This window comes from Aeromonas sp. S16(2024), from assembly GCF_041403065.1.
Taxonomy (GTDB): domain Bacteria; phylum Pseudomonadota; class Gammaproteobacteria; order Enterobacterales; family Aeromonadaceae; genus Aeromonas.
This window is the reverse complement of sequence record NZ_JBGLQX010000004.1, coordinates 113407-170193: the sequence shown is the minus strand read 5'-3', so window position 1 is coordinate 170193 and position 56787 is coordinate 113407. Positions and strand designations below refer to the sequence as shown.

The window sequence follows — 56787 nt, the reverse complement described above, 5'->3', positions numbered from 1 at the left end:
AATCGATTGATGCCGTTGCATCAGACTCTGTTCTGCGAACCGAGTCCCATCCCGGTGAAGTGGGCCTGTGCCCGCCTGGGATTGATGGCGACGGCGACCTTGCGCCTGCCACTGACCGACCTCACCCTCGAGGGGGAACAGGCGATGGCGCGAGCACTGACGACTGCGGAGTTGATGGCGAGTGTTTAAAGCAAATGGAAAGGGAAATGCAGTGCGCCTGGTGCTGAGTGTCGCGACTGTTGCCGTGTTGGCAGCCTGTAGCTCACCCCAGGATCGCAAGATGGCCAACCGTGGCTTCGAGTATGAAGAGAGCCGCCTCGAAGGTCGCGCCTTCCTCGTGCCCGCCGGGTTGAGTACCCCCGCCTTTAACAGTAATTTCGACATTCCGGCCCTGCCGGAGAGCAGCCGTGAAGGTGCCATCGGCGCCAAGGTGGACGTGCGTCCGCCAGCCCAGCTGCTGACAGTGGTCCCTGGCAGCCAGGTGGTGACCAAGGCCAGCGAACCTACCCTGGCCTTCTATGCCCTGAGCACCAGCCAGAGCGTGGAGCACGATACCTGGGCCTTCCTGATGAACTTCCTGGCCCAGCACAAGGTCACCACCGAGAAGCTGGATCAGCAGGCCGGCGTGTTGCAGACCGGCTGGTTTGACAACTCCGCCGCCCTCGATGGCTGGGCGGAGGAGGACGACGACTTCCGCATCCGTCAACGCTACCAGTTCACCCTGCGCAACGATGTGCAGCGTCACGCCGTCAACATGTCGGTGCGGGTGCTGGAGCATGAAGAGACCATAGACGGCGAGACCAGCACAGTGCTGACCCCGGCCGATGCCCAGCGCTACGCGACCCGGGCACTGAACCAGTTCTCCCTCTACTACGACAAGCAGCTCAAGGCCCGCGAACAGCACAAGTCCAACGATGGCATGGGTCTGGAGCTGGGTCTGGACAACAACGAGCTGAGTGCCTGGATTGCCGATGGTTCCTTCGAGCAGGTCTGGCGCCGCCTCAATCAGGTGCTGCCGGGCTACGGTTTCACCATCAAGGATACCCAGCAGTCCCTGGGCTGGATCGACGTCGAGTATGACGAGCCCAATGCCGAGTTCTGGCAGGCCAAGGGGGCCGAGCCGTTCAAGCTGGAGGAAGAGCAGTACCGCTTCCAGCTGGGCGAGATGGCCGGAGGCAAGACCTCCATCACCCTGTTCGACAAGGACAAGAAGCCGGTCGCATCCGGTGTCATCTCCCAGATGTATATCAGCCTGTCCGAGGCCTTTGCCAAAGGCGTGGCCGATCAGGCTGCGAAAGCAGAATAGAAACAGGGGCCTGGTGCCCCTGTTTTGTTATGTGCTGCTTAGCTGAATGAATCCCTCGTAGGCAGGAGCCTGATGCCCCTGTCTTGTCAGTCCCACAACAGGAAGTGTTATTAGCCATGAGTCTTGCAGATCAAGTATTGGCGGTGAATGACGATTTGCCGATCCGTACCGATAAACCTGTCCATTCCGGCAAAGTGCGCAGCGTCTACTGGTTGACCCCCGCAGACAGTGCCCGGCTCATAAGAGAGAAAGGCTATGATGTGCCTGCGGATACGCCCCTCGCCCTCATGGTGATCAGCGACCGCATCTCCGCCTTCGACTGCATCTGGCAGGGTGTGGATGGCTTGAACGGCGTGCCGGGCAAGGGGGCTGCACTCAATGCCATCTCCAGCCACTGGTTCAAGCTGTTCAAGGAGAAGGGATTGGCGGACAGCCACATCCTGGACATACCGCACCCCTTCGTCTGGATAGTGCAAAAGGCCCGCCCCGTGATGATCGAGGCCATCGCCCGCCAGTACATCACCGGCTCCATGTGGCGTGCCTACAAGGACGGCGAGCGCGAGTTCTGCGGCATCACGTTACCGGAAGGGCTGAAGAAGGATCAGAAGCTGCCCGAGATCCTCATCACCCCGTCTACCAAGGGGATCCTCAAGGGGTTGGATGGCGTGCCGGAAGCGGATGACGTCAACGTCTCCCGTGCCGACATAGAGCGCCACCATCAGGCCTTCGGCTTCCGCTCCCCGGCGGACATAAGCAGCTACGAGACGCTGCTCAAAGAGGGCTTCAATGTCATCAGCGAGGCTCTGGCCGCGCTCGATCAGATCTTCGTCGACACCAAGTTCGAGTTCGGTTACGTGACCGATGCCGCCGGTCGCGAGAAGCTCATCTACATGGACGAAGTGGGTACCCCCGACAGCTCCCGCATCTGGGACGGCGCCGCCTTGCGCAATGGCGAGATCGTCGAGAAGTCCAAGGAGGGCTTCCGCCAGTGGCTGCTGAACCACTTCCCGGATCCGGACATTCTGCTCAATAAGAACCGCATGCCGGAACGCTTCGCCCTGGCCCGGGACAACAAGTTGCCCACCGAGGTGATGATGGACATCTCCCATACCTACGTGGGGATCGCCGAGAAGGTCATCGGTCACAAGCTGGTGCGCAGCGCCAATCCCAAGCAGGAGATCATCGAGGTACTGCGCGAGCAATACGGTCTGATCGACTGAGGCTGACCGCCTTTTTTTGCCACCGGCGCACAAACGTTTGCCGGCGGTGAAGGCCGCAAGCCGACAAACAGACGGGCCCCATGACGGGGCCCGTTTTTATTGGCGTCTGGCAGTGAGGGAGGGTGGCCTCAGCCATTGACCCGGAAGATCTGGCCGCTCTGCACCCCCAGCACCGACTTCTTGTAGGCCTGGGCCACCCGGGCGGCGGGCACGGGCACGAAGCCCGGGAAGAAGTCGGCGTATTTGCCCATGGACTCCTCCAGCACTGTCGGGCTCACCACGTTGATGCGCAGGCCCCTCGGCAGTTCGCAGGCAGCCCCCTTCACGAAGTGCTCTATGGCGCCGTTGATGGTGGTTGCACTGACCCCCCAGTGGATGGGCTCCTCGCTCAGTATGCCGCTGATGAGGGTGATGGAGCCCTTGTCATTCAGATAGGGAATGGCGGCCCGGGTCAGGTTGATCTGCCCCATCAGCTTGCTCTGGAGCCCCAGCTGCCACTGCTCGTCCGTCATCTCGGTCAGGGCGTTGAAGGCCACGCTGCCGCTGGCGACCACCAGGGCATCGAACCGGCCTATACCCGCAAACAGGGCGGCGATGGAGGCGCCATCCGTCATGTCAACGGTGGCGTCTCCCCGGCTGTGGCCGACCCGGATCACCTGGTGGTCTCTGGCAAGCAACTCGCTGACGGCGGAACCTATGGTGCCGGAGGCACCCACAATCACAATTTTCATCTTGGTCACTCCTGATGGGGATGTGTTGATGATAACTGGATGAAAAGGGAGAAAAAGCGCTTAACATAAACTCATTGTTTCCATATTGGAGCTAATGGATGGACATCGCCCATCTGAGCAGTTTCTACGAGGTGGTGCAGCGCGGCAGTTTCTCCGCCGCCGCCGATGCATTGGGGGTGAGCAAGGGGATGCTGAGCCGCCACGTCAGCGCCCTCGAATCCGCCCTCAATGCGCAACTGTTGCAGCGCACCACCCGCCGCCTCAGCCTGACCGAGGCGGGCAGGACCCTCTATGTGCAGGCGGGCCAGATAGCCGCCCTGGCCCGTCAGGCGGAGCAGGACATCCGCGCCCTGACCGAGGAGGACAGCGGTCGCCTGCGCTTCACCTGTCCGGTCAGCACGGGAGATCGCATGGTGAGCGAGCTGCTGGCGCGCTTCGCCGAGCTCTGCCCTGGGGTCGAGGTGGAGCTCAACTTCACCAACGCCATGATCGACATGAGCCAGGGGGAGAATGACATCGCCCTGCGCGCCATGAGCGAGGTGCCGGACAACCTGGTGGCGCTGCCCCTCGGGCAGTTGAAAGACGTGGTGGTGGCGAGCCCGACCCTGCTGGCCCGGGAGGGGCTCCCCACCACCCCTTATGAGCTGGGAGGGCGCCCCTGCCTGCTCCAGGGGCACAACCCGGCCTGGGAGCAGTGGCATTTTCGCAAGGCAGGGGAGGAGGCCCACATCCTGGTGCAGGGCAAGGTGCGGGCCAACCACTACAGCACGGTGCTGCAGCTGGCCCGCTCGGGCATGGGGTTTGCCAAGTGCCCGCTGATGCTGGTGGAGACGAGTCTGGCCAGGGGCGAGCTGGTGGCCGTGCTGACGGACTGGCAGACCGGCCTGCACCCGCTGCATGTGCTGCATGCCCAGCAGCGCCGGGTGCCGCGCAAGATCCGGCTGTTCAAGCAGGTGCTGGCCCAGTGGTTTGCCGAGCGGCCCCACTACCTGCTCTGAGCCCGTTATTTTTCTGTCATCTTCGGCTGCTAGCCTGCGCCCATCATAGCGAGCAGAGAGAGGCAGGGAATGAAGGGTCATCAGAGTTGGGTTGGGGTCATGTTGCTGTGTGCCGGCTTGTCGTGTGTCTGCTCGGTGCAGGCCGAGGTCAGGGTCGAGGTGCCCGGGGATTTCCAGATCCTGGCGGTGAGCGACGGCAAGGTGCAGGACGAGCGGCATGCGGTGCTGGCCGACGGAGCGCAGCAGTTGCTGGTGCGCTACGAGGGGGTGATCCCGAGTCGCAACAGCAGCGACAACGATCGCCAGATCCGCTCCGAGCCCCAGGTGATCCGCTATGAGGCCAGCGGCCAATCGGTGCGCCTGCAGGCAGCCGTGCCCGCCGACGAGAAAGCCATGGAGCGCTACGCCAAGGCGCCGGTCGTGAGCCTGCTGGCGGGGGACAAGCCCCTGCAGGTGCAGCAGGAGGCCCTGGTGGTCAGCGGCATGCAGATCGGCATGGACTGGCACGCCAGGCTGATGGAATACAATCGCGGCACGGGCAAGGCGGTGCTGGCGACCGGCGCCGTGGCGACCACGGCAGCGGTGACGGCGGCCCAGGCACCTTCAGTCCCTGCCAGCGAGCTGGAGGGGCAGTTGCAGCAACTCTTCCTGCAGGCAGATCCTGAACTTCGCAAGCGCTTCATCGGTTGGGCCGTGCCCCGGCTTTAAGTTTGCCCCCCGTTGCAGTAACGTGGGCACACTCATCTCCTGACGTGCCCATGTTGACCAGCGAGGCCCCCATGTTTGAATTGCATCCCCGCCTGCAGGCGGATACCCAGATACTCGGGGATCTCCCCCTTTGCCGCGTGCTGCTGGCCAAAGACAGCCAGTATCCCTGGCTCATCCTGGTGCCCAGGGTCGCCGGGCTGCGGGAAATCCACCATCTGGCCCCCGCGCAGCAGCAACAGCTGATGCAGGAGTCCTGCGCCGTCGCCACCCTGATGGAGCACGAGCTCAATCCGGACAAGATCAACGTGGCGGCGCTCGGCAACCTGGTGCCCCAGCTGCACCTGCACCATGTCGCCCGCTTCAGTTCGGATGCCGCCTGGCCTGGCCCCATCTGGGGAGCACACCCCGCGCTTCCCTATCAGGCGCAAGATTTGCGACAACAGGCCGATAACTGGCGAGCCCGGTTGGCCGCCCTGAGTGGATTTCACCCGTTTCTGACTGACAATACGGTCAAGTGAGAGGCGGCTCGCGGTTTCAACACCGGGATCACGCAATCTGTTAGCGTATCGAACGCGCGCGTGATGACATGGGCGGTGAGACAGACAAGCCTATTTTTTCGATCAGCAGGAAGGTTCCATGATAGTGACAAGATCCGAGGATGATGCCGTATTGACCACAGAGGACGTGCTGCTGAGCCTGTGCAATTCGGTGACGAGCGTATTGAGTGCGGCGACCCAGACCCAGGTGCGCTTCTCCGGCATGGTGCAACGGATCAGCAAGACCTGCCTCAAGCCGGACATCGGCTGCTTCGTGCTGTTCGACGGCGGCTTCTCCGGGCTGGTGGTGATCAACTTCTCCGCCGCCGCCGCCATGGAGCTGTATGAGAGCTACATGCTCAGCATGGGTCTCTCCAAGGAGGATCTCGCCATCTCCCACACCTCGGACGAGGTGAGCAATGTGATGGGCGAGCTGATGAACCAGATCGTCGGCAGCTTCACCGGCAAGGTGGGGCGCGAGTTGCAGACCCACATCACCCAGAACCAGCCCAAGATGCTGGCCCTCAACAAGCAGGTGATGCTGAGCGTGGACACCAACCTCGACAACCCCGAGACTCGCAGGGTCACCTTCTTCACCGCCAGCAACAACATCTTCTATCTGGAGCTGGCCATGGACAGGACAGAGTTTATCCGGATCCACGACGGCGGGGTGCAGGAGGAGGTCGATCCGGACGAGCTGATCGCCCAGGCCAAGCTGGCGGCGACCAAGCCGGCGCAGGCGGTCGCCCCGGCGAGCAACGAGCACGACGATCTGCTGGACTCCCTCGGTATCTAAGGCTGTCAGTAAGCGAAAAAAACGAGGCCACCCCTGGGGTGGCCTCGCTGTTTTCGGCAGGGCTCGGCTTAGAAGTTGTAGAGCAGGCCGGTGCTGAAGCGGGTGGCCTGGGTATCGTAGAAGTCGATGTCGGAGTCGGCGCCGGAGTAGGCGGCGGTGAAGGTCGCGGCCAGGGCCTTGACCCCGAACAGGTTGTGCCAGAAGAAGGTGCCGTTGATGGCGAACTCGTCTGCATCGGCACGCCGGCCGAACAGGGGATTCGCCTCGTCATACTTGCGCTTGCCGGCATAGAGGTTGCTGACGATGGACCATTGCGGGCCCCGCTTGGCGTAAGTCAGCTGCACCCCAGTGTTGTCGAAGCTCTCGGCGCTGCCGTCGAGCCTGGCCTGCTTGTAGAGGATCGCCGGCTCCAGCAACTGGTTGCCGCCGAAGTGGAACTGGTAGGAGAGCGCCATGTCGTGCACCTTGCCGTTGCGACTCAGCATGGCGGCATACTGGGTGCCATGGGCCTGGTCATACTGCCGACCGCTGCGCTCCTCGTCCAGATCCACCTCCCGGCTGGTGAGTGTGCCGTAGAACTGGCTGCCCCAGATCTTGTCCCAGGCAAAGCGCACCCCTTTCGACTTCACGTCGGTGGCACTGCGATCTACCCTGGTGGCGAAGGGATCGCTCCACAGCTCCACCGGCATGGCGTTGAACACCAGGGAGGTGGCGACTATGCCCTTGTCGCCCATCTCCTGGCGCAGGCCCAGCTGCTGGGTGAAGTCGAAGCGCACCGCATCCTGGATCAGGTTGCCGAGGAACACCTGGGTGCGGGTGTCGGCGAAGGTGTAGCGAATGTCGGCGTTGATGAGGGGGGTCAGGCCGCTCTCGCTGTCGGGCGAGCCGAGATCATGGATGCGGCTGTTGCTGTCATCACCGGCATAGAAGCTGGATTTGTAGCTGACGACGTTGACCCCGCCCAGCAGGAAGCCGGACCAGCCAGACTCTCTGGGGATCTCGCCAAGATCGGCGTGGGCGGCAGTGGCGACCAACAGACCAAGACTCAACAGAACATGATTGCGCATGAGGTGTGCTCCTGACACAAGGGATGACAAGGGTGGCAGTGCGGCTCGGGATCCTTTGCTGAACCGGAGCTGACTGACTCATGGCAGGCATGCTACCCCAGTCGGAGTGTGACGTTAATCAATAATTTAAGGTGCAAGGGGCAAGAGTTCAGGGCGCCGTGCTGGTATTCTGTTTGCGCAATAACGGGGAGAAAACAACGAGATGAAGCAAATCAAATCCTGGGCGCAATACTATGTCGACCTGATGACCAAGCTGGGACTGGTGCGCTTCAGCATGTTCCTGGCGACCGCCATCATAGTGCTGGCGGTCTCCATCCAGATGGGGGTGACCCTGTTTCTGCGCGGCACTGTGGATATTGTCGACCTGGTGCGCTCTGTCTTCTTCGGCCTGCTGGTGACCCCCTGGGCCGTCTATTTCCTCTCCATAGTGGTGGATCAGCTGGAGGATTCCCGCCAGCGGCTGACTCGCATGGTGCGCAAGCTGCAAGACATGCGCGAGCGCGATCTTGAGCTCAACAGCCAGCTGCAGGAGAACATCAGCCGCCTCAATGCCCAGATAGCCGAGACCAACCGGGCCGAGACCCTGCGCCAGCAAGCCATAGAGGATCTGGAGAACGAGGTGTTCCAGCGGGAGAAGGCCCAGCTGCACCTGGGGGAGCGTACCGCCCTGTTGCGCTCCTTCATCGACTGCTCCCCGGATCTGGTCTACTACCGCAACGAAGACGAGCAGTTCTCCGGCTGCAACCGTGCCATGGAGGAGCTCACCGGCAAGGTGGAGGCCGAGCTCATCGGCCTGACCCCGTTCGATGTCTACAAGCAGGAGATCGCCAACAAGGTGGTGGAGACCGACAAGCAGGTCTTCGCCAGCAACGAGCCCCTCACCTACGAGCAGTGGCTGGAGTACCCCGATGGCCGCAAGGCCTACTTCGAGCTGCGCAAGGTGCCCTTCTTCGACCGTTTCGGCAAGCGGCTCGGTCTGCTCGGCTTTGGCCGCGACATCACAGAGCGCAAGCAGTATCAGGACAAGCTGGAGAAGGCGAGCCGGGACAAGACCACCTTCATCTCCACCATCAGCCACGAGCTGCGCACCCCGCTCAACGGCATCGTGGGCCTGAGCCGCATGCTGATGGACACGCCGCTGGATGCCAAGCGGCAGCAGCAGCTCAAGACCATCCATCTGAGCGCGGTGACGCTCGGCAACATCTTCAATGACATCATCGATCTCGACAAACTCGATCGTCGCCGCCTCGAGATAGCGCCTGCCCCCATGGATCTGCCCGCCTTCCTCGACGAGCTGGAGATGCTGTCGCGCATCCAGGCGGAGCAGAAGGGGCTCTACCTGCACTTCGATCGGGATGGGGACATGCCGCAGTTCGTGATGGCGGACGGCACCCGGCTGCGCCAGGTGCTGTGGAACCTGGTGGGCAATGCGGTCAAATTCACCGACGAGGGCGGCGTGACGGTGCGCTGCCTCGCCCACGCCGCCGAGGCGCCGGGCAAGCTGGCGCTGCACTTCGAGGTGGAAGATACCGGGGTCGGCATCCCGCGCGCCCAGCAGGAGAAGATCTTCGCCATGTACTACCAGGTGCAGGGCAAGAAGCACGCCACCGGCACCGGCATCGGTCTCGCCGTCTCCCGCCAGCTGGTGCAGTCCATGGGCGGTCAGCTCTATGTGGACAGCGATCCTGGCGAAGGCTCCTGCTTCACCGCCGAACTGGAGGTGGATTGTGTCGAGCCGCAGGCGACCCCGCAGGAGCCCGAGATGCCCTCCCTGGATATCCTGCTGGTGGAGGATGTGGAGCTCAACGTCACCGTCGCCTGCGCCCTGCTGGGCAAGCTGGGTCACGAGGTCAAGGTGGCGCGGGACGGTACCCAGGCGCTGGCCATGGCCAACCCGGATGACTTCGACCTCATCCTGCTGGACATCCAGCTGCCGGACATGACCGGCTTCGACGTGGCGGCCCAGCTGCTGGCCCGTTACGGCGACAGCCTGCCCCCCATGGTGGCGCTCACCGCCAACGCCACCGGCGATCGCCAGTACTATCGGGATCACGGCATGCAGGATGTGATCAACAAGCCGCTCGGCTCCAAGGCGGTGCGGGAGGTGATAGGCCACCTGTTCGCGGATCTGGCGGACGACGAGGCCTTTGATCAAGCGGACGCGGGCAACCAGGATGCGCTGCTGGACCTGCCCTTCCTCACCGATTACGCCAGCACGGTCGGCAAGCCGGTGCTGCTCTCCAGCGTGGATCTGTTCGAGAAGATGATGCCGGACTACATGGCGGTGCTGGACTCCAACATGATTGCCAGGGATCAGGCCGGCGTGGTGGAGGAGGCGCACAAGATAAAAGGGGCGGCGGGTTCCATCGGCCTGCGCCGCCTGCAGCAGACGGCCCAGCTGATCCAGAGCCCGGATCACCCCGCCTGGTGGGAGAACGTGGAGGACTGGATTGAGACACTGCGCCGTGAATATCCCGGCGACATCGCCCGCTTGCGGCGCTGGTTGTTGTCGTGAACCTGACGGACGCCACAGGCAAGGAGCCGCACCATGTATGACAGTCTGATTACCCCGGCGCGCATTCACCCCTGGGGCAGCGAGGAGCTGCTGGAGGCGACCGAGCAGGATCGCGCCCGCATAGTGCAGGCGGCGCCGGTGCGCCGCCTGCAGCAAAAGACCCAGGTCTTCCCGCTGGATGTGAAGGCCTCGGTGCGCAGCCGTCTCACCCACTCGCTGGAAGTGCAGGAGACGGGTCGCCAGATCAGCAGGCGCATCCTCGCGGCCCTGCCGGCGGGCACCGTCTGCGAAGGGGCCTTCATCAACCTGGTGGAGATGGCCTGTCTGCTGCACGACGTCGGCAACCCGCCGTTCGGCCACTTCGGCGAGCAGGTGATGAGCCAGTGGCTGGCACAGTCGCTGGATGAGCTGTTCGCCAGCGCCCATGATCAGCTGCCGAGCCCGCAGTGGGCCGAGTTGCGCCAGGACCTGCTGGTGTTTGACGGCAATGCCCAGAGCCTGCGGCTGGTGCACAGCCTGCACGAGATGAACCTCACCCTGGGCCAGCTGGCGGCCCTGTGCAAATACCCGCAGCAGCCCCTGCTGCACAGTCCCCAGGGCTATGGCCAGCACCATGGCTGGACCAGCAAACGCGGCATCTTCTTCAGCGAGCAGCCCCTCTACCGCGCCCTCGGCCAGAGTCTGGGGCTGGCGCCGGGATGCCGGCATCCGCTGGTCTACATCATGGAGGCGGCGGACGACATCTCCTACTGCATCGCCGATCTGGAGGACGCGGTGGACAGGCGCATCCTCACCCAGGGGGAGCTGCTGGCGGCGCTGCGCAGTGCCGATGGGGGGGACTACATGGCCACCCTGCTCGAGGAGGCGCTGGCCTCCGGTCGGGGCTTCTTCCCCCATTTTCGCCAGCACCTGACCCGGGATCTGGTGGCGCTCGCGGCCCACACCTATGTGAGCGATCACGAGGCCATACTGAGCGGTGCCTACCCCAGGGCGCTGCTGCACGGTCAGGCGCCGGCGGCCCGGGTGCTGGATGTGCTCAAGCGAGTGGCCCGCGAGCAGGTCTTCATGCGCCCCGAGGTCGAGGCATTGGAGCTGGAGGGCTATGCCGCCCTGCGCGGGGTGCTCTCCACCTACGCCTGCCTGCTGGCGCTCCCCGCCGCCCAGTTCGAGCGGCTGCTGGCGGGCAATGGCGGGAGCGAGCTCTTCTTCGCCCGGCGGCTGTTCCACCGGTTGTCGGCCCGCCACCTCAAGGCCTACCGGCTGGCGGTGGCCAGCCGGGATCCGCGCTTTGACAAGGGTGCCGAGCAGGAGTGGTACTACAGGGTGCGGCTGCTGCTCGACTACGTCAGCGGCATGACGGATACCTATGCGCTGGAGGAGTTCCGGCTGTTGTCCGGGATTTGACCGGGGCCGGCTATGGCCGTATTCCACCCATATGGGTGGGGGAGATATTGCGTAAAATTCGGTGTTTTTTTTAGACTGTGGCAACTTGTTCAACTTTCACACGGTAAGGAGACGATCATGCAACATTCCATGTTCAACGTTGCGTTCGATCGCTGCAATGGCAGCGCGAAGACTCGTGCTCTTTATTTACCGCGTGGAGGGAACAGGTAACACCTGTTTTTTCATCACCCGCGGTTGTCCCGCAGGGTGATCTCCTCTCTCCGGGAGAACCGCACGTTCAACTGGAGAATATTATGTCTATCGAACTCGCCCTGCTGCGCACTGTCGAATCCCTGGTTCAAAAACGGATCACCCGGCTGGAACGTCGCGTCAGCTATCTGCATATCTCTCCCGCCCTGCTCAAAGACATCGGGCTGGAAGGGCACAATGTGCAGGTCGCCCACCTCCGTGAGCGGGAGTTTCAAACCGGTTTCCGACTCGGGAATCGAATAACCTGACAAGAAGGGGCCTGGCCCCTTCTTGCAATCTTCTTGCGATTAAATGGCAGGCCTGGGCCTGCCATTTCTCTTTCCTGATGAGCATTCTCTCAATTTAGTTATCGCACATTTAGCGAGACACATTATGATCCCCCTCCTATCCATACGGGAGTCAACTATGTTTTGCCGCTGCTATCGCCTCATCCTGTTGTGCTGGCTGGCTTGCTGTAGCCAGGGGGCGACGGCGGTCGAGACGCTGCTGGAAAGGAGCACCTTGGCGCCATCCGGGCAGCACTGGCTTGCCACCCATGGGGAGCTGGTGGTCGGCATGCCGGCGACGGCCTGGCCTCCCTATGTCTATACCGATGGCCGGGGTAACTTCACCGGCCCCCTGGATGCCTTTGCCTCGCAGATTGCCAGCAGCCTGGGCCTCGAGTTGCGTTATCGCACCTATGCCAACAATACGGCGGTCCAGCAGGCGTTGCTGGACGGCAAGATTGACATGGTGATCGGCGTGGCCCCCAGCCCGACCCGCAAGCTGCGGATGCTGTTTACCTCCGAGCTGATGGCGCTGCCCCGCGCCGTCCTGCTGACCGGAGGGCGGGAGAGCCTCTCCCTGGAGGAGGCCTACGGGGTGCGCTGGGTCTGCGTCTTCGGTGTCAGTGCCTGCGATGAGCTGCTGCGCCTAGGCATCTCGAGGCTGGTGACGGTGGACAGTCGGGACGAGGCGATCTTCATGCTCAAGGAGGGGCAGGCGGACGCCTATCTGGCCGAGCTGCCCATGTTGAGCCGCCTGCAGGCCATGGCGGGCATGACGGTGACCACGGTGGACTGGATGAGGGATACCTCCCTCGCCATGGCGGTGGCGCCGGGCAACGAGCCCCTGCAGGGGCTGCTCGAGCGGGCGCTGGATGACATCTCTCCCGGCGAGCGTCGCCGCATCCTGGAGGCGGGGGGCATAGTTGACTATGAGCTGGTGAAGGGCAGCAAGGAGGTCGTCTTCAGCCAGCAGGAGCAGGCGTGGCTGCAGCAACACCCTGTGCTCAAGTATGGGGTCGCCCCGGACTGGCCCGGGATGAGCGAGATAGATGACAAGGGCCGGCTCAAGGGATTGGTTGCCGATCTGCTGGCGATGATGAAGCAGCGTGCCGGCCTGCAATTCACCCTGGTGCAGACCAGGAGCTGGGCCCAGACCCTCGAGCTGTTTCAGGCACGCAAGCTGGACGTCATCCCGGCCATGACCCCGACCGCGGAGCGGCAGCAGTTTGCCCGCTTCACGCCCAACTATGCCTCTCTCAACCGGGTCATAGTGGCAAGACAAGGCATGGCGGAGCTGACCGGTCCCAGGGAGCTGAAGGGGCACAGAGTCGGCATGGTGGGGGGATCGGTGGAAAAATCCCTGCTCAGCGAGGTGGGGGCCGAGGCCGTGACGGTCGCAAGCGATCCCGAGTTGCTGCCGCTCCTGGATCGGCAGAAGGTGGACTATGTGCTGATGAGCATGACCACCCTGGAGCAGTCGTTGAAGAAGGGATTCAGCGACCGTTATCAGGTGGTCTTCTCCGGCAGCGAGTTGCGGGTTCCCATCGCCATGGCGGCCCACCTGCAGGATCCCATGTTGCAGCAGATCCTGACCAAGGTGCTGCTCTCCATACCGCCGGCGGAGCTGATCGCCCTGGAGAACAAGTGGCTCTCCCTGACCATACAGACGGGGCTGGATCCGCACAAGGTGCTGCTCTGGTCCTCCCTGGGCGTGGGGATCTTTCTGCTCTTCCTGCTGCTGTTTGTGGGCTGGAACCGGACCCTGCGTCGCCAGATCAGTCAGCGGTGGGAGGCGGAGCGCCGGCTCGAAGAGCAGTTGGTGTTTGTCCAGATGATGCTGGATGCCCTGCCCAACCAGGTGGTGCTGACCAATGAGCGCTATGAAATCGCGATGACCAACCAGGCCTATCGGCAGATGTTTCTCAGTGGGGAGAACCTGAACGGCTCCTATGAGCGATTGCTCAAGAACCGGCTGCCAGAGGCTATTCGGGCCAGGGTGATCGAGGAGGATGCCAGGGTCTGGGAGAGCGGCGAGGAGTTCCACGGCCGCGGCGAGATCCGGCTCGCCGACGGTGTCGAGCATCAGATGATCTATACCAAGCGGCTGTTCGTCGGCCCCGACGGCAAGCGGCTCGGGATCCTGACCGTACTGACGGACGTCACCGAGCTCAGGCAGGCGCGTTCCGCGGCGCAGGAGGCGCAGACCCGACTGACCCAGATCACCGACAGCATGCCGGGGCTGGTCTATCAGTATCACTGGCTGGGGCCGGGCAACGGCAGCTTCCTCTATACCTCTCAGGGGCTCAAGGAGATGCTGGGATCCGAGGAGGCCGATGGCACCCTTCTGGGGCTGACGGGGCAAGCCCTGCAGGACTTCGTGACCACGGTGGAGCGCCATGCCCTGACCATGCAGCCGCTGGATCTCGAGGTGGAGATCAAGCGCCACGGACAGGCGGGCTACCTGCAGATCCGGGGCCACTTCGTGCGACAGGAGGGGGTCGAGGGCGTCATCCTGAATGGCGTGGTGCAGGACATCACCAAGCTCAAGCGCCAGGAGCTAGAGCTGCGTGAGACCAGGCGGGTGGCGGAGGATGCGACCCAGGTGCGCAGCCGGTTCCTCGCCACCATGAGCCACGAGTTGCGCACCCCCATCTCCGGCATGCACGGCATGCTGGAGCTGCTGCAAATGAGCTCCCTCGATGACGATCAGCGCTACATGCTGCGCAACATCTCGACCTCCACCAATCACCTGCTCTACCTGGTGAACGACATCCTGGACTTCTCCAAGATGGAGGCGGGGCAGTTGCAGCTCAACCCCCATCCTTGCCGGTTGACCTCTGTCATCTGCGACGTCATCCGGGGTCATGCTGCCCTGGCCTATGGCAAGGGACTCAACGTGACGCTGGGGTGGGGGCCTGAGGTGCCGGATCAGGCCAGCATGGACGCGGTGCGCGTGGGTCAGGTGATCTCCAATCTGCTGAGCAACGCGGTGAAGTTCACCGAGGCGGGGGAGATTGCCATCCAGGTGGGCTATCAGGATCATCAGCTGACATTGAAGGTGCGGGATACGGGGATCGGCATAGCCCGGGAGAAGCAGGTCAATCTGTTCACCCCGTTCAAGCAGGTGGAGTCAGACATCAACCGGCGTTTCGGCGGCACCGGGCTCGGGCTCGCCATCTGCCATCAGCTGACCCTGAAGATGGGAGGGAGTCTGGTGCTGGAGAGCGAGGCGGGGGTGGGCACCACGATGACCTTCGCGATGCCCCTGGCCGAGTGCCAGTGGGATGCTCCGCCGCTGGCGGGTCAGAGGTGGTGGTGGTTCGGTGAGGACGAGGTGCTGCAATCTGTAATGGAACAGCTCGGCGCCACACTCCACCCCTTGACTGCCGATCAGTGGCGTCATCCCCTCGAGGGCTACCTGCTGGCGCAGGAGAGCCGCCTGGAGCAGGCCCTTGGCAGTGGCTGGTTGCAGCATTTGCAGCAATCTTCCCTCAAGGGCATAGTACTCTCACCCCATGAGGCATTGCGTGGCCGCATGGGCAGTGACGCCTGGTGGCGGATCGGCCAGTCCCCCATCTACCCGGACCTGCTGCTGGAGACCTGCCGCCAGCTGTCGAGCGAGCGGCCGAGCCAGCCGATGCAGACGCAGGGAGAGCGGCTCAGGGGCAGGGTGCTGGTGGCGGACGATCATCCCGTCAACCGCGCGCTGCTGACCCGCCAGCTCGCCATCCTGGGACTCGAGTCCGAGGTGGTGGATGATGGGGAGAAGGCGCTACGTGCCTGGCAGGGGCAGGCGTTTTCCCTGCTGCTCACCGACTGCCACATGCCGGTGATGGATGGTTATACCCTGGCGCGCACCCTGCGGGCGGCCGGTGACAAGGCGCCCATCATAGGGGTCACCGCCGACACCTCGGAGGAGGCCAGCCAGCAGATGCGGGAGGCCGGCATGAACGACATGCTGTTCAAACCCTACAGCCTGGAAACCCTTCGCCAGACCCTGGCTCGCTGGCTACCGGCGGTCAGCCCGCCACAAGAGGCAATGGCTCCCCGGCAAGCAGAGGTTCAGGTTCCGGGAATAAGCTGGTTGACCCTGTTCGGGGACGAGGAGGTGGCGCGCAGCATGGCCAGAGAGTATCTGGAGGCCAATCGACAGGATGGCGAAGACATGATGCTGGCGCTGGCTCGGCAGGATACCCAGGCGCTGGTGGAGACGGCGCATCGCATCAAGGGGGCTGCCCGCATGGTGGGGCAGCAGGCATTGGCAACCGAGGCGGCCCGGCTGGAGGCGGCGGCCAGGTTGAAGCAACTGGACAGGCTCGGCGAGCTGGGGCAGACGGTACAGGCATTGATGGATGCTATCAGAGGTGAAATGGGGTTATGGCTCGATGAATAGTGCACGGCATGAGTTGGTGATCATGGTGGTGGAGGATCACAACTTCCAGCGCAAGGCCCTGATGCACCAGATCCGCGGGCTTGGCTACGGCAATTTGCTGGAAGCCCAGGACGGAGAGGAGGCGCTGACCCAGTGTCAGCACCATCGGGTCGACATCCTGTTCTGCGATCTGCGGATGCCGGGCATGGATGGCATGGCCCTGCTGCGCCGCCTCTCCCTCGGCGGCTTTCGCGGCGGCATAGTGCTGTGCAGCGCACTGGAGGACGATGTGGTCGACGCCGTGCTGCGCATGAGCCGCGCCTACGGCCTGCAGGTGCTGGGGCGCATCGACAAGCCCGCCAGTCATCAGCAGATCGCCCAGTTGATCGGCGCCTGGCAGCCCCAGCAGGCGCGCAGCCAGGAGGAGGACGGCCACAGCCTGAGTCTGGATGAGCTGTGCCGGGCCCTGGAGCAGGACCAGTTGCTGCCCTGGTATCAACCCAAGGTGAGCTTTGAAAGCGGTCAGTGGGTCGGCATGGAGGCGCTCGCCCGCTGGCAGCACCCCGAGTATGGGCTCATCTCGCCGGCCCGCTTCATCCCGCTGGCGGAGCATAACGGGCTCATGGATCCGCTGACCGAGGTGATCATCGGCAAGTCCCTGCGCGACGGCCACCTGTGGGAGAAGACGGGGCTCTCCCTCAACCTGTCGATGAACCTATCCACTACTTCGCTGATCGAGGGGGATCTGTGCAATACCCTGCTCAATCACTGCCAGCGCTGGAGCATCAACCCCGAGCTCATCACCCTGGAGGTGACCGAGAGCGCCTTCGTCAAGGATCTCGGCAAGTCGCTGGAGGTGCTGACCCGCTTGCGGATGCACGGCTTCGGCCTCTCCATCGACGACTTCGGGACCGGCTACTCCTCCATGCAGCAGCTCGCCCTGCTGCCGTTCACCGAGCTGAAGCTGGACAGATCCTTCGTCGATCGCTGCTATGAAGATCCCTCCCGCCTCGCCATCATCGAATCCAGTATCGAACTGGCGCGCAAGTTGGGGTTAAAATCGGTGGCAGAGGGGGTCGAGGATGAGGCCACCTGGCGGCTGCTGGCCAGGCTGGGGTGCGATCAGTGCCAGGGCTTCTTCTCCGCCCGCCCCATGCCACGCGAGGAGTTGCTCGTCTGGCATGACACCTGGCGCGAACGATTGCCCGCATTGATCGGGCGCTAATCAAGGGCAGGATGCCCGCTGCGACACAAGGATGGTCATGAAAATTTCAAGCAAGCTGTTGTTGAGCTTCTGTTTTATCAACCTGCTCATCATTCTCTCCTCCGCCCTTGTCTACCATCAGCTCGGCCGGATTGAAGCCTCCCAGGAGGCCTTGCTGGCCCAGGCCCTGCCCGCCCTGCAACGGGACGAGGCGAGCCAGAAGGCCCTGATCGCCACCGTCTCCTCCCTGCGAGCCTACCTCATCCTCGGCAAGGATCCCGTTCAAGGTGCGCGCATCAAGCAGGAGTGGGAGCAGGCCTGGCATGCCATAGAGCAGCAGGGATTCACGCCCGCCCTGACCCGGTCCCTCAAGAGCTTCAAGGGGGCGCAGGAGAAGGTGTGGGCGCTGGCCCATACCGAAGAGAACCTGCCGGCCCACACCCTGATGCTGCTGGAAGCCGGCCCCCTGGCGGAGGCGGCTCTCGATCAGTTGCAATCCATTGCCAACGAAGAGGTGGCGACCCCCCAGGAGGCGCTGCCCGGCGATCGCCGTCTGCTGCTCAAGCAGGTGGGGGATGCCTACAACGGGCTGGCCAATGCCCTCTCCGCCCTGCGGGACTTCCTCATCTCGGGGGACAAGGAGTATCGTGACAAGTATCAGGACTACTACCAGTTCCATCTGCAGCGGGTGGCCGAGCTGAAACAGCAGCAGGCCAACTTCACCGAGGCGCAGAAGGGGTTGTGGGCGCTCTTTGAGGAGATGTCTGCCCCCTTTGCCGAGCTGGTGGGGCAGGTGATCGCCAGGCGGCAGGCGCCGGACTGGGATCAGGCCAACCACCTGATGGCCACCGACATAGAACCTGCGTTGACCCGGCTCGCCGATCAGCTGGCGAATCAGGTGACCCAGACCCGGGGAGAAGTGGACAAGATAGCGGGCAAGCTGGCCGGGGCCAGTCAGGCTATTCACCGCACCCTGCTGCTGGCGACCACCAGCGTCATCCTGCTCGGCACCCTGGTGGCCCTGCTGTTCAGCCGCCGCCTGACCCGCGACATCGCCAGCCTGGTGAACCGTGCCGGGCAGGTCGCCGATGGCCGCCTGCCGAGTGCGCCCCTGCCGGTGCTGCGCCAGGACGAGCTGGGCGGGCTGACCGGCTCCATCAACCGGATGTCGAGCCAGCTGCGCCAGCTGGTGGGGGAGATCCAGGGGGCGGTGGCGCAGGTGGAAGGGGCCGGCCGCGAGGTGGGTCAGACCACCAATGCCATAGTGGACGATCTGGCGAGTCAGAATCAGCGGCTGGATACGGTCGCGGCCGCCATAGAACAGATGTCCGCCAGCACCCGGGACGTGGCGGGCAACATCGCCGATGCGGCTGGGGCCGCGCGTCAGACCGAGCAGCAGGCCAGGCAGGGGGAGCAGGCCCTCGCCCGTATGGGGAGCACCATGGCGCAGATTGCCGCCATGATCACCCAGGCCAATCAGGCGATGACGCTGCTTCGCAGCCAGAGCGAGCAGGTGGGCCGCGTCACCGAGGTGATCGCCACCATAGCCGAGCAGACCAATCTGCTGGCGCTCAATGCCGCCATAGAGGCGGCGCGCGCCGGGGAGCAGGGGCGGGGATTCGCCGTGGTGGCGGACGAGGTGCGCCAGCTGGCCAGCCGCACCAGCCAGTCGACGGCGGAGATCAACCAGACCATTGCCAGCATCCAGCAGCAGACCCGGCAGACCGCCGATACCGTGGGCAGCGGCACCCTGCTGGTGGAGCAGGGCAGGGGCGCCCTGGCCTCGGCCACCGAGACCCTGGCGGCCATGTCGGCGCTGGTGCAGGATCTCTGCGGCCAGCTCGCCGCCATCGCCACCGCGACCGAGCAGCAGTCCAGGGTGGCCCAGGAGGTGGCGGGCACTGTGGAGGAGATCGCCGGGCTCAGCCACCAGTCCAGCGAACACAGCCAGCAGGGGGAGCTGATCGCCGCCAGGCTGACCCGGGAGACGGGCCAGCTGACCGCGGCCATCAGCCGCTTCGAACTGGGTGCCTGAGTCAGGCTGAGGTGACAGCCAAGCGGGGCAGGCCTATGGGCCTGCCCCGCTTGCTTTTAGTCCAGATGTCGCGAGGCCTGGTGGTCGACGCCGCTGCCGGTTGCCTGATTGAGCAGGCAGGCCAGCAGGCATAGGGCGCTTCTCGCCGCCGGTTCGGTCCGGACGCAGGAATCCAGGTCAGTCCAGCCGCCGGAAAGCCTGATTGTCGACGCTGCTGCTGGTCTCCTGATTCAGCAGGCTGACCAGCAGGGGTATGGGGCGCTGCTCGCTGCCGACTCAGTCCAAACGCCGGAAGGCCTGGTTGTCGAAGCTGCTGCTGGTCTCCTGATTCAGCAGACTGACCAGCAGGATGGCCCGCTTCTCCCCATCCGGCTCCAGGTAGATGGCCTCGAACCCGGCCAGGGGGCCTGATTCGATCAATACCTTGTCCCCTTGCGTCGGCAGGCAGGCGTAGCTGGCGCGCGCCTCGTCGCTGTCGTCCCGGCTCATCAGCCGGTAGATCAGCTGGCTGCTGACGGGGCTCCACTCCTTGCCGAAGTGGATGATGCGGCTGATGCCGCGGGTGGACTTCAGGGTGACCGGGGTGACCACATCCAGATCCACGTAGATGAACAGGTAGTTGGGGAACATGGGTTCACGCAGCGGGACCCGTTTGCCACGCCGCAGCTTCTCCACTTCCACCATGGGGTAATAGGATTCGACGCCTTGCGCCGCCAGATGGGCGCGGGCGCGGGCCTCTTCCTTGGGCTTGCAGTAGGCCAGATACCATTTTTTCATTGTTGTTCTGTTTTTTCGTGTTGCCGTGCTTCTGGCTATGATAACGGGGGCAAAAAAAAAGGCCACGCTTGGCGTGGCCTTTTTTACAGAGTGAGTGATTACCAACCTTTCACCAGGCCGCCCTTGAACAGCTCGGTCCCCTTCTTGTAGACCTCGTCGGTCTGGAAGGCCTGGACGAACTCCTTGACCTTCTCGTCGTCCTTGTTGTTCTCGCGAGCAACGATCAGGTTGACGTAGGGGGACTCCTTGTCTTCGACGAAGAGGCCGTTTTCGGTCGGGGTCAGGCCAATCTGACCGGCGAAGGTGTTGTTGATGATGGAGAGATCAACATCTTCCAGGGAGCGGGGCAGCTGAGCGGCTTCCAGCTCGACGATCTTGAAGTTGCGCGGGTTGCTGGCGATGTCCAGCACGGTCGCTTCCAGACCGGCGCCTTCCTTCAGCTTCAGCAGGCCCTGCTTCTCCAGCAGGATCAGGGAGCGACCCAGATTGGTCGGATCGTTCGGCACCGCGATCTGGGCACCGTCTTTCAGCTCGGACAGGGCCTTGATCTTCTTGGAGTAACCGGCGATCGGGTAGACGAAGGTGTTGCCAACCGGCACCAGCTTGAAGCCGCGATCACGGATCTGGGCATCCAGGTAGGGCTTGTGCTGGAAGGCGTTGACGTCGACGCTGCCGTCGTTCAGGGCCACGTTGGGGGTGACGTAGTCAGAGAAGGTGACGATCTCGACGGTCAGGCCGTATTTCTCCTTGGCCACCTTGGCCGCGGTCTCGACCAGTTCGGTCTCGGGGCCGGCGATGGCGCCGACTTTCAGGGTCTTGCTCTCTTCCTTCTGACCGCAGCCGACCAGTACCAGAGTTGCCAGCAGCGCAGCTGCAGCGGATTTAATGCCCAATTTCATAAAAACCTCCTGTCAGAAATCGACGATTAACGATGATCACATTGTTTGACCAGGCGCTCACCCGCGCTCTGGATGAGTTGAACCAGTACCACCAGAATGACCACGGTGACCAGCATGACGGTAGGGTCAAAGCGCTGGTAGCCGTAGCGAATACCCACATCACCGAGACCACCACCACCGATGGCACCGGCCATGGCGGAGTAGTTCACCAGCGTGACCAGGGTGATGATGATGCTGTTGAGGATCCCGGGCAGGGCCTCAGGCAGCAGCACCTTGGCAATGATTTGCAAGGGTTTGGCACCCATGGCCTTGGCGGCTTCGAGCAGGCCGTCCGGCACTTCCATCAGGGCACCTTCCACCAGACGGGCGATGAAGGGGATGCAACCGACGGTCAGCGGCACTATGGCGGCTATGGTGCCTATGCTGGTGCCGACGATCAGCCGGGTCAGCGGAATGATGGCCACCAGCAGTATGATGAAGGGCACGGAGCGGCCGACGTTGACCACGATGCCGAGGATCTTGTTCAGCAGTGGGTTGGCCAGGATCTGGCCGGCCTTGGTCACGTGCAGTGCCACGCCCAGCGGCAGGCCGAGCAGGCAGCCGAACAGGGCGGAGGCAAACACCATGATCAGGGTGTCGCCGAGGGCTGTGATGAGCAGATTAATCATGGCTTCGGACATGAGTCATTACCTCCAGCTGGATAAGATGGCTGAGTCGCCGAGGATTGGGCGCAGCAGATTAGTCATTGCTTCGGACATAGCCCATTACCTCCAGCTGAATGTGGTTGTCGATGAAGAACTGCTGGGTGGCCTCGCACTGGGCCTCATCCCCGAACAGCTCCGCCAGCAGGAAGCCGAACTTGACGCCACCGGCGTATTCGATGTCTGCGCTCAGTATGCTGATGTCGATGTTGAAACGGCGGCTCACCTCGGAGATGAGCGGCGAATCGACGGTGGCGCCGGTGAAGCCGAGCTTCACCAGGGGATAGCTGTTGGCCACCCGCTCGCTGCTCATCCTGTCCTGGTACTCCTGGGGCACCTCCAGGTGGATGGTGGAGTGGATGAAGTCACGGGCCAGCTGGGTCTTGGCGTTGCTGAAGAACCAGGCCACTTCCCCCTGCTCGATCAGGCGACCGTCGCTGATGATGGCCACTTCGTCACAGATCCCCTTCACCACATCCATCTCGTGGGTGATGAGCAAGATGGTGAGCCCCAGCTTGACGTTGATCTCCTTGAGCAGGCTCAGGATGGATCGGGTGGTCTGGGGGTCGAGGGCCGAGGTGGCCTCGTCACACAGCAATACCTTGGGGGCCGGTGCCAGGGCGCGGGCGATGGCGACGCGCTGCTTCTGGCCGCCGGAGAGCTCGGACGGATAGGCGTGGGCACGGGCTTCCAGCCCGACCAGGGCCAGCAGCTCGTCGACCCGGGTCTGGATCTGCGCCTTGCTCCAGCCCGCCAGCTCCAGCGGGAAGGCGATGTTGGCAAACACGGTGCGGGAGGCCAGCAGGTTGAAGTGCTGGAAGATCATGCCGATCTGGCGGCGAGCCTGGGTCAGATCCCGCTCGCTCAGGGCCACCAGATCCTGACCATCGACGATGACCTGGCCCTGGGTGGGGCGCTCCAGCAGGTTGACGCAACGAATAAGGGTGCTCTTGCCGGCACCGGAGGCGCCGATCACCCCGAAAATCTTGCCTTGTGGCACATGCAGGCTCACGTCACGCAGGGCGTGCACGGCGTCACTGCCTTTACCGTAGACTTTGTTGAGACCGATCAACTTAATCATGGATTCTTCCGTGCTAACAGCCTTAAAGCACAGGGCGCTACAGGCAGGTGAATTGGGCAGAGGTTTCACTGGGTTGCTCTGTCATCATGGAGGATGATGCTAAGATGTCCGGATGGCTGTGTCAACGCATGTTTCTACGTCTAGACGTCTAAAAAATGGATAAGGATTCCCGCTCGCTGACTAAGGGAAGAGGGGCAAACCGACGGGTTCAATATTAGATTCTGATTTGTAAACACCCGCCCGAATATAACCTGGATAATCCTCCTTAACTCGATGATTTCCCCGTTTTATCCCGGCCTCTTCCGAGGCGCTGGCAGCCCGTTGCCGGCATGACAGGGATGTCGCCCCCTTGTTCCGTTCTTTTCGTTTTCTCCTTTTTCTTTCCCATCCCTTTGATGCAGAACAAAAAACAACCTGTTTTTTTACTCGGGCAGGGCGCGCCATTTTTTTATACTGGCAAGAGGTGGACGGCAGGAGGAAGCAGAGATGCGATTTCAACAGATCAAGGACCTGATGCTTTACCTCGAGCAATTGCATCAGCAGCAGGGGCGCAGTTACGGGCGCCTGATCCCCCAGGTGGATGGGGAGCGCAGCCGGATGTTGCTGGCCTATCTGCAAGGGCGGGAGGACGCAGCCGCGGCCCACCTGCATGACTATCGGGAGCAGATGGGGAGCGGAGTCAAGGAGACCTGGCTGGAGCAGGGGTTCGGGGAGGATCTGCTGGCCGATTGCCAGCGTCTGGAACTGCCCGCCGGTACCCAGCCCGACGAGATAGTGCAGCTGGTGTCGCGGCAGGAGGAAAAACTCGTTGGCGAGCTGGGGCGTCTGGCTCGTGAATGCCCCACGCCAGACACGGCCGCGCTGCTGAGCTCCCTGGCGTCCATGGCGCAATCCCGGCTGACCCGGCTGGTGCACGGGGCCCATCGGCTCGACGATCTCTAGCGCGCCATGGCAGAGGCCCGGCTGACCCGGCTGGTGCACGGGGCCCATCGGCTAGACGACCTCTAGCTAGCCATGGCAGAGGCCCGCTTCGGGCCCCTTGCGGCGTTGTCGGGGGAAATGTCAGCCCTCTTGCCGAGCTTCGGCGAAGAGGGCGGCCCCTATGATGCCGGCCTGGTTGAGGTTGGCCGCCGCCACCAGGGGGGCGCGGGTCTCTATCCGGTCGATGAACTTGTCGAGCTTGGCGGCGCTGCCACCCCCCAGGATGAAGAGATCGGGGGAGAAGAGGAACTCGAGGCGGGCCAGGTACTTGTTGAAGCGCTTGCCCCAGCGGCTCCAGGAGAGATCCTCGCGCTTGCGCACCGCATCCGAGCAGTAGTGCTCGGCGACCATGCCCTCCAGCATCAGGTGGCCCAGCTCGGTGTTGGGCAGCAACTGGCCGTTGACGAACACAGCCGTGCCTATGCCGGTGCCGACGGTGATGAGGATGATGACCCCCTTGCGATCCCGGCCCGTGCCAAAGCGCATCTCGGCCAGCCCGGCCGCATCGGCGTCGTTGAGCACGTGGCAGGGCAGGCCGGTCACGTCGGCGAACAGGTGGGCGGCATCGGTCTCGACCCAGCTCTTGTCGATGTTGGCGGCACTCTTGGCGATGCCGTTGTGAATGATGGCGGGGAAGCCGCACCCTATGGGCCCCTTCCACTGGAAATGCTCGACCAGCGCCTTGAGGGTGTGCGCCACGGCGGCCGGGGTGGCCGGTTGCGGCGTGGCAATGCGGTGGCGCTCGCCAATCAGTTCGCCAGTCTCGGTGTCCACCAGGCAGCCCTTGATCCCGGAGCCGCCAATATCTACTCCCAACATCTGCATCCGAATCTTCCTTTTATTGTGCCTATGGCCAATGGTCGGCAGAGCATGAAAAAAGTGCAGTCATCCGGCAAGGGCCAGATCACTTATGCGTGATCCGGCAGGCCTTTTTCGATGCAGCGGATCAGCAAACGGGTCTTCTTGTTCTCTTTTTCCTGGCGCACGGCCAGGGTCGCCAGCGCCCACTCGATGTGTTCGGCCACCATGGGCTCGGCGCCGGGAAGTGCCTGCTGCAGGGCCGCCATGGCATCGCTGCTGGCCGGGCCGTTGCCGAGCGCCACCGCCAGGTTGCGGCGCCAGCGCTGATAGCCGATGCGGCGAATGGGGCTGCCTTCGGTGTGCTTCAAGAATGCCGCCTCCGACCACTGCCACAGGTCGAGCAGGGGGGGGCGGTGGAGGTTGGGGCGGGGACTGAAGTCGGGCTCGGGGCTCGCATCCGCATAGCGGTTCCAGGGGCAGATGAGCTGGCAGTCGTCACAGCCATAGATGCGGTTGCCCATCAGCGGCCTGAACTCTTCCGGGATGGGGCCGTCGTTCTCTATGGTGAGATAGGAGATGCAGCGCCGCCCGTCCACCACATAGGGCGCGATGATGGCACCGGTCGGGCAGATGTTGATGCAGGCGACGCACTTGCCGCACTGCTCTTTTTCCACCGGGGCATCGACGGGCAGCGGCAGGCTGACCAGCAACTCCCCGAGAAAGAAGAAAGATCCGGCCGACTCGTTGAGCAGCAGCGAGTGCTTGCCCACCCAGCCCAGCCCCGCCTTGGCCGCCAGGGGGCGCTCCAGTATGGGCGCCGAATCGACGAAGGGGCGCCACTCGCCCGGGGTTGCCTGCGTGGATGGCAACAGTGTCTGGCAGCGCTGCTCGATGCGCTCCCCCAGTTGCTTGAGCCTGTTGCGCAGCACCTTGTGGTAGTCGCGCCCGAGGGCATAGCGGCTGATGTAGCCCAGGGTCGGATCGCGCAGAGTGGCGGCAAAGCCCGCTTCGAACGGTAGGTAGTTCATCCGCACCGACAGCACCCGCAGGGTGCCCGGCAGCAGCTCGTGGGGCCGGGCTCGCATCATGCCGTGGCGCGCCATGTAATCCATGGTGCCGTGATGACCCGCATCCAGCCAGGCCTGCAACCTGGGCTCCTCGAGGGCGAGATCCGTGTCGGTGATGCCGACCTGGTCAAATCCTAGCTCCCGTGCCCAGAGCTTGATATCGTGGGCCAGTTGCGCGAGTTCGGCGACCGTCATTGTGCCTCACCTGCCTGCTGGCAGCGGCATGGCGCCCGTGGCACTGAGAGTGACGAGGGCCGTGCGCCGTCATGGCACGCCATATGCGAGGCCTGGAGCCGGGCCAGTGGATGATGAAGGTGGGGAGCCGTCATGGTAGAGGGTATCGAGGACGCTATCGGCAAAAAACAAGGCGTCAGTCTAGCACAGCCCCTGTGGCGGGCCGAACAGATCCGCAAGCTGGAGCAGCGCTGGGCCGAGCGTGAGGGGCAAGCCCTCTACGCCCTGATGGAGCGGGCCGGTGCCGCCCTGTGCAGCTATGCCCGCCATCACTGGCCCCAGAGTCACCACTGGTGGATCTTCGTCGGCCCGGGCAACAACGGGGGGGATGGCTATGTGCTGGCCCGCCTCGCCCGTCGACTCGGTCTCGAGCCCCTGGTGATAGCCGCCCGGGCGCCAGGTCTGCTCAGAGGGGACGCCAGGCGGGCCGCCGACGAGTGGCTGGCGGCGGGGGGAGAGGTGATGATGGCCGATGCGCTCGAGGGGGCGTCGCTCCCTGCGCCGGATCTGGTGATAGATGCACTGCTCGGCACCGGTGTCCAGCTCCCCCTCTCCTCGCCAATGACAAAGATCGTCGCAACAATCAATGGCTTGAATGCCCCCGTTCTGGCGGTGGACCTCCCCTCCGGGCTCAATGCCGACACCGGCCGCGCCATGGGGGCCCTGGTGCACGCCACCCGCACCCTCAGCTTCATCGGCATCAAGCAGGGCATGCTCACCGCCGACGGGGTGGACGGCGTAGGCCAGCTCGACTGGGATCCCCTCGGGGTGGTGCCCGAGGCCGGCCTGATGCCCGCCGCCGAACGCCTGGATTATCCCCGCCTAAAGAGTCTGCTCACCCCCCGTCCCCGCTCGGCTCACAAGGGCAAGCACGGCAAGGTGCTGCTGGTGGGGGGCAACCTGGGGATGCAGGGGGCCATACTGCTGGCAGGACAGGCCTGCCTGCGGGCGGGGGCGGGTCTGGTGCGACTGTGCCAGCACCCGGACTCTCCCCCTGCCAGCCTGGTGCAGCCAGAGCTGATGGGATGCCCGGCCGGGACGGACGAGGGGTGGGCCACGGTGCGCGTGTTGGGGCCCGGGCTCGGTCAGGATGAGTGGGGAAGGGCCCAGTTCGAACACCACCTCAGCGTCAGCGGGCCCCTGGTATTGGACGCCGATGGATTGAATTGGCTGGCGCAGGCACCCCGTCATCAGGATAATTGGGTGCTCACGCCCCACCCCGGGGAGGCGGCCCGCCTGCTGGGGTGCGCCGTCGCCGAGGTCGAGGCGGATCGTTTCGCCGCCGTATCGCGGCTGCAGCAGCGATACGGCGGCGTGGTGCTGCTCAAGGGGGCGGGCTCGCTCATCTGCGATGGCCAGTGCATCAGCCTCTGCGACGAAGGCAATCCCGGCATGGCCAGTGGCGGCATGGGGGATCTGTTATCTGGTATAATCGCCGCCCTCCTGGCCCAGGGCTGGTCTGCCGGCATGGCCGCGCGACTGGGGGCCGTGATCCACGCGGAGGCCGCCGACCTGGCCGCCGCCGAGGGTGAGCGGGGCATGTTGGCATCGGATCTGCTGCCCTGGATCCGCCGTCTGGTCAATCCGACACCGTAACAAGTAACAAGAAGAACATGGCAAAAACCTTGATGATGACACTGCCGGACGAGGCAGCAACTGTGGCACTGGGTGGCCGTCTGGCGCAGGCGTGCCAGCAGGCCACTACCGTATTTCTGCACGGCGCCCTCGGGGCCGGCAAGACCACCCTGACCCGCGGCTGGGTGCAAGGGCTTGGCCATCAAGGTAAGGTCAAGAGTCCGACCTATACCCTGGTGGAGCCCTATGAACTGGCCGACTGGCAGGTCTATCACTTCGATCTCTATCGACTGGCGGATCCGGAAGAGCTGGAATTCATGGGCATTCGGGACTATTTCGGCGCCGACACCCTCTGTCTGGTGGAGTGGCCGGAGAAAGGGGAAGGCTGGCTGCCGTCCCCCGATCTTGAGATTACCCTGACGTATGTGAACGAGCAGCGCGAGGCCCTGATTGCGGCCCGCACTGCTATTGGCGAAGCCATTCTGGAACGGTTGTCATCTCAGTGCGCTTGATCCTTGTTATTGCCCTCTCCCTGATGGCCTTACCCTCCTGGGCGAACCAGCTCAAGAGTGTGCGGGTCTGGCCATCGCCGGATAACACCCGGGTGGTGCTCGACATGAGCAGCGCCCCCAATTTCAACTACTTCACCCTGAGCGGCCCGAGCCGCCTGGTGATCGATCTCAAGGGGGCGAGCAACGCCGCCAACCTGGCTCGCATCGAGAACAAGAGCGAGCTGGTGCGCAAGATCCGCGAGAGCACACCCCTTGAAAAGGGCAGCATGCGTCTGGTGCTGGATCTCAGCTCCTCCATCAAGCCGGTGGTGTTCCCGCTGGCACCGGCCGGCCCCTACGGCCATCGTCTGGTGATCGATCTGCCCTATGAAGAGAAAGGCGGCGCCACGGCGCAGCCCGCGCCCGTCGGCGGCCAGGGCAAGGCCATCGTCATCGCCATCGATCCGGGCCATGGGGGGGAAGATCCCGGCTCCATAGGCCCGCGCCGCACATACGAGAAGCGGGTGACCCTGTCCGTGTCCCAGAAGCTGGCGGCGCTGATCGACCGTGAGCCGGGCATGCGCGCCGTGATGACCCGTCGTGGTGACTACTTCGTCGACCTCAACAAGCGCTCGGAAATCGCCCGCAAGGCCAAGGCGGATCTGCTGGTGTCCGTGCATGCGGACAGCTTCCACAACTCCACGCCGCGCGGCGCCTCGGTCTGGGTGCTGTCGACCAATCGCGCCAACCGCGAGATGGGCAGCTGGCTGGAGAAGCAGGAGAAGCAGGGGGAACTGCTGGGCGGGGTAGGCAAGGTATTGGCCGAATCCGACCCCAACCCCTATCTGGCGCAGACCTTCCTCGATCTCTCCATGGACAAGTCCAGGGCCGAGGGCTATGAGGTGAGCCGCCAGATACTGCGCTCCATGGGACGGGTGGCCAGGCTGCACAAGAAGGCGCCGGAACACGCCAGTCTGGCGGTGCTGAAGGCGCCGGACATCCCCTCGGTATTGGTGGAAACCGGCTTCATCTCCAACCATGCGGAAGAGAAGCTGCTGGCCACCGCCAGCTACCAGGATCAACTTGCCCGCGCCATCTTCGAGGGGATCCGCAGCTACTATCGCAGCCACCCGACCAAGGGCCCCATGATGACGGGCAAGGGGCAGCGAGTTGCCAGCGTCAGTCAGCCTGTAGCGAAAAAGGCGGCGGTTGCCCCCGCGCCCCGGCAGCAGGTGACCAACCGCATGCCGGCGACAGTGCCGAGCCGCAGCAGTGATGGCGGCGCTCCGGTCAGCAGTGTCGGCAGCGCCTCCGGTGCCGGGGTGATAAAACCCTACAAGGTGGCGGCCAAGGAGCCGAGCGTGCCGGTCGCAAGCGTGCAGAGCGACGACAAGTCCAGGATGATCCGCCACGTGGTCACCCGCGGCCAGAGCCTCTCCCGCCTCGCCGAGAAGCACGGCGTGAGCCAGGCGCGGCTGGTGGAGATCAACAAGCTCAAGTCACGGGATATCCAGATAGGGCAGGTGCTCTATATCCCGAAATAAATGGGTTGTTTTAGTGGTTGTTCGGATGGATAGCCCATCGAAAACACGGTTGTCATTGGGTTAACCCCCTCCCAGCCTCCCCCTTCAAAAGGGGGAGGAGTCTGTGCACCCTCCCCTTACGAAGAGGAGGGCTGGGGTGAGGTTGTTGTGTTCATCTTTTCCATGTTGGGCTTCGCTTCGCTCAGCACCAACCTAGATCCCCCAAGGTTAAAAAGCAGGAGTCAGCCATGCCGATCCGTATATTGCCTCCTATCCTGGCCAACCAGATTGCTGCCGGCGAGGTGGTGGAGCGGCCCTCTTCTGTGGTGAAGGAGCTGGTGGAAAACAGCCTGGATGCGGGAGCCGACCGGGTCGAGATCGACATCGACAAGGGGGGGGCCAAGCTGATCCGCATCCGTGACAACGGCAGCGGCGTCGCAAAGGACGAGCTGGTGCTGGCGCTGTCACGGCACGCCACCTCCAAGGTGGCGACCCTGGATGACCTGGAAGGGATCAACAGCCTCGGCTTTCGCGGCGAGGCGCTCGCCTCCATCAGCTCCGTCTCCCGTCTCACCTTCACCTCCCGCACCGCTGAGCAGTCCGAAGCCTGGCAGGCGCAGGCCGAAGGGCGCGAGATGAGCGTCACCGTCAAGCCGGCCGCCCATCCGGTGGGCACCACGGTGGAGGTGGTGGACCTCTTCTTCAACACCCCGGCGCGGCGCAAGTTCATGCGCAGCGAGAAGACCGAGTTTGCCCACATCGACGAGCTGGTGCGCCGCATCGCGCTCTCCCGCTTCGACATCACCCTGATCCTGCGCCACAACGGCAAGGTGGTGCGCCAATACAAGGCCGCCAATACGGTGCCTGAGCAGGAGCGCCGCCTCGCTGCCGTCTGCGGCACCCCCTTCATGCATCACGCGCTGGCGGTGGAGAGCGAGCACAGCGACGTGCGCCTGTGGGGCTGGCTGGCACTGCCCGCGGGAGCCAGGCCGCAGAACGATCTGCAATACACCTATGTGAATGGCCGCATGATGCGCGACAAGCTCATCAACCACGCCATCCGCCAGGCCTATGACGAGCTGCTGCCCGCCGGCAGCTTCGCCGCCTATGTGCTCTACATCGAGCTGGATCCCCGTCAGGTGGATGTGAATGTCCATCCCGCCAAGCACGAGGTGCGTTTCCATCAGGCGCGACTCATCCATGACTTCATCTTCCAGGCGCTCTTTACCGCCCTGCGCCGGGAAGGGGTGGGAGCCAGCGAGCTGGACGAGCCGCTGGCCGAGACCCTGGTCGAGCTGCCGACCAGCCCGCAGATAGAGTATCCCGGCCAGGCGCCACGCCCCGAGTGGTATGGCGCCGAGCACAGCTATAGAGCCCCGGCCCAGACGCGGGATGGCGGCGCCGTGCGCGAAGGTGCAGGCCGCGCGGGCAACTATCAGCCCCCCGAGCCCCCCAGCCGGGAGGCGATGCGCGGCATGGGCTCCCTGCTCACCACATTGCCGGTGGTGGGGGAGGTATCTCAGGCTGCTCCCGTCACCCCGGCCTGTCCGTCGCCCCAGGGGACTCGCGCCCTGACCCTGGTGGAGCAGGCCTATCTGCTGATCGAGCGGGAGGGACAACTGGCGCTGCTCTCCCTGGTGCGGGCCGAGCGGGTGCTGCTGCGCCACTGGCTGCTGGAGACCTGGGGGCAGGGGCTGGCGGCGCAGCCCCTGCTGCTGCCGGTCTCCTTCAAGCTGCCAAAGAACCTGATTGCGCTGGCGCAGGAGCAGGAACGTTTGCTCAAACGCATGGGGCTGGAGTTGAAAAGCGGGGGGCGCGACACCATGATCCTGACCAGGGTGCCCGCCTTGCTGCGCCAGACCGATCTGGTTCGTCTCTTACCCGAATTGCTGCAATTGGTCGAGAGCGGATCTGACAGTGATGCCGGTCAGCAGGCTGAAGTACTATGCCAGTGGCTGGTGGAGCAGGGGATAAGCACCGAGAAAATATATGATTTTTCAACGGCCAGCCGGCTGCTGACGGAACTTGTGACCGATTACGGTGACCAACTGGCAGACATTCGCATGGTGCGCCCTCTGTCGTTGGCGGCCGTGCTGGAGGGGTTTGCACAAGGCGATTGAGTCGCCGGGGCTGACCGCTTCAATCCATTGATAGTCAATTGCATGGTACGCCTCCCGACGAGGCGACCGTGCCAGAGGAACATGAAAGTGGCTGACTTGCCGACTGCAATTTTTCTGATGGGGCCTACGGCCTCCGGCAAGACGGATCTCGCCATCGCTCTGTGTCAGGCCCTGCCCTGCGACATCATCAGCGTGGACTCCGCGCTCATCTATCGCGGCATGGACATTGGCACCGCCAAGCCGACTGCCGCCGAGCTGGCCCAGGCCCCGCATCGCCTGATCGACATCCTGGATCCGGCCATGAGTTATTCGGCGGCGGATTTCTGCCGCGATGCCCTGCGGGAGATGAAAGAGATCGCCGACCGCGGCCGCATCCCGCTGCTGGTGGGGGGCACCATGCTCTACTTCAAGGCGCTGCTGGAGGGGCTATCTCCATTACCCTCCGCCGATCCGGCCATTCGCGCCGAGATTGAGGCAGAGGCCGCCCGCCTCGGCTGGCAGGCGCTGCACGACGAGCTGGTGCGCATCGATCCTGTGGCCGGCGCCCGCATCCACCCCAACGACCCGCAGCGGCTCAGCCGGGCGCTCGAGGTCTATCGCATCAGCGGCAAGACGCTGACCGAGTTGACGCAAGTGCAGGGGGAAGGCTTGCCCTACCGGGTGCACCAGTTTGCCATCGCGCCGAGCGATCGCGCCGTGCTGCATCAGCGCATCGAGCTGCGTTTTGACAAGATGCTGCAAGGGGAGTTCGAACAGGAGGTCAGGGCGCTCTATGAACGGGGTGATCTTCACCCGGATCTGCCAGCTATCCGTTGCGTTGGCTACCGCCAAATGTGGGACTACCTGGCAGGGGAAGTGGGATATGATGAGATGCGTTATCGTGGCATCGTGGCCACCCGTCAGCTGGCCAAGCGCCAGATGACCTGGTTGCGTGGCTGGCCCGACCTGACCTGGTTGGAATCTGGTGAGTCTGGCAATGTAGCCAGGGTGGTCGCCCGAGCTGGTGCGGCTTGACACTCCCTGTATAATCAGGTTGTTATATTGATATCCGGTGTTTAAAAACAACAAACTATAAGGAAAAGAAAGATGGCTAAGGGGCAATCTCTCCAAGACCCGTTTTTGAATGCGCTGCGCCGTGAGCGGATTCCTGTTTCTATCTATTTGGTGAACGGCATCAAACTGCAGGGTCAGATCGAATCGTTTGACCAGTTTGTCATTTTGCTGAAGAACACCGTGAGCCAGATGGTCTACAAGCACGCCATTTCCACCGTGGTGCCGGCCCGTGCCGTCAACCATCACCAGCACGCCCCGGGCGCCGCCGGTGAAGAGCAGGGTGAAGCCGAGGCGTGATATCCCGCGGCGAGCCCACTCGCCAACTCAGAATCATCATGATACCTGTCAAGGAGCAAGCGCTTGTTTGACCGTTACGAAGCTGGTGAACAGGCCGTTCTGGTACATGTCAACTTCAGCGATGAGGGTGAGCGGGAGGATCTGGACGAGCTCAAGATGCTGGTGAGCTCGGCCGGGGTCAATGCGCTGGGGGTGATCACCACCAGTCGCAGCGCGCCCAGTGCCAAATATTTTGTCGGCAGCGGCAAGGCGGAAGAGATCGCGTCCCAGGTCCAGATGCTGGGTGCGGACGTGGTCATCTTCAACCATGCCCTGACGCCTGCCCAGGAACGCAACCTGGAGCGCCTGTTCCAGTGCCGTGTGGTGGACAGGACAGGCCTCATCCTCGATATCTTCGCCCAGCGCGCCCGTACCCATGAAGGCAAGTTGCAGGTCGAACTGGCCCAGTTACGCCATCTTTCTACTCGCCTGGTGCGAGGCTGGACCCACCTCGAACGTCAGAAGGGCGGGATAGGTCTGCGCGGCCCGGGTGAAACCCAGCTTGAAACCGACCGACGCCTGCTGCGAGAGCGCATCAAGGCGATTTTGCGCCGGCTCGACAAGGTGGCGAAGCAGCGGGAGCAGGGTCGTCGCGCCCGCAACCGCAACGAGGTGCCGACCGTGTCGCTGGTGGGCTACACCAACGCCGGAAAGTCCACTTTGTTCAACCAACTTACAGATGCCAGCGTGTATGCTGCCGACCAACTGTTCGCAACCCTGGATCCCACCCTGCGTAAATTGGTGATCCAGGATGTGGGTGATGTGATCCTGGCGGATACAGTTGGATTTATTCGGCACTTGCCCCATGATCTGGTCGCGGCCTTCAAGGCGACGCTGCAGGAGACCCGCGAAGCGGACCTGCTGCTGCACGTCGTGGACTGTGCCGATGAGCAGATGCAGGAGAATGTCGATTCGGTGCAGACAGTCCTGGCCGAGATCGAAGCGGACGACCGTCCCCAGCTGATGATCTGCAACAAGATCGACAAGCTGGCGGATCGTCCGGCCGGTCTGGAGCGGGATGACGAAGGGCGCCCGCAGCGGGTCTGGCTGTCGGCCCAGACGGGTGAAGGCAGTGAATACCTGTTCCAGGCCCTGACCGAACTGCTGGCCGGATCCATGGTCCATCACACCCTGCAGTTGCCGCCCTCGGCCGCGAGATTGCGCAGTGCGCTCTATCGGCTGAAAGGCATCGAGCAGGAAGGTTTCAGCGAGGAGGGGGATTTTGTCCTGGAGGTACGCTTGCAGCTTGCCGACTGGAACCGCCTCATGAAACAAGAAGGTGAGAGTTTACAACGCTTTATCAGGCATTGAACCGGCGATGAAGACAGGCTTCGTCAAGGGTTGATGGCCCGATAGAGATGATATCCATCCGCATGTATTAATGGAGACGCTGATGGCTTGGAATGAGCCTGGTAACAACGGCAAAGACCGTGACCCTTGGGGGAACAACGGCAAGAATCAGGGACCCCCTGATCTGGATGAAATGCTGCGCAAGGTGAGCCGTCGTTTCGGTGGCCTGTTCGGTGGTGGCAAATCGGGTGGTGATGTGGGCAAGTTTGGCCTCTCCATCGCTCTGGTGGTGGCCGTGGTGGTGTGGGTCGTCAGCGGCTTCTACACCATTCGCGAAGCCGAGCGGGGCGTGGTGCTGCGTTTTGGGGAGTACTCCCATAACGTGGATCCGGGTCTGCGCTGGAAGCCGACCTTCATCGATCGGGTGATCCCGGTGGATGTGGAATCGGTGCGCTCCCTGCCTGCCTCCGGCTTCATGCTGACCCAGGACGAGAACGTGGTCCGGGTCGAGATGGACGTGCAGTACCGCGTGGTCGATCCCGAGCAGTATCTGTTCAGCGTCACCAATGCCGACGAGAGTCTGAGCCAGGCCACCGACAGCGCCCTGCGCTACGTCGTGGGTCACACCAAGATGGATGATGTCCTGACCACGGGTCGGGAAAAAGTCCGTCAGGAGACCTGGCAGGTGATCGACGGCATCATAGAACCCTACCAGATGGGTCTGCAGATCGTGGACGTCAACTTCCTGCCGGCGCGTCCGCCGGAAGAGGTGAAGGACGCCTTCGATGACGCCATCTCCGCCCAGGAAGATGAGCAGCGCTTCATCCGTGAAGCGGAAGCCTATGCCCGTGAAGTGGAGCCAAAAGCCCGCGGCTCGGTCAAGCGTCTGGAACAGGAAGCCGAAGGTTACAAGTCCCAGATAGTGCTGAAGGCCAAGGGTGAAGTCGCTCGCTTCAACGAGCTGCTGCCCCAGTATCAGGCCGCCCCCGAGTTGACTCGTGAGCGTATCTATCTGGAAACCATGGAAGAGCTCTATCAGCAAGCCAACAAGGTGCTGGTCGACATGCCTGCTGGCAACAACAGCATGATCTACCTGCCATTGGACAAGCTGTCTGGCAAGGCGAATGCGGTGCAACCGGCACGTCCGGCGGGCACACCTGCGGTGGAGCCGGCTCAGCCGTCCAACGAAGGGGCCAATTCCACCCCGACGCCGCTGCGTGGCGGTGACCGTTTCAGCACAGGGAGAAACTAATAGATGAAGAAAATAGCTATTGGTGTCATCGCTGTGGCAGCCATGGTCTGCTTCTCTTCCGTCTTCATCGTCGATGAAGGGCAGAAGGGCATAGTGGTGCAGTTTGGCAAGGTGAAGCGGGTTGACTCCGGCGAGCCGCGCCTCTATGAGCCGGGTCTGCACTTCAAGGTGCCGCTCATCGATCAGGTACGCAAGATGGATGCCCGCATCCAGACCCTGGAAGGCCAGGCGGATCGCTTCGTCACCTCCGAGAAGAAAGACCTCATCATCGACTCCTACGTGAAGTGGAAGATCGAGGACTTCTCCAAGTACTACCTGGCAACCGGTGGTGGCAACAAGATCCAGGCCGAAGACCTGCTCAAGCGCAAGATCAACAACGGTCTGCGTTCCGAGATCGGTAACCGCACCATCAAGGACATCGTCTCCGGTGAGCGCAGTACCGTGATGGAAGATGCCCTGATGAAGATGGCGCGCTCCTCCGAGCTCGGCATCAAGGTGGTGGATGTGCGCATCAAGCAGATCAACCTGCCGGTGGAAGTCTCCAGCTCCATCTATCAGCGGATGCGTGCCGAGCGGACTGCGGTAGCTCGTGAGCACCGCTCCCAGGGCCGCGAGCAGGCCGAGATCCTGCGTGCCGACATCGACCGCAAGGTCACCGTCATGATCGCGGATGCCGAGAGTAACGCCCGTCAGCTGCGTGGTGAAGGGGATGCCGAAGCCGCCAGGATCTATGCCGACAGCTACAAGAAGGACCCCGAGTTCTTCAGCTTCGTGCGTAGCATGGAGGCCTATCGCAAGAGCTTTGCCGGCGGCAACGACCTCATGGTCCTGAAGCCTGACAGCGAGTTCTTCCGCTACCTCAAGTCGCCTCACGGTGACAAGCAGTAAGCAGGCATAGCGCCATAACCCAAAGGGCCTGATGATTCAGGCCCTTTTGCTTGATGAGATAAGGGCCCAGAGGGCAGGAGGAGTCATGCTGACAGCCATCTTGATGGGAGTGGGGCTGTTGCTGCTGTTCGAGGGGCTGGGCCCCTTGCTGGCGCCGAGGGCCTGGCAGCAGATGCTGAGACTGATGAGCGATCAGCCACCGGAGCAGTTGCGTCGTATCGGCGGTTGTCTGGTGGTGGCGGGCGCCGTCATCCTCTGGGCGCTGGCCCATTGAGCAGTCAAGACAGCGCCTGAGAGCAAAGCGCAGACCATAAAAAAGAGGCCGATGGCCTCTTTTTCTTTGATGCTGACACACTGGTTCAGGCGCTGCGCTGTACCGCCATCTGGGCCAGGGTCTCCAGCGCCTGTCTGTGCTGGGAGTCCGGCAGGATGGCGAGGGCGGCAATGGCCTTGTCGGCCTCTTCCCGGGCCCGCTCGCGGGAGTACTCCAGGGCTCCTGTGCGATCCAGGATGGCCAGGATGCGCTCGAGATGCTCCATGCCGTTACGGTGCTCGATGGCGTCGCGGATGAGCTGACGCTCCTCCGGGGTGCCCACGGCCATGGCGCGCAGCAGCGGCAGGGTGGGCTTGCCTTCGGCGAGGTCGTCGCCGACGTTCTTGCCCATATCATCGCTCTGGGAGCAGTAGTCCATGACGTCGTCGATGATCTGGAAGGCGGTACCCAGGTACTTGCCGTAGTCGGTCATGGCCTGTTCGACGGGCTCGGACTGATGGGTCAGCACGGCGGCGAGGCGGGTGGCGGCTTCAAACAGCTTGGCGGTCTTGCAGTATATGACCGTCATGTAGCTCTCTTCCGTGGTGTCCGGATCGTTGCAGTTCATCAGCTGCAGCACTTCCCCCTCGGCGATGGTGTTGGTGGCGTCCGACAGTATCTCCATCACCCGCAAGTTGGAGAGCTCGCTCATCATCTGGAAGGAGCGGCTGTAGAGGTAGTCACCGACCAGGACGCTGGCGGCATTCCCGAACAGCGCATTGGCGGTCTCCCGGCCGCGGCGCAGGTCGGATTCATCGACCACGTCGTCGTGCAGCAGGGTAGAGGTATGGATGAATTCGATGATGGCGGCGAGCTTGAGATGGTCCTGACCTTGGTACCCCAGTGCGCGGGCTGCCATTACCGTCAGCATGGGGCGCATCCGTTTTCCGCCTGCACTGACAATGTAGAAACCCAGCTGGTTGATCAGGCTGACATCGGACTGGAGTCTGGCCAGGATCAGTTCATTGACCGCCGTCATGTCGGCGGCACAGAGCGCACGGATAGTCTGTTGGTCCATAAGTCTCGTAACGTGACGGCAGCAATTACTGCGTTTTTAGCAATGGCGGGGATTCTACACGATTTCACAATGGGTTACAGTTAAGCGTTTATTCACGGCGGCAGATATGCGCACAAAATAAACTTTTTGCTAAATTGGCCTTGCCTAGGCAAATCGTTCTGCGTAGAATGCCGGCCCATTGTTATAGGTTTTTGCGCGTGTCTGGCCTTGAGCAAAAGACACGCCTTTACGGAGTTAATCAAATGTACGCGGTATTCCAAAGCGGCGGAAAACAACACCGTGTGGCCGAAGGTCAAATCGTTCGTCTGGAAAAGCTGAACGTTGAGACTGGCGCTACCATCGACTTCAACGAAGTTCTGATGGTTGCTGCAGGCGACACTTTTAAAGTAGGTGCTCCTTTCGTTGAAGGTGGCAAGGTTGTAGCTGAAGTTGTGGCTCACGGCCGTGGCGAGAAAGTGACTATCGTCAAGTTCCGTCGTCGTAAGCACCATCGTAAGCAAGCGGGCCACCGTCAGTGGTTCACTGAAGTCAAAATCACTGGCATCAGCGCTTAATTAGAGGAGTCCGATAAATGGCACATAAAAAAGCTGGCGGTTCATCCCGCAACGGTCGCGATTCTGAAGCTAAACGCCTTGGCGTTAAGCGTTTCGGCGGCGAAACAGTTCTGGCAGGCAGCATCATCGTTCGTCAACGTGGTACCAAGTTCCACGCTGGCACCAACGTTGGCCTGGGCACTGATCACACCCTGTACGCGAAAGCGACTGGCAAGATCCTGTTCGAAGTTAAAGGTCCGCTGAATCGTAAGTACGTCAGCATCGTTGCTGAGTAATTACGGACCGCAAGGATCCGAAGCCCCGCCAACAGGCGGGGCTTTTGTTTTTCTGATGAGTTTGACGAAAAAACGGAACGTAGATGTGCCTGGTGTTGCGCGGGGCATTCATCGCTAAGATGCGTATCGCCCGCAGGGGCCTGTACCACTATAATTGCGTATCGGTTTTTCGAATTAAGGTGACGGTTACCTATGAAGTTTGTTGATGAAGTCCAGATTCGAGTCGATGCCGGTGACGGTGGTAACGGTTGTGTGAGCTTTCGCCGTGAAAAGTACATCCCGAACGGTGGTCCGGACGGCGGTGACGGTGGTGACGGCGGCGATGTCTATCTGATCGCCGACGAGAACCTGAACACCCTGATCGACTACCGTTTCGAGCGTTTCCATGCCGCCGAGCGTGGCGAGAACGGCCAGAGCGCCAACTGTACCGGTCGTCGCGGCAAGGATCGCACCCTGCGCGTCCCGGTCGGTACCCGCGCCAGCGATGAAGATACCGGTGAACTGCTGGGGGATCTGACCACCCACGGCCAGAAGCTGCTGGTCGCCAAGGGCGGTTTCCACGGCCTCGGCAACACCCGCTTCAAGAGTTCGGTCAACCGCGCCCCTTATCAGAAGAGCAACGGCACTCCGGGTGAAGTACGCACCCTGAAGCTTGAACTGCTGCTGCTGGCGGACGTCGGCATGCTGGGTCTGCCCAATGCGGGCAAGTCCACCTTCATTCGCGCCGTCTCTGCCGCCCGCCCGAAAGTGGCCGACTATCCCTTCACTACCCTGGTGCCGAACCTGGGCGTGGTGCGTGGGGAGAACTCCCGCTCCTTCGTCATCGCCGACATCCCGGGTCTTATCGAAGGTGCCGCCGAAGGCGCCGGCCTCGGTATTCGCTTCCTCAAGCACCTGGAACGTTGCCGCGTGCTGATCCACCTGGTGGACATCTGCCCGGTTGATGGCTCGGATCCTGCCGAGAACGCCGTGACCATAGTGCGTGAGCTGGAGAAGTACAGCCCCGAGCTGGCAGGCAAGCCGCGCTGGCTGGTGTTCAACAAGATGGATCTGATCCTGGAAGAAGAAGCCCAGGAAGTGATGGACAGAGTCAAGGCTGCGCTGGCTTACGAAGGCCCTGTCTACCAGATCACCGCCATCAGCAAGGAAGGCACCAAGAAGGTCTGCTACGACATCCTGGATCTGCTGGACACCATGCCCCGTCAGCTGGAAGCCGATGCCAAGGCCGCCATCGAGAAGGTCGAGTTCAAGTGGGACGACTACCACAAGAACCAGCTGGCCCAGGCCGAGGCGGAAGCCCTGGCGGCCTCCAAGGCCTTCGATGAGGCGCTGGACGATGACGACGACTGGGATGACGAAGATGACGACGGCGTCGAAGTGATCTACGTACGCGACTGAGACTCTCTTTCGTGACAAGACCGGAGCCCCGACAGGCTCCGGTTTTTTTATGGGAGGATCGACGGGATCACCATATAGATATATTTCTCATGCTACTTATTGCCTGCCAACCGCAACGGATTATACTGCGCCCCTGAATGTAACCAATTTGAAACATTATGCTAACCTGTCATATTGAATTGATATGCATGACTGTTTTGGTTCGTTCTTATGGATGGTTCGCCTGATAAAATATTTATGCTTGAAATAATCCATTAAAAGCTTGTTTGTGCAGTTTTTTAGGTTATTCTTGCGCCCGTTTGCCGGGCGAGGGCATGAATATGCAGGCTGCCTGGCTGAAGGAAAAGTCATATTTAAGGCTGTCTATCATGTTGGAAAAGACCCTGCAGGCACCGGCGATCCGTACTCGCCGCAATGTGCTGATGTTTTTGATCCCGTCCCTCATCGGGATCCTGCTGTTCATGACCCCCGTCATCTATGACGGCAATGTCACCATCCCCGTCGCCGTGCTGGCGAAGCTGGTACAGACGGTGTTCGCCGACTATCTGGTGGCCATGGTCAGCGCCATCATTACCACCACCATGCTGATGACGGTGATCGCCTGGTTGTTCAAGCCGGCGATCCTGGTGAGACGCCCCTTCCTCAACAGCCTGTTCAACGTCTCCCCCTTCTGGGCCTGCGTGCGGGTGCTAGGGGGCCTCTTCGTGCTGCTGACCTTCTTCGAGGCCGGTCCCGAGGTGCTGCGTTCCGGGGCGACCGGTGGCCTGGTGCTGCACGATCTGCTGCCGGTGCTGTTCTCCGTCTTCATCTTCGCCGGCTTGCTGCTGCCGCTGCTGCTGGATTTCGGTCTGCTGGAGTTTGTCGGCACCATGATGACCCGCATCATGCGCCCTGTGTTCCGCCTGCCCGGTCGCTCCGCGGTGGATTGCTTCGCCTCCTGGCTCGGCGATGGTAGTGTCGGCATCCTGCTGACCAGCAAGCAGTACGAGGGCAAGTTCTACACCCAGCGTGAAGCCGCCGTCATCGGCACCACCTTCTCCGCCGTCTCTATCACCTTCTGTCTGGTGGTGATCTCCCAGGTGAAGCTGGAGCACATGTTCGTTCCCTTCTACCTGACCGTCTGCCTGGCCGGCGTGGTGGCTGCCATAGTGGTGCCGCGCCTGCCGCCGCTCTCCTGGAAGAAGGATGTCTACAGCGACGGCACACCCCTGTGCCGCAAGCAGGAGTCCGTGCCCCATCAGCACAGCGTCATGAGCTATGGCTACGAGCGAGCACTGACCAAGGCTGAGAGTGTCACCGATCTTGGCGCCGTGGTGCGGGAAGGGGTGAAGAACGCCCTGGACATGGTGTTTGGCGTGCTGCCCGTGGTGATGGCGATCGGGACCTGCGCCCTGATGCTGGCCGAGCATACCCCCATCTTCAACTGGCTGGGTGCCCCCTTCGTGCCCTTGCTGGAGCTGCTGCAACTGCCGGAGGCCGAGGCCGCGTCCAAGACCATCATGGTGGGCTTCGCCGACATGTTCATTCCGGCTGTGCTGGCCTCGACCATAGAGAGCGACATCACCCGCTTCGTGATCGCCGCCATGTCGGTGACCCAGCTCATCTATATGTCGGAAGTGGGCGCCCTGCTGCTGGGCAGCAAGATCCCGGTCAAGCTGTGGGAGCTGTTCGTCATCTTCCTGCTGCGCACCCTGGTCACCCTGCCGGTCATCGCCGGCGTGGCGCACCTGCTGTTCTAAGGGGCAGCCTGGAGATGAAAAACGGTCAACCTAGGTTGACCGTTTTTTATTGGGCGCGCGGGAGGACGCGGCTAGCGCGGCCCCGCCAGCAGGGCCTGACAGGCTGCCTCATCCAGCTGCTCTGGGGCGAGGAAGCGCAGGGCATAGTCCCGCCAGACGCCGCTGTCGAGGAAGAGATCAAAGAGCGCCCCGTCTATGTGCCGCTCCTGCACCATGCGCAGCATGATGGTCAGGGACTGGGAGACCGTCTTGCCCGACTTGTAGGGACGATCGCTCGCGGTCAGGGCCTCGAAGATGTCGGCGATGGCCATGATGCGGGCGGGGATGCTCATCTGCTCACCCAGCAGCCGGCGCGGGTAGCCGGTGCCGTCCATCCGCTCGTGGTGGCCCCCTGCGATCTCCGGCACCTTGCGCAGGTGACGGGGGAAGGGGAGCCGCTCCAGCATACGGATGGTCTGGATGATGTGATCGTTGATCTTGTAGCGCTCCTCCTCGGTGAGGGTGCCACGGCCGATGGCGAGGTTGTAATGCTCCCCCCGGTTGTAGAGATGGGTGGGGACCCTGACCTTGAAGCCCCAGGGATTGTGCCTGGCCAGGTTGTCGTGGGCGGGGCGGGGAATCAGGTGCACCGGCTTGTCGGCCAGCAGCGGCTCGCGGCACGGCAGCGGGGTTGGCTCGTCGGGGTGGCGCTTGCGCTCCTCCGGGCTGACGCCGAGGCGATCATCCAGGGTGCGCAGCCAGGTGCGGCTGGCGATGGCATCGAGCCGTGCCAGTTTTTCCGGTGCCATCCACTCGCCCCCCAGGTTGCACTCGGCGACGAAGGCGAACTCCTGATCCAACACCTGCCAGGTCGGGGTCACGGCCTCGAGGGCTGCCTGCTGTTCGGAGGCGGGCAGCCGGGCCGCCAATGCCTCTATATGGGCGTCGCGCTTGAGCACCTCGAAGCGGGTGCGGATCTCGTGGATCCTGTCGTAGATGGTCTCCAGCTTGGTGGCCTTGTCCACCACAAACTCCGGCGTGGTGACCTTGCCGCAGTCGTGCAGCCAGCTCGCGATATGGATGGCCTCCCACTCCTCGTCGCTGAGAGTAAAGTCGCCAAAGGGGCCCCGCTGCTGGGCGCAGGCCGCCTCCGTCAGCATCCGGGTCAGTTCGGGCACGCGCTGGCAGTGGCCTCCGGTGTAGGGGCTCTTGGCGTCGATGGCGCCGGCGATGAGCTCGATGAAGGCCTCCAGCAACTGCTTTTGCTCCTCCAGCAGACGCTGATTCTCGATGGCGGAGGCGGACATGCCCGCCAGCGCCGCGATGAGGCTGATGCGCGACGCCAGCTCCCGTGGTGCGCAGTCCGGCAGGATCAGCAACAGGCAGCCGATCAACTCCTGGCGGTGGTTGTAGAGGGGCTCGGCAAGCAGCTGGCGGGGACCGGGGAAGGGGCCCCAGTCGGCGAGGTAGCGCGACCACTGTTCGGCGTCGAGGGGCAGGCTGAGCCGCTCGGTATGATAGAGGCCGCCGAGCAGGGACTCCTGCCACTGCACCCGCCCACAATCCAGGGGCTGCCGTTGCCAGATGGCCTGAACCGCCTTCATCTGCCTGTCCTGGGCCAGATAGAGGCAGCCGCCCTCCGCCTGGGCCGCCGCCACCGTTTCGTGCAGTATGCGGTTGAGCAGGGAATCGAAGCGGTGCTCGGCCGCCAGCGCCAGACCCATGCTCATGAAGTTGCCCAGGGTCAGCCGCATGCTGGACATGGCGCGGGCGAGATCGTCGATCTCGCGGATCGCCGAGTCTGGCCGTTTACTCTCGCCGAAGTCGAAGTGCTGGATCCGCTCTGCCTCTTGCGTCAGCGCCAGCAAGGGGGCGGCGGTGCGCCTCGCCACCAGCCAGATGACCGGCAGCAGCAGCAGCAAGCCGGCACATGCCCAGGCCAGGTTGCGCAGGGCATCTTGGCGGGCCGGCGCTGTGAGCTCGTCCGCCGGTACCAGCAGGGCCAGATAGAAGGGGGAGTCCCCGTCGAGGGAGGAGAGGTTGACCAGCCAGTCGCGGCCATCCTCGGCGGCCAGGGTCAGCTCGGTCGGCGCATGCAGCAGGGCGGGCCTGGAGGCCATCTCCTGTTGCAGCTTGGCCAGTATGGGGTGCTTGATCGCCGACAGCATGGGCAGGCGACTCAGCTGCTCGAAGCTGGGCAGCCGCTTGGGGTCCGTTGCCAGCAGGGTGCCGAACTCGTCGAACAGCACCAGCTGGCAGTGGCTGGGCAGGGGCAGCTCGCCGATGAGGGAGGAGAGCCCCTCCACGCCGGCATCCAGCCCGATCACCGCCCGGCGATCGTCGCTCTCCACCGCCAGCGTCATGCCCGGCTCCTTGGTGGTGAAGAAGAGATAGGGGTGGGTCACTATGATGCCCGTGCCCCAGCGGGCCTCCTTGTACCAGCCGCGATCGCGAGGATCGAACTGGTAGTCAGGCATGGGCCGCCGCTCCAGCAGCCGCAGGCGCTGGTTGAAATAGAGGAACTCTCCCCGGCCCTGACTCAGGCTCTGCACCAGCAGGTGGCTTCCGGGAGGGGGGCTGTCCAGCAACCCCCTGGCCCGTTTGGTCAGCTTGCGCACCAGGAAGAAGTCGCCGTTCTCGTAACCGGCGTAGATGGCACCATAGCTGGCGCTGTTGGCCAACACCTCGGCCAGCTGTGGCAGGTAGCCGAGGCGGGACTCCAGGCTGGTCATGGCGGCCAGCTGACCACTGCGCAGCAGGCTCAGGGACATGCGGGCCGGGCGCTGGTTCAACTTGATGGCGAGCGCCAGTTGTTCCCTGTACTGCTGGAAGTTTTGCCGTTCGTGCTCCAGCCCCTGCTGCATGCCCTGTTGAAACTGCAGCAGGATGAGGGCGCCCCCCAGCACGGAGAACAGCAGGATGAAGAGGGTGGCAATGTGCACGTAAAAGGGCTTGCTGCCGAGGCTTGCTTTTGTCATGGACCTGTCCTTGTCCTGCGGGCGCTCCCCGCGATGATCTGCTAACAGTGTGCTCGTTAGATGACAAAAAGCATAGGAGGAGGAGGGGGGAAGAGTAGCCGTTATCTTCCGGCGTCCCGCTTTGCACTGCCCGGGTGGGTGGTTACCCCGGCAGCCTGGTCGCGTGATTCATTCAGATATCTCGTGCTACATTGCTCCACTGGTGAATCGCCTGTGAATCAATGGAGTGTCCCATGTCTGCCATCCCCTATTCCGTCCTGGATCTGGTGCCCGTCCCCGAAGGGAGCCAGCCGGCCGAGTCGTTTCGTTATTCGCAGGATCTGGCCCGCCATGCCGAGCGCTGGGGTTATCACCGCTATTGGCTGGCGGAGCACCACAACATGCCGGGGATCGCAAGTGCCGCCACCTCTGTGCTCATCGGCCATCTGGCCGGTGCCACCAGCACTCTGCGGCTGGGGGCCGGCGGCATCATGCTGCCGAACCACTCCCCCCTGGTGATCGCCGAGCAGTTCGGCACGCTGGCTTCTCTCTACCCGGATCGCATCGATCTCGGTCTTGGCCGCGCGCCCGGCACCGATCAGCGCACCATGCAGGCGCTGCGCCGCCAGCGCAGCGGCGAGGTGGATGACTTTCCTGCGGACGTGCGCGAGCTGATGGGTTACTTCGGTGACGAGGTCGGCGCCGTGCAGGCGGTACCCGGTCAGGGGCTGCACGTGCCGATCTGGCTGTTGGGTTCCAGCCTCTACAGCGCCCAGCTGGCGGCCGCCATGGGGTTGCCGTTCGGCTTTGCCTCCCACTTTGCCCCCGGCCTGCTGTTGCAGGCACTCGAGATCTACCGCGCCCAGTTCCGCCCTTCCGCACGCTGGCCCAAGCCTTATGCGGTGGTCTGCATCAATGTGATCGCCGCCGACACGACCCGGGAGGCCCGCTTCCTGTTCACCACGCTCCAGCAGCAGTTCCTGCGCCTCTATCGCGGGGATGCCGGCAAGCTGCCGCTGCCGGTGCAGAGCCTGGGAGAGGAGTGGTCACCCCGGGAGCTGATGGCGATGGAGCAGACCCTGGCCCGCTCCCTGGTGGGGGATCCGGATCAGGTGCGCCACGGCCTCAAGGCCTTGCTGGCCGAAACCGGTGCCGACGAGCTGATGTTCAACGGCCCCATCGTCGATCATCAGGCAAGGTTGCGCTCCTTCGAGATCGCCGCCGAGCTGATGCGGAGCCTGTGACGGCCTGTGCGGGCGCGCAGGTCTGTGCGCCCGGGCATAGGTACCAATCCAATAGCTAGTTACAACTGATTGATTTTAAAGGATAGTCAGGTAGATGTCGGCCCTCTGTCGTGTCACCTCTGGCCCCACCGGCCCTATGCTGGCCCTGTCAGTCACCACAAGGAGTTCGAGATGATCGTCAGGAAGTTGAGATTGCAACGGGGTTGGTCCCAGGATCAGTTGGCGACCCTGACTGGCTTGAGTGTCCGCACCATACAGCGGATCGAGCAGGGCCAGCAGCCCGGACTGGAATCCCTCAAGGCCCTGGCCTCCGTCTTTGAGCTCGATGTGACTCAACTGCAGGAGTGCGAGATGAAAGGGAACGAGACAGATAGTCAGGGGACGGTGCATGTGGCCAGGGATGAGCGGGAGGCGATGAAGTTTGTCGAAGGGCTCAAAGGCTTCTACGGCCACCTCATCAGCTATGTGCTGGTGATAGGGGGGCTGTTTGTCATCAACTACCTGAGCAACCCGGACTATATCTGGGCCTGGTGGCCCATGCTGGGCTGGGGGCTGGGCCTGATCTCCCACGCCATCAACCTGTTTCAGCCATTCAAGTTGTTCGGGCCAGACTGGGAGCGGCGCCAGGTCGAGAAGCGGCTGGGGCGCAAGCTGTAAGCCACGACCTCACCCCATAAGGCACGGGCCCGGCAATGCCGGGCCCGTTTTATTGTCCGTCTATCGCCTAATTCGGTGCAGGCTGGGCGGCTGCACCGACGGCTTATTTGGCGTAAGCGGGGCAGGGGGTCGCTATCAGGGCATCGTCTTCGTAGCGCCAGAGGGTGAGGCTGTTGCCCCAGACGCAGCCGGTGTCCAGCGCCTTGATGTCCGCCTTGCCGGTGGCCCCCATCAGGGCCGCCCAGTGGCCGAACACCAGTATGGGATCGTCCACGTGGTGCTCCCGCTGCTCGAACCAGGGGCGCAGGCCGGGGGTGGACTCGGTGGGCCCCTTCTTGCACTTGAAGTCGAGTCGGCCATCGAAGTAGCAGAAGCGCATCCGGGTGAAGCTGTTGATGATGTAGCGATAGCGCTCTATCCCCAGCAGATTTTCGTCCCAGCTATCGGGCTGATCGCCATACATGTTGTGCAGCAGCCAGCTGTACTGATCGCCGCGCAGCAGCGTCTCCACCTCGCGGGCGCAGCTGCGTGCCGTGTGGGCATCCCAGGCCGGAGAGAGACCGGCATGGACCATCATGATGGGCAGAGCCGGGTGCTCCGCCAGCAGCGGGCGGTGGCGCAGCCACTCCAGCAGCTCGTCCCGATCCGGGGCCTCCATCAGGTCCTGCAGCTTGTCTTTCTTCTTGAGGGGGGCGACCCCATGAGCCACTGCCAGCAGGTGCAGATCGTGGTTGCCGAGCACGGTCACGGCGCGGCTTCCCAGTGACTTGACGAAACGCAGGGTGTTGAGAGAGTCCGGCCCGCGTGCGACCAGGTCGCCGCACAGCCAGAGGGTGTCGTTGTCGGGGTCGAATTCGGCAAGATCCAGCAGACGGCGCAGATCGTCGTAGCAGCCCTGGATATCACCGACGAAACAATTCGCCATGAAACCTCAGTTGATAATGTTGGGAATGGCCAGTGTGAAAGGGGCTATGGGGGCCTCAAACTGCTGCCCCGATTCGTCTTGCAGGGTGTAACTGCCTTCCATCACGCCGAAGGGGGTGGGGAGCGGGACGCCACTCTGATAGGTGAAGGTCTCGCCGGGGGCGATGAAGGGCTGCTCGCCCACGACCCCTGGACCTTCCACTTCCAGCATCTTGCCATTGGCATCCGTGATGAGCCAGCGCCGATGCAGCAGCTGCACCATGCCCGGTCCCAGATTCTCTATCTCGATGAGATAGAGAAAATGGTAGGGATCCTCGGTGCCCGCCACATAGCTGGGGTGCGGGCGAACCACTATCCGGGGGGATGCCATGGGATCAGGCCTGCTGCTGATCGGCCAGCCAGTTGGCTATCTTGACGAACTGCTCGAGGGAGAGGTTCTCCGGGCGCAGGTTGCCATCTATGCCAAGCTCGGTCAGCTGAGCGTCAGTGATGAAGTTGGAGAAGCTGTTGCGGATGGTCTTGCGACGCTGGCCGAAGCCCTCGGTGCAGACCCGGCTCAGGCAGCGGAGGTCTTTCGCGACAATGGTCGGGTTCTTGTGTGGCACCAGTCGCACCACGGCCGAGTCCACCTTGGGGGCCGGTTTGAAGGCGCCAGGGCCCACTTCCAGCACCGGGATCACCTGGCAGTAGTACTGGACCATGACGCTCAGGCGGCCATAGGCCTTGCTGCCCGGGCCTGCGCACATCCGCAATACCACTTCCTTTTGCAGCATGAAGTGCATGTCTTCGACCCGGTCGGCGAACTCGCACAGGTGGAAGATGAGCGGGGTGGAGATGTTGTAGGGCAGGTTGCCGAAGATGCGCAGGGGCGGTTTGCCTTCCCCCATCAGGGTGCCGAAGTCGAAGCGCATGGCGTCGGCCTCGATCACCGTCAACTTGTCCTTGAGGGTCGGGTGCTCGCGCAGGCGAGCCGCCAGATCCCGGTCAAGCTCGACCACCGTCATCTTGTCCATCTGGGAGGCGACCGGTTCGGTCAGCGCGGCCAGACCCGGGCCGATTTCCACCAGGTTCTGACCCGGCTGCGGGTTGATGGCGGCGACTATCTGGTCGATCACGTAACGGTCGTGCAAGAAGTTCTGACCGAAACGCTTACGGGCCGTGTGGCCCATGTGCACCTTGTTGCTCTGCACCTTACTGCTCATATCTTTTTTTCTCTACCATCTGGATGGCGTGGTTAATCGCGGTGATCAGGCTGCCCGAGTCCGCCAGGCCCTTGCCTGCCAGATCCAGCGCTGTGCCGTGATCCACCGAAGTACGGATGAAAGGAAGTCCGAGGGTGATGTTGACCGAGTTGCCAAAGCCCTTGTATTTGAGCACTGGCAGCCCCTGGTCGTGGTACATGGCGAGTACCGCATCCGCATCCTTGAGGTATTTCTCCTGGAACAGGGTATCGGCCGGCAAGGGGCCGACCAGATCTATCCCTTCCTGGCGCAGACTGGCCAGGGTGGGTTCGATCACGTCGATCTCTTCACGGCCGAGATGGCCCCCTTCCCCGGCATGGGGGTTGAGGCCGCAGACGTAAATTCTGGGGTGTGCTATGCCGAACTTGCCCTTGAGATCCGCATCCAGGATGCGGATCACCTTGGCAAGGCGCTCCTGCGTGATGGCCATGGCCACGTAGGCGAGGGGAATGTGGGTGGTCGCCAGCGCCACCCGCAGCCCTTCGGTGGCCAGCAGCATCACCACGTCGGCGGTGTCTGACTGCTGGGCGAAGAATTCGGTGTGGCCGCTGAAAGAGACGCCCGCCTGGTTGATGATCCCCTTGTGCACAGGCCCTGTCACCACGGCGGCGAACTCGCCGCTCAGGTTGCCGTCGCAGGCGCGCTGCAGGGTGGCCAGCACATAGGCGCCATTGCCCTCGTCGAGTTCGCCCGGCACCACGGGGGCGCCGAGGGGAACGGGACACACCGTCAGGGTTCCCGCCCGCTGACCCCTCACGGGGGCAGCGGCATCATAGGGTTCCAGCTCGATGGGCAGCCCCAGCAGGGCGGCGCGCTCGCGCAGCAGCGCCGGGTCGGCGATCACCACCAGCTGGTGCGGCCAATCCCGTTGGGCTATCTGCAGCACCAGATCCGGGCCTATGCCGGCGGGCTCACCCGGGGTGATGGCAAGACGATGGCTGTTCATCTGCTCGTCGCCCATTAATTGGGTTCGATCTGGATGTAGGCTTCGTCGCGCAGCTCATCCAGCCAGGCCTGGGACTCTTCGGTGAAGCGGCGGTTGAAGATGAGCTGATAGGCGCGCTGTTCCTGGGCCTTGCCGGTGGCATCCTGGCTGCGGCGATCTTCCAGCTGCACTATGTGCCAGCCGTGGCTGGTGCGGAAGGGCTCGCTGAGTTGACCCGGTTGCAGACGGTTGACCATGTCGCGGAACTCCGGCACATAGACGTTGGGATCGGACCAGCCCAGCTCGCCACCCTGCACCGCAGAGCCCGGATCCTCGGAGTACTTCTCTGCCATGCTGGCGAAGCTGGCCTTGCCGCTCTTGATGTCGTGCAAGATGCCGTCCAGGGTCCCCTTGGCCTTCTCCTCGGAGAGGATGATGGAGGGCTTGATCAGGATGTGGCGTGCCTTCACCTCGGTCTGCATCACTTGCTGCTGACCCTTGGTGTCGAAGATCTTGACGATGTGCAGACCGGCGCCCGAGCGCAGCGGGCCGACTATGTCACCCTTGCTGGCGCCCTGCACCGCCTCGGCCATGAGAGTGGGCATCTCCTGCGGGCTCATCCAGCCCCAGTCACCCCCTTCCAGGGCCTTGGGACCGTTGCTCTCGGCGATGGCCAGCTTGCGGAAATCTGCCCCTTCCTTCAGGGCGGCAAGGATGCGCTCTATCTTGGCCTTGGCGGCGTTGAGCTGTTCGGCGCTCGGGTTGTCAGGCAGGGCAACCTGGATGTGGCCGACATGGTATTCGGTCTGCTGCTGACCCTGCTTGCTCAGGGCCTCGACCACCTGCTTCACCTCCTGCTCGGAGATGTTGATGCGGCGGCGAACCTGGCTGCGGCGCACCTCGTTCATCAGGATCTCGCGGCGCACCTCCTCCCGGTACTGGGCATAGGTCAGCCCTTCCCGCTCGAGCTGGGCACGCAGCTGCTCCAGATTCATCTTGTTGTCGGCGGCGATGCTCTGGATGGCTTGCTCCAGCTGGGTATCGCTGATCTTGAGCCCCTGGCGATCCGCCAGTTGCAGCTGCAGGCTCTCCTGGATCAGCCGGTCCAGCGCCTGCTTGCGCAGGGTGACGTCATCGGGCAGGGATTGGCCGCTCTCCTGGGCGGAGGCCTTTACCTTCTGCACCAGGGCTTCCTGCTGACTGGCCAGCACCACGTCCTTGTTGACCACGGCAAGCACCTTGTCCACCAGCTCGGGTGCGGCGAGGGCACCCTGGCTCATGACTCCAAACAGGCCTGCGGTCAGCAGGGAAATCAACGTCTTCTTCATATCCATCTCTCAAGGCGTTTGCCAGACCCGTTATTGGTCTCGCAGGTTAAACGGACGAATGTAAGGCAGTGCTTCGGTATCCAGGGAGGTGCCCTTGGAGCCGGTACCCACGCTACCCAATCCTTTCATTTCAAATTGAATGCCGAGGCTGCGCTCGGACGTCGGGGCCAGGTTCACGTTGTCCGGTGTATTGACCCACTCCAGGTTGAAGTTGATGCTCCAGCAGCAGGAGTCATATTTCAGACCCACCTTGCGGTCAACTTTGACGTTCTGGTCGAGCTCCTGATAGTAGCCGCCATAGAGGTGCCACTGATCGCTCAGCGGTGTGGTCAACAGCAGGCCGATCTGGTTGAGATCCGTCACCTCGCCCTTGCGATCCAGGTCGTAGTTGGCGTCCCGCACGAAGCGGTGGCTCACCTGGCTGATCAGCTTCTCGTGGCGGTACTCCAGGGCGCTGTTGGAGGAGCTTATCTCGCGCTGCTCCAGATCATATTGTGCCCCCGCATGGGCATACCACTGCTCGTTGATCTTGGCGTCCCCCTCGAACGAGAGCGGAGAGCGGGTATTGGTGCTCAGCGCGTCGCTGGAGTAGAGCTTGACCCTGGGCGCCACGAAGTCGAAGGCTTGGGCAACGGCCAGCCGGATTCGTTCATCGCCAGCCGGATCATAGATGCGGGTAGTGACGCCGACCGAGAGCCGGTTGGAGTCGCTGATGCGATCCAGGCCGGCGAAGCGGCGATCGCTGAACAGGCTGTAGTAGTCCTGGCGCATGGTGGTGGAATCGTAGACACCTATGTTGTCCTGATCCTTGTAGGGCACATAGAGGTACTGGAACTCGGGCTCCAGGGTCTGGCTGGCCCCTTCGCCGAACCACTGCTGGTTGCGCTCGAAGGTCATGCCGCCCTTGAGGCGAAACGAAGGCAGCACCCGGGTGATGATGCCCTCGTCCAGGGTGACGCCCCCCCCGCCCTGCGGAGTGAACCTGTTTTTGAAGGTGCTGCTCATGTCATCCGGCACCGTCTGATCGTAACGGGTGTACATCAGCTTGTACTGGCTGTCGAGGAAGTAGCCCGCCTCGTCGATGAGCGGTATGGTCAGGGTGGGCGCCGTGTGGACACGAGTGCCGGTATAGGCTTCTCCCTGGTTCTGCTCGATGGCCTGGTCGTTGTTGTAGCCAAAGTTGGTCAGCTCTGTGTTCCAGGCCAGATCGTACCAGTTGCCCTGCTGGTAGTAGTTGTGGTTGATGCGCGGCATCAGCTCGTGGGGTTGCTGGGCGCTTGCCAGCAGTATCTGGTAGGTGCGCACCTCGGCATTGAGGTTCCAGCTCTGCTGGAAGTAGCCGGCCGTGAGGGACTGCTGCAACTGATTGTCGACCTGGGTACCCACCTTGGGTGAGAAGTCGTTGAAGTAGTTGTAGTCCCGGTCCCGCACCTTGGTGTAGTCCACCGACACTCGCAGGGCATTGTCCATGAACATGGAGGTGTGGCGGGCGTTGAGCAGGTAGCGGTGCCCATCGGACAGGTAATCATTGAGGCTGTCCGTCTCGTCGTACTGCTTGTCATCCGCCAGATTTTCGAAATAGAGGCTGCCCACGTGGGCCGGGTCCGGCATGTAGCGGAACTCGACCTGCTCCATCAGGCCTCGTCTGTCCATGAAGCGGGAGGTGATGGTCGAGTCGTAGTTGGGGGCTATGTTCCAGTAGAACGGCTGGGTGATGTCCATGCCGTTCTTGGAGCTTTGGGTATAGCCCGGGTAGAGCAGGCCCGTCTTGCGCTCATCCTTGATGGGGAAGTTGATATAGGGGAAATAGAACACCGGATAGTCATAGAGCCAGAGGCTGGCGTTCCAGGCTTCCCCGAACACCTCGGCCTGATCGATGTCGATGCTGCCGGCTTTCAGGGTCCAGGCCTCCTGGCCAGGAGGGCAGGTGGTGTACTGGGCCCCCTCCAGGGTGATGTTCTGGTTGTTGTTGGTCATGGTCACTTTTTCGGCGAAGCCGCGCACCGGTGAACCATGCACCTGATACTTGCCCTCTTCCAGCTCGGAGTTCTTGGTGTCCAGGTTGGATTTGAGGGTCTTGTCGCTGGTGACAGTGATCTGGCCATCGTTGTAATAGATGTTGCCGATGGCGATGACATCCCGGCTCTTCTGATCGAGCTGGGCATAGTCGGAATCAAATTTGCGCACGCCCTGACGCACCTTGACGTCACCCTCATAGACGGCGGTGCCACCCTGCTTGGCCTCCAGGCGATCGGCATCCACCTCGACGGGCTGGGCATTGGCGTCCTGACTCGCGCTGGGTTTCTCGACCTTGGGGACATAGTCATAGCAGAGGCTGTTGAGGATCCCGGTGGCCGGTGGCGCGTTGAGGGGCGCCGCCTGCACCGTGAACGGGCTCAGGGCAGGAACAAGGCTGATGGTCAGGGCGATGGGATAAGAAGACCCCAGTGTCCATTTTGTCATGTGAAGGGCTCGCGCAATCCGTAGTAAAAACGGTTGATTCAGGGCATGCATTTTATGTCAGGATCCATCGAGTTGACATTGCATGTCATTGCTTTATGTTAGCCGGCAATGATAAAGCATTATTGCGGCCAGGGCTAACAGCCAAGTGCTGCTTTCCAATTTGGTTCCCGACTCATGCACGATCGCGCTTCCCTGCTATTGCAATGGGCACGCCGGATTACCGGTGATGCCAACCTCCAGTTGACCCTGATCTCCGGTGACGCCAGTTTCCGCCGCTACTTCCGTGGTGGTGGCCTGGTGTGGGTGGATGCTAATCCGAAAACCGAAAAAAATCATGAATTCGTTCGCAATGCCGCCGCCCTGCACGGCGTTGGGCTGCTGGCCCCCGAGGTGAAGGGGGTCGACTATGAGCAGGGGCTGCTGGCGGTCAGTGACCTTGGCGATACCCAGCTTATCGGCTGCCTGAACGATGGCAACGTGCTGGCCTGGTATGGCAAGGCCATCGCCCTGCTGCCCCGGCTCGGATCGGTGGCGCTCGAGCTCGAGCCCTTCGACGAGGCCTTCATGGCCCGCGAGAACGCCATCTTCCCCGAGTGGCTGTTGGGTCATCACCTGCATCTGAGTCTCGGCGAGACCGAACAGCAACTGCTGGACGAGATGTTCGCCTGCCTCACCAAGAACAACCTGGCCCAGCCCCAGGGGGTGATGCACAGAGACTTCCACAGCCGCAACCTGATGGTGTGCGGCGGCGATACGGCGGACGACAGCCGGCTTGCCGTCATCGACTTCCAGGACATGGTCATGGGTCCCTTGAGCTACGACCTGGTCTCCCTGCTGAAAGACTGCTACGTGCGCTGGCCCGATGAGGTGATCGAGCAGGGCATGGGCCATGGCTTCGACACCCTGAGCCGGGCGGGTCTGCTCGACGGGCTCGATTATGCCAGCTTCCGTCGTCACGCCGACCTGACCGGCATGCAACGCCACCTGAAGGCGGCCGGCCTCTTCGCCCGCCTCTATCACCGCGACGGCAAGTCCGGCTACCTCAAGGACATCCCCCGTACCCTGGGCTATGTGGTGGATGTCTGCCATACCCATGGCGCCGTCTATCCTGTGCTGGCCCGCTTCGGCGACTGGTTGCAGCAGGTGGTGTTGCCGGGGCTGGCTCAGGCCGAAGCCAGTGTCAGCGGTGCATCGTCATGAGGGCGATGATCCTGGCCGCGGGCCGTGGCGAGCGGATGCGCCCGCTCACCGACCTGCTGCCCAAGCCGCTGCTGGCGGTGGGAGGCAAGCCCCTCATCGTCCACCACATCGAGAAGCTCAAGGCCGCCGGGGTGACCCGGCTGGTCATCAATCACGCCTGGCTCGGCCACAAGCTGGTGGAGGCGCTCGGCGATGGCCGCCAGTTTGGCGTCGAGATCCTGTGGTCGGCGGAGGAGAGTGCCCTCGAGACCGCGGGAGGCATAGTGCAGGCATTGCCACTGCTGGGCCCGGAACCCTTTCTGGTGATCAACGGCGATACCTGGATTGATGGGGATTATGGCGCTCTGGTGAATCAGCCGTTGGCGGATGACCTGGCCCATCTCTGGCTGGTGCCCAATCCGCCCCAGCACCCTCAGGGTGATTTCTCCCTGCAAGGCGGTCGGGTGCTGGATGCGCCGGCCTTGACCTTCAGCGGCGTCGGCCTCTATCACCCGGCGGCCTTTGTCTCCCTGCCTTGCGGTGCCCGCAAGCTGGCCCCCCTGCTGCGCGACTGGATGGCGCAAGGCCGGATCGGGGGCAGCCTGCTGGCCGGCGAGTGGCGGGACATAGGTACCGTCGATCGGCTGCGGGAGCTGGATGACCAGCTGCTTGCCGGCACTCATTAACATCACGAGGTCTTGAACCATGCGTATTTGGGGTAAGGTGCTTGGCGCCTTCTTCGGTTTTCTGCTCGGCAACATCTTCGGCGCCCTGCTCGGCCTCTGGATCGGCCACCGCTTCGATCGGGGCATGGGCATTCGGGGGGCGTTCCAGCGAGCTCCCAGCCAGCAGCAGCAGGCAGTCTTCTTCCACGCCACCTTCGCCGTCATGGGCCACATCGCCAAGGCGAGCGGTCAGGTCACCGAGCACGAGATCCGGGTCGCCTCCAGCCTGATGGACAGGATGCGCCTCTCCGGCGAGCAGCGGGTGCGAGCCCAGGAGTCGTTCCGCCAGGGCAAGGAGAGCGATTTCCCGCTGCGCGAAACCCTAGCGGAGTTCCGCCAGGCGAGCCTGGGGCAGCGCGACATCTTGCGTTTCTTCCTCGAGGTGCAGCTGCAGGCCGCCTTTGCCGATGGCAAGGTGGAGGCCAACGAGCGTGCCATCCTGCAGACCATAGCGGACGAGCTCGGCTTCAGCCGTATCGAGCTGGCGCGGATCCTGGCGATGGCGGAGGCGCAGATGAACTTCTTCCACCGCCAGCAGCAGGGTGGACAAGGGCAGCAATACCGGCAGGAGGCCCCCTCCCAGGATCGCCTCAAGGATGCCTACCAGCTGCTGGGGGTGAGCGAGAGCGACAGCGATCAGGATATCAAGCGCGCCTATCGCAAGGAGATGAGCAAGCATCACCCGGACAAGCTGGCCGCCAAGGGGCTGCCCCCCGAGATGATGGAGATGGCCAAGGAGAAGACCCAGGAGATCCAGCAGGCCTGGGAGTGGATCCGCGAGGCCCGCGGCATCCGTTGAACCCTGCCCTTTGCCAGCCATAAAAAATGCCCGTCGATGACGGGCATTTTTGTATGCGAAAGCCGGGATTAGTGGCTGTCGACCCAGACGAACTTGAGCACGAACAGCAGGGCCACCACCAGCACGCAGGGGTTGATCTCGCGCCAGCGGCCGGTGCCCGCCTTCATCACGCAGTAGGAGATGAAGCCCACGGCTATCCCCTCTGTGATGGAGAAGCTGAACGGCATCATCACGGCTGTCATGAAGGCCGGCACCGCCTCGGTCAGGTCTTCCCACTTCACCCGGGTCAGCTCGGAGCACATCAGCACCCCCACGTAGATGAGGGCGCCGGCGGCGGCATAGGCCGGCACCATGGCGGCAACCGGGGAGAAGAAGATCGCCAGCAGGAACAGCACGCCAACCACGATGGCGGTCAGGCCGGTACGGCCGCCGACGGCCACCCCTGAGCTGCTCTCGATATAGGCGGTGACCGATGACGTGCCCATAAAGGCGCCGCCGACCGAGCTCACGCTGTCCACCACCAGCGCCTGCTTCATGCGCGGGAAGTGGCCCTTGTCATCCGCCAGCTTGGCGCGGTTGGTGACGCCGATCAG

The 56787-nt window shown here is 62.8% G+C and carries 50 protein-coding genes (2 of these 50 cut by a window edge); 33 read left to right on the top strand and 17 right to left on the bottom strand.

Annotated features, from left to right (window positions below; all coding sequences use genetic code 11):
* The 3 genes from dapA to ACB030_RS04950 form a co-directional block, all read left to right on the top strand.
* Positions 1-189, top strand: partial view of a 4-hydroxy-tetrahydrodipicolinate synthase gene (gene dapA / locus ACB030_RS04960; protein WP_371158507.1) — the 3' portion only. 699 nt of this gene lie to the left of the window's left edge; the window shows 189 of its 888 coding nt (coding positions 700-888); its start codon lies beyond the left edge, outside the window; its stop codon occupies positions 187-189.
* Positions 182-1306 (top strand): outer membrane protein assembly factor BamC, encoded by a 1125-nt coding sequence (bamC, locus tag ACB030_RS04955; RefSeq protein ID WP_371158505.1) that lies wholly within the window; start codon positions 182-184, stop codon positions 1304-1306. Before dapA ends, bamC begins: the two co-directional genes overlap by 8 nt.
* Positions 1307-1422: 116 nt before the next feature.
* Positions 1423-2526 (top strand): phosphoribosylaminoimidazolesuccinocarboxamide synthase, encoded by a 1104-nt coding sequence (locus ACB030_RS04950; protein ID WP_371158503.1) that lies wholly within the window; start codon positions 1423-1425, stop codon positions 2524-2526.
* A gap of 128 nt (positions 2527-2654) precedes the next feature.
* Here ACB030_RS04950 and ACB030_RS04945 read toward each other — a convergent pair whose 3' ends face one another.
* The gene (locus ACB030_RS04945; RefSeq protein ID WP_371158501.1) at positions 2655-3257 is read right to left on the bottom strand and encodes a short chain dehydrogenase; all 603 of its coding nucleotides are present in this window, start codon (positions 3255-3257) and stop codon (positions 2655-2657) included.
* 98 nt (positions 3258-3355) lie between these two features.
* Between ACB030_RS04945 and ACB030_RS04940 the strand changes: the two genes are divergently transcribed.
* From ACB030_RS04940 to ACB030_RS04925, 4 genes are all read left to right on the top strand, one after another.
* The gene (locus ACB030_RS04940) at positions 3356-4255 is read left to right on the top strand and encodes a LysR family transcriptional regulator (protein ID WP_371158499.1); all 900 of its coding nucleotides are present in this window, start codon (positions 3356-3358) and stop codon (positions 4253-4255) included.
* Positions 4256-4324: 69 nt separating this feature from the next.
* The gene (locus ACB030_RS04935) at positions 4325-4963 is read left to right on the top strand and encodes a DUF2057 domain-containing protein (RefSeq protein ID WP_371158497.1); all 639 of its coding nucleotides are present in this window, start codon (positions 4325-4327) and stop codon (positions 4961-4963) included.
* A gap of 71 nt (positions 4964-5034) precedes the next feature.
* On the top strand, positions 5035-5481 hold the full coding sequence (locus ACB030_RS04930) for an HIT domain-containing protein (RefSeq protein WP_371158495.1): 447 nt from the start codon (positions 5035-5037) through the stop codon (positions 5479-5481).
* 118 nt (positions 5482-5599) lie between these two features.
* Positions 5600-6295 carry a DUF3334 family protein gene (locus tag ACB030_RS04925; RefSeq protein ID WP_205641092.1) on the top strand — a complete coding sequence of 232 codons (696 nt, stop codon included), beginning with the start codon at positions 5600-5602 and terminating at the stop codon, positions 6293-6295.
* Between the two features lie 68 nt (positions 6296-6363).
* On the opposite strand, the gene ACB030_RS04920 is transcribed toward ACB030_RS04925, so the two are convergent.
* Entirely contained in the window at positions 6364-7362 is a 999-nt protein-coding gene (locus tag ACB030_RS04920) for a DUF2860 family protein (RefSeq protein WP_371158493.1), read from the bottom strand.
* 202 nt (positions 7363-7564) lie between these two features.
* Between ACB030_RS04920 and arcB the strand changes: the two genes are divergently transcribed.
* From arcB to ACB030_RS04890, 6 genes are all read left to right on the top strand, one after another.
* Positions 7565-9877, top strand: a complete 2313-nt coding sequence (gene arcB, locus ACB030_RS04915) for an aerobic respiration two-component sensor histidine kinase ArcB (protein ID WP_371158491.1) — start codon at positions 7565-7567, stop codon at positions 9875-9877.
* Positions 9878-9910: 33 nt separating this feature from the next.
* A complete protein-coding gene (dgt, locus tag ACB030_RS04910; RefSeq protein ID WP_371158489.1) occupies positions 9911-11281 on the top strand; it encodes a dGTPase in 1371 nt (456 codons plus the stop codon).
* A gap of 293 nt (positions 11282-11574) precedes the next feature.
* Entirely contained in the window at positions 11575-11778 is a 204-nt protein-coding gene (locus ACB030_RS04905; RefSeq protein ID WP_371158487.1) for a hypothetical protein, read from the top strand.
* Between the two features lie 157 nt (positions 11779-11935).
* Entirely contained in the window at positions 11936-16189 is a 4254-nt protein-coding gene (locus tag ACB030_RS04900) for a transporter substrate-binding domain-containing protein (protein ID WP_371158485.1), read from the top strand.
* Positions 16182-17393, top strand: a complete 1212-nt coding sequence (locus tag ACB030_RS04895; RefSeq protein ID WP_371158483.1) for an EAL domain-containing protein — start codon at positions 16182-16184, stop codon at positions 17391-17393. The genes ACB030_RS04900 and ACB030_RS04895 overlap by 8 nt, the downstream gene beginning before the upstream one ends.
* Positions 17394-17430: 37 nt before the next feature.
* On the top strand, positions 17431-19407 hold the full coding sequence (locus ACB030_RS04890) for a methyl-accepting chemotaxis protein (protein WP_371158481.1): 1977 nt from the start codon (positions 17431-17433) through the stop codon (positions 19405-19407).
* Between the two features lie 276 nt (positions 19408-19683).
* Here the strand turns inward: ACB030_RS04890 and rfaH are convergent, their stop codons facing one another.
* The 4 genes from rfaH to metN form a co-directional block, all read right to left on the bottom strand.
* Entirely contained in the window at positions 19684-20184 is a 501-nt protein-coding gene (rfaH, locus tag ACB030_RS04885) for a transcription/translation regulatory transformer protein RfaH (protein WP_025328138.1), read from the bottom strand.
* Between the two features lie 98 nt (positions 20185-20282).
* On the bottom strand, positions 20283-21083 hold the full coding sequence (gene metQ, locus ACB030_RS04880; protein ID WP_005327312.1) for a methionine ABC transporter substrate-binding lipoprotein MetQ: 801 nt from the start codon (positions 21081-21083) through the stop codon (positions 20283-20285).
* 26 nt (positions 21084-21109) lie between these two features.
* Positions 21110-21763: a methionine ABC transporter permease gene (locus ACB030_RS04875; protein ID WP_005327310.1), complete on the bottom strand. Its 654-nt coding sequence runs from the start codon at positions 21761-21763 to the stop codon at positions 21110-21112.
* A gap of 58 nt (positions 21764-21821) precedes the next feature.
* On the bottom strand, positions 21822-22865 hold the full coding sequence (gene metN / locus ACB030_RS04870; protein WP_043130481.1) for a methionine ABC transporter ATP-binding protein MetN: 1044 nt from the start codon (positions 22863-22865) through the stop codon (positions 21822-21824).
* Positions 22866-23351: 486 nt separating this feature from the next.
* On the opposite strand from metN, the gene ACB030_RS04865 reads away from it, so the two are divergent.
* A complete protein-coding gene (locus ACB030_RS04865) occupies positions 23352-23807 on the top strand; it encodes a hypothetical protein (protein ID WP_371158478.1) in 456 nt (151 codons plus the stop codon).
* A 120-nt stretch (positions 23808-23927) separates the two neighbouring features.
* Here the strand turns inward: ACB030_RS04865 and ppgK are convergent, their stop codons facing one another.
* On the bottom strand, positions 23928-24671 hold the full coding sequence (ppgK, locus tag ACB030_RS04860) for a polyphosphate--glucose phosphotransferase (protein WP_371158476.1): 744 nt from the start codon (positions 24669-24671) through the stop codon (positions 23928-23930).
* A gap of 83 nt (positions 24672-24754) precedes the next feature.
* Positions 24755-25909, bottom strand: a complete 1155-nt coding sequence (queG, locus tag ACB030_RS04855) for a tRNA epoxyqueuosine(34) reductase QueG (protein WP_371158474.1) — start codon at positions 25907-25909, stop codon at positions 24755-24757.
* Between the two features lie 132 nt (positions 25910-26041).
* Between queG and ACB030_RS04850 the strand changes: the two genes are divergently transcribed.
* The 10 genes from ACB030_RS04850 (at position 26042) to ACB030_RS04805 (ending at position 36750) form a co-directional block, all read left to right on the top strand.
* On the top strand, positions 26042-27544 hold the full coding sequence (locus ACB030_RS04850; RefSeq protein WP_371158472.1) for an NAD(P)H-hydrate dehydratase: 1503 nt from the start codon (positions 26042-26044) through the stop codon (positions 27542-27544).
* 17 nt (positions 27545-27561) lie between these two features.
* Positions 27562-28035, top strand: a complete 474-nt coding sequence (tsaE, locus tag ACB030_RS04845) for a tRNA (adenosine(37)-N6)-threonylcarbamoyltransferase complex ATPase subunit type 1 TsaE (RefSeq protein ID WP_041206351.1) — start codon at positions 27562-27564, stop codon at positions 28033-28035.
* Positions 28026-29558 carry an N-acetylmuramoyl-L-alanine amidase gene (locus ACB030_RS04840; RefSeq protein ID WP_371158470.1) on the top strand — a complete coding sequence of 511 codons (1533 nt, stop codon included), beginning with the start codon at positions 28026-28028 and terminating at the stop codon, positions 29556-29558. Before tsaE ends, ACB030_RS04840 begins: the two co-directional genes overlap by 10 nt.
* 227 nt (positions 29559-29785) lie before the next feature.
* Positions 29786-31657, top strand: coding sequence for a DNA mismatch repair endonuclease MutL (mutL, locus tag ACB030_RS04835; RefSeq protein ID WP_371158468.1), 1872 nt, complete (start codon positions 29786-29788; stop codon positions 31655-31657).
* An 81-nt stretch (positions 31658-31738) separates the two neighbouring features.
* Entirely contained in the window at positions 31739-32671 is a 933-nt protein-coding gene (gene miaA, locus ACB030_RS04830; RefSeq protein ID WP_202047099.1) for a tRNA (adenosine(37)-N6)-dimethylallyltransferase MiaA, read from the top strand.
* A gap of 72 nt (positions 32672-32743) precedes the next feature.
* A complete protein-coding gene (gene hfq / locus ACB030_RS04825) occupies positions 32744-33007 on the top strand; it encodes an RNA chaperone Hfq (RefSeq protein ID WP_011704864.1) in 264 nt (87 codons plus the stop codon).
* Between the two features lie 63 nt (positions 33008-33070).
* The gene (gene hflX, locus ACB030_RS04820; protein WP_106885926.1) at positions 33071-34357 is read left to right on the top strand and encodes a ribosome rescue GTPase HflX; all 1287 of its coding nucleotides are present in this window, start codon (positions 33071-33073) and stop codon (positions 34355-34357) included.
* 82 nt (positions 34358-34439) lie between these two features.
* Entirely contained in the window at positions 34440-35588 is a 1149-nt protein-coding gene (gene hflK / locus ACB030_RS04815) for an FtsH protease activity modulator HflK (RefSeq protein ID WP_371158465.1), read from the top strand.
* Between the two features lie 3 nt (positions 35589-35591).
* Positions 35592-36476 (top strand): protease modulator HflC, encoded by an 885-nt coding sequence (gene hflC / locus ACB030_RS04810; protein ID WP_025328124.1) that lies wholly within the window; start codon positions 35592-35594, stop codon positions 36474-36476.
* Between the two features lie 85 nt (positions 36477-36561).
* Positions 36562-36750, top strand: a complete 189-nt coding sequence (locus ACB030_RS04805; RefSeq protein ID WP_025328123.1) for a DUF2065 family protein — start codon at positions 36562-36564, stop codon at positions 36748-36750.
* A gap of 85 nt (positions 36751-36835) precedes the next feature.
* Here ACB030_RS04805 and ispB read toward each other — a convergent pair whose 3' ends face one another.
* On the bottom strand, positions 36836-37807 hold the full coding sequence (ispB, locus tag ACB030_RS04800; protein WP_371158463.1) for an octaprenyl diphosphate synthase: 972 nt from the start codon (positions 37805-37807) through the stop codon (positions 36836-36838).
* Between the two features lie 242 nt (positions 37808-38049).
* Here ispB and rplU point away from each other — a divergent pair, with 242 nt between their 5' ends.
* From rplU to ACB030_RS04780, 4 genes are all read left to right on the top strand, one after another.
* Entirely contained in the window at positions 38050-38361 is a 312-nt protein-coding gene (gene rplU, locus ACB030_RS04795) for a 50S ribosomal protein L21 (protein WP_005304210.1), read from the top strand.
* Positions 38362-38378: 17 nt separating this feature from the next.
* Positions 38379-38636, top strand: a complete 258-nt coding sequence (gene rpmA, locus ACB030_RS04790; RefSeq protein ID WP_005311678.1) for a 50S ribosomal protein L27 — start codon at positions 38379-38381, stop codon at positions 38634-38636.
* Between the two features lie 192 nt (positions 38637-38828).
* Positions 38829-40034, top strand: a complete 1206-nt coding sequence (gene cgtA, locus ACB030_RS04785) for an Obg family GTPase CgtA (protein WP_371158460.1) — start codon at positions 38829-38831, stop codon at positions 40032-40034.
* 368 nt (positions 40035-40402) lie between these two features.
* Positions 40403-41773, top strand: coding sequence for a YjiH family protein (locus tag ACB030_RS04780; RefSeq protein ID WP_371158458.1), 1371 nt, complete (start codon positions 40403-40405; stop codon positions 41771-41773).
* A gap of 71 nt (positions 41774-41844) precedes the next feature.
* Here the strand turns inward: ACB030_RS04780 and ACB030_RS04775 are convergent, their stop codons facing one another.
* Complete coding sequence (locus tag ACB030_RS04775; protein ID WP_371158456.1) at positions 41845-44730, bottom strand: HD domain-containing phosphohydrolase; 2886 nt, start codon at positions 44728-44730, stop codon at positions 41845-41847.
* A gap of 233 nt (positions 44731-44963) precedes the next feature.
* Here ACB030_RS04775 and ACB030_RS04770 point away from each other — a divergent pair, with 233 nt between their 5' ends.
* Positions 44964-45953, top strand: coding sequence for a luciferase-like monooxygenase (locus ACB030_RS04770; RefSeq protein WP_371158454.1), 990 nt, complete (start codon positions 44964-44966; stop codon positions 45951-45953).
* Positions 45954-46124: 171 nt separating this feature from the next.
* Entirely contained in the window at positions 46125-46610 is a 486-nt protein-coding gene (locus ACB030_RS04765) for a 2TM domain-containing protein (protein ID WP_371158452.1), read from the top strand.
* Positions 46611-46713: 103 nt separating this feature from the next.
* Here the strand turns inward: ACB030_RS04765 and ACB030_RS04760 are convergent, their stop codons facing one another.
* From ACB030_RS04760 to lptD, 6 genes are read right to left on the bottom strand one after another with little or no spacing between them, the layout of a single operon-like run.
* Positions 46714-47535, bottom strand: a complete 822-nt coding sequence (locus ACB030_RS04760) for a symmetrical bis(5'-nucleosyl)-tetraphosphatase (protein ID WP_371158450.1) — start codon at positions 47533-47535, stop codon at positions 46714-46716.
* 6 nt (positions 47536-47541) lie between these two features.
* On the bottom strand, positions 47542-47904 hold the full coding sequence (gene apaG, locus ACB030_RS04755) for a Co2+/Mg2+ efflux protein ApaG (protein ID WP_371158448.1): 363 nt from the start codon (positions 47902-47904) through the stop codon (positions 47542-47544).
* 4 nt (positions 47905-47908) lie between these two features.
* Positions 47909-48736, bottom strand: a complete 828-nt coding sequence (gene rsmA, locus ACB030_RS04750; protein ID WP_371158446.1) for a 16S rRNA (adenine(1518)-N(6)/adenine(1519)-N(6))-dimethyltransferase RsmA — start codon at positions 48734-48736, stop codon at positions 47909-47911.
* Positions 48726-49721 (bottom strand): 4-hydroxythreonine-4-phosphate dehydrogenase PdxA, encoded by a 996-nt coding sequence (gene pdxA / locus ACB030_RS04745; RefSeq protein WP_371158444.1) that lies wholly within the window; start codon positions 49719-49721, stop codon positions 48726-48728. Before pdxA ends, rsmA begins: the two co-directional genes overlap by 11 nt.
* A gap of 14 nt (positions 49722-49735) precedes the next feature.
* Positions 49736-51028 (bottom strand): peptidylprolyl isomerase SurA, encoded by a 1293-nt coding sequence (gene surA, locus ACB030_RS04740; protein ID WP_371158442.1) that lies wholly within the window; start codon positions 51026-51028, stop codon positions 49736-49738.
* Positions 51029-51058: 30 nt separating this feature from the next.
* A complete protein-coding gene (gene lptD / locus ACB030_RS04735) occupies positions 51059-53491 on the bottom strand; it encodes an LPS assembly protein LptD (RefSeq protein WP_371158440.1) in 2433 nt (810 codons plus the stop codon).
* A 174-nt stretch (positions 53492-53665) separates the two neighbouring features.
* Between lptD and ACB030_RS04730 the strand changes: the two genes are divergently transcribed.
* From ACB030_RS04730 to djlA, 3 genes are read left to right on the top strand one after another with little or no spacing between them, the layout of a single operon-like run.
* Positions 53666-54691 carry an aminoglycoside phosphotransferase family protein gene (locus ACB030_RS04730; protein WP_371158438.1) on the top strand — a complete coding sequence of 342 codons (1026 nt, stop codon included), beginning with the start codon at positions 53666-53668 and terminating at the stop codon, positions 54689-54691.
* Positions 54688-55356 carry an N-acetylmuramate alpha-1-phosphate uridylyltransferase MurU gene (murU, locus tag ACB030_RS04725; RefSeq protein WP_371158436.1) on the top strand — a complete coding sequence of 223 codons (669 nt, stop codon included), beginning with the start codon at positions 54688-54690 and terminating at the stop codon, positions 55354-55356. The genes ACB030_RS04730 and murU overlap by 4 nt, the downstream gene beginning before the upstream one ends.
* A 19-nt stretch (positions 55357-55375) precedes the next feature.
* On the top strand, positions 55376-56194 hold the full coding sequence (gene djlA, locus ACB030_RS04720) for a co-chaperone DjlA (protein WP_371158434.1): 819 nt from the start codon (positions 55376-55378) through the stop codon (positions 56192-56194).
* A 68-nt stretch (positions 56195-56262) separates the two neighbouring features.
* Here djlA and ACB030_RS04715 read toward each other — a convergent pair whose 3' ends face one another.
* On the bottom strand, positions 56263-56787 hold the 3' end of the coding sequence (locus ACB030_RS04715; RefSeq protein WP_371158432.1) for an NCS2 family permease. 819 nt of this gene lie beyond the right edge of the window; the window shows 525 of its 1344 coding nt (coding positions 820-1344); its start codon lies off the right edge, out of view; it ends in the stop codon at positions 56263-56265.

Excerpts from the sequence above, each read along its gene's own strand:
- ACB030_RS04950 (WP_371158503.1), top strand. The coding sequence starts at position 1,423 with ATGAGTCTTGCAGATCAAGTATTGGCGGTGAATGACGATTTGCCGATC.
- ACB030_RS04945 (WP_371158501.1), bottom strand. The coding sequence starts at position 3,257 with ATGAAAATTGTGATTGTGGGTGCCTCCGGCACCATAGGTTCCGCCGTC.
- ACB030_RS04940 (WP_371158499.1), top strand. The coding sequence starts at position 3,356 with ATGGACATCGCCCATCTGAGCAGTTTCTACGAGGTGGTGCAGCGCGGC.
- ACB030_RS04935 (WP_371158497.1), top strand. The coding sequence starts at position 4,325 with ATGAAGGGTCATCAGAGTTGGGTTGGGGTCATGTTGCTGTGTGCCGGC.
- ACB030_RS04930 (WP_371158495.1), top strand. The coding sequence starts at position 5,035 with ATGTTTGAATTGCATCCCCGCCTGCAGGCGGATACCCAGATACTCGGG.
- ACB030_RS04925 (WP_205641092.1), top strand. The coding sequence starts at position 5,600 with ATGATAGTGACAAGATCCGAGGATGATGCCGTATTGACCACAGAGGAC.
- ACB030_RS04920 (WP_371158493.1), bottom strand. The coding sequence starts at position 7,362 with ATGCGCAATCATGTTCTGTTGAGTCTTGGTCTGTTGGTCGCCACTGCC.
- arcB (WP_371158491.1), top strand. The coding sequence starts at position 7,565 with ATGAAGCAAATCAAATCCTGGGCGCAATACTATGTCGACCTGATGACC.
- dgt (WP_371158489.1), top strand. The coding sequence starts at position 9,911 with ATGTATGACAGTCTGATTACCCCGGCGCGCATTCACCCCTGGGGCAGC.
- ACB030_RS04905 (WP_371158487.1), top strand. The coding sequence starts at position 11,575 with ATGTCTATCGAACTCGCCCTGCTGCGCACTGTCGAATCCCTGGTTCAA.
- ACB030_RS04900 (WP_371158485.1), top strand. The coding sequence starts at position 11,936 with ATGTTTTGCCGCTGCTATCGCCTCATCCTGTTGTGCTGGCTGGCTTGC.
- ACB030_RS04895 (WP_371158483.1), top strand. The coding sequence starts at position 16,182 with ATGAATAGTGCACGGCATGAGTTGGTGATCATGGTGGTGGAGGATCAC.
- ACB030_RS04890 (WP_371158481.1), top strand. The coding sequence starts at position 17,431 with ATGAAAATTTCAAGCAAGCTGTTGTTGAGCTTCTGTTTTATCAACCTG.
- rfaH (WP_025328138.1), bottom strand. The coding sequence starts at position 20,184 with ATGAAAAAATGGTATCTGGCCTACTGCAAGCCCAAGGAAGAGGCCCGC.
- metQ (WP_005327312.1), bottom strand. The coding sequence starts at position 21,083 with ATGAAATTGGGCATTAAATCCGCTGCAGCTGCGCTGCTGGCAACTCTG.
- ACB030_RS04875 (WP_005327310.1), bottom strand. The coding sequence starts at position 21,763 with ATGTCCGAAGCCATGATTAATCTGCTCATCACAGCCCTCGGCGACACC.
- metN (WP_043130481.1), bottom strand. The coding sequence starts at position 22,865 with ATGATTAAGTTGATCGGTCTCAACAAAGTCTACGGTAAAGGCAGTGAC.
- ACB030_RS04865 (WP_371158478.1), top strand. The coding sequence starts at position 23,352 with ATGCGATTTCAACAGATCAAGGACCTGATGCTTTACCTCGAGCAATTG.
- ppgK (WP_371158476.1), bottom strand. The coding sequence starts at position 24,671 with ATGCAGATGTTGGGAGTAGATATTGGCGGCTCCGGGATCAAGGGCTGC.
- queG (WP_371158474.1), bottom strand. The coding sequence starts at position 25,909 with ATGACGGTCGCCGAACTCGCGCAACTGGCCCACGATATCAAGCTCTGG.
- ACB030_RS04850 (WP_371158472.1), top strand. The coding sequence starts at position 26,042 with ATGGTAGAGGGTATCGAGGACGCTATCGGCAAAAAACAAGGCGTCAGT.
- tsaE (WP_041206351.1), top strand. The coding sequence starts at position 27,562 with ATGGCAAAAACCTTGATGATGACACTGCCGGACGAGGCAGCAACTGTG.
- mutL (WP_371158468.1), top strand. The coding sequence starts at position 29,786 with ATGCCGATCCGTATATTGCCTCCTATCCTGGCCAACCAGATTGCTGCC.
- miaA (WP_202047099.1), top strand. The coding sequence starts at position 31,739 with ATGAAAGTGGCTGACTTGCCGACTGCAATTTTTCTGATGGGGCCTACG.
- hfq (WP_011704864.1), top strand. The coding sequence starts at position 32,744 with ATGGCTAAGGGGCAATCTCTCCAAGACCCGTTTTTGAATGCGCTGCGC.
- hflK (WP_371158465.1), top strand. The coding sequence starts at position 34,440 with ATGGCTTGGAATGAGCCTGGTAACAACGGCAAAGACCGTGACCCTTGG.
- hflC (WP_025328124.1), top strand. The coding sequence starts at position 35,592 with ATGAAGAAAATAGCTATTGGTGTCATCGCTGTGGCAGCCATGGTCTGC.
- ACB030_RS04805 (WP_025328123.1), top strand. The coding sequence starts at position 36,562 with ATGCTGACAGCCATCTTGATGGGAGTGGGGCTGTTGCTGCTGTTCGAG.
- ispB (WP_371158463.1), bottom strand. The coding sequence starts at position 37,807 with ATGGACCAACAGACTATCCGTGCGCTCTGTGCCGCCGACATGACGGCG.
- rplU (WP_005304210.1), top strand. The coding sequence starts at position 38,050 with ATGTACGCGGTATTCCAAAGCGGCGGAAAACAACACCGTGTGGCCGAA.
- rpmA (WP_005311678.1), top strand. The coding sequence starts at position 38,379 with ATGGCACATAAAAAAGCTGGCGGTTCATCCCGCAACGGTCGCGATTCT.
- cgtA (WP_371158460.1), top strand. The coding sequence starts at position 38,829 with ATGAAGTTTGTTGATGAAGTCCAGATTCGAGTCGATGCCGGTGACGGT.
- ACB030_RS04780 (WP_371158458.1), top strand. The coding sequence starts at position 40,403 with ATGTTGGAAAAGACCCTGCAGGCACCGGCGATCCGTACTCGCCGCAAT.
- ACB030_RS04775 (WP_371158456.1), bottom strand. The coding sequence starts at position 44,730 with ATGACAAAAGCAAGCCTCGGCAGCAAGCCCTTTTACGTGCACATTGCC.
- ACB030_RS04770 (WP_371158454.1), top strand. The coding sequence starts at position 44,964 with ATGTCTGCCATCCCCTATTCCGTCCTGGATCTGGTGCCCGTCCCCGAA.
- ACB030_RS04765 (WP_371158452.1), top strand. The coding sequence starts at position 46,125 with ATGATCGTCAGGAAGTTGAGATTGCAACGGGGTTGGTCCCAGGATCAG.
- ACB030_RS04760 (WP_371158450.1), bottom strand. The coding sequence starts at position 47,535 with ATGGCGAATTGTTTCGTCGGTGATATCCAGGGCTGCTACGACGATCTG.
- apaG (WP_371158448.1), bottom strand. The coding sequence starts at position 47,904 with ATGGCATCCCCCCGGATAGTGGTTCGCCCGCACCCCAGCTATGTGGCG.
- rsmA (WP_371158446.1), bottom strand. The coding sequence starts at position 48,736 with ATGAGCAGTAAGGTGCAGAGCAACAAGGTGCACATGGGCCACACGGCC.
- pdxA (WP_371158444.1), bottom strand. The coding sequence starts at position 49,721 with ATGAACAGCCATCGTCTTGCCATCACCCCGGGTGAGCCCGCCGGCATA.
- surA (WP_371158442.1), bottom strand. The coding sequence starts at position 51,028 with ATGAAGAAGACGTTGATTTCCCTGCTGACCGCAGGCCTGTTTGGAGTC.
- lptD (WP_371158440.1), bottom strand. The coding sequence starts at position 53,491 with ATGACAAAATGGACACTGGGGTCTTCTTATCCCATCGCCCTGACCATC.
- ACB030_RS04730 (WP_371158438.1), top strand. The coding sequence starts at position 53,666 with ATGCACGATCGCGCTTCCCTGCTATTGCAATGGGCACGCCGGATTACC.
- murU (WP_371158436.1), top strand. The coding sequence starts at position 54,688 with ATGAGGGCGATGATCCTGGCCGCGGGCCGTGGCGAGCGGATGCGCCCG.
- djlA (WP_371158434.1), top strand. The coding sequence starts at position 55,376 with ATGCGTATTTGGGGTAAGGTGCTTGGCGCCTTCTTCGGTTTTCTGCTC.